The organism is Allobosea spartocytisi (assembly GCF_014764685.1).
GTDB lineage: Bacteria > Pseudomonadota > Alphaproteobacteria > Rhizobiales > Beijerinckiaceae > Allobosea > Allobosea spartocytisi.
Genome location: NZ_JACXWY010000009.1, coordinates 169,133 through 218,891, shown reverse-complemented (window position 1 = coordinate 218,891; position 49,759 = coordinate 169,133). Strand labels below are relative to the sequence as shown.

The window sequence follows — 49,759 nt, the reverse complement described above, 5'->3', positions numbered from 1 at the left end:
AAGCGCCAGACCATCCAGACAAGACGCTTGCAGCACCACCTGCAAGCCGCATAGCCTTAAACCCAGATGAGCCAGAGCCTCCCTTCCTGAGGCCCGAAATCAGTCTCAAATCATCTGACGACGGACAGGGCTGGAGCGCGACATTTCGGCTCTCAAACGTGGGCTTGAAGGGCAATTCCGCTTAGGCCTCCTGTCGAGTGCGTCGGTGGTGGCGCCGATCCTCAGCTTGGCCCTCGCTGAAAGGATGCCTCTTCTTGAACAATCCATTCGCGCGACCCAGCTCTCGTCGCTGACCAAAGCCTTGCTGGCGCATGAAATAGACATGGCGCTGGTCTATCTCGAAGACGTAACAGAGGAGGACTTCGATACTCACCTTCTATACCGAGAGCAGATCGTCATATTCCAAGCGACCAGAGACCCGTTGCCGCGACAGGTCTCATGGGATGATGTCGCAAATCTGCCCCAGTGCATCTTGGACTGCGCGCTACCCAAAGCCGCGCACTCCAGACTCGGGCACTGTGCCGCAAAGACGATCAGGACCAACAATGTCGATGTTCTCACCGCCCATATAGCGAGTGGGCGATATGCCACCGTCCTTCCGCAATCCCTCGCAACCTATTTTGCTCGGATTCCCGACATTCGGGCGGTTGAAGTCACAGGTGAAGGCACGGATGCCGCTGTTGGGTTGGCTACGATCAGAAATGAGCTGAAATCGACGCCTTCGACCGCACTTTTGGAGATAGTCCGCTCTCCCGAAACAATCGCCGCGATACAGGATGCTTTGGACCTGTATCGCCAGTTTCAACCCGATGGGAGCTGACCGACCGTTCATGCCGTGGCAACGCGGCATGAACGGTCCCGCGACCCGCTATTCCACGTAGATCATTTTCTTGGTCATCCCGCCGTCGACCACAAGCGTTTGCCCCGTAACAAAGCCGGCCGACGCCAGATATAGAACGGCCTCGGCAATGTCCTGGGGACGACCGACCCGGCCCACCGGATGCTGCGCCTCGTCCTCGGCGCGCAGATTTGTTTCGTTCGTGATCCAACCAGGTGCGATTGTATTGACCCGAATTTTTGGGCCAAGTTGCACAGCTAGCGCCTGCGCGAGTGCCACCATGCCACCCTTTGCAGCGGCATAGGCAAAGTCGACGCCTTCCGACATCAACGCGCGCGTGGAAGCCATCATGACAATTGAACCACCGCCGGTGAGTAGGGGCGATGCCGCTCGCGACATCAAAAAGGCCCCTGTCAGATGGCTACCGATAGTGTTGTTCCACTGTTCGAGTGAGGTGTCCCCGAGCTGCATGAATGTGTCGTAAACAAGCCCGCCATTGTTGACGAGCAAGTCTAGTTGATCCCAGCCAAGGGTGCGGAAAGCTTCGGTTACAGATTTTTCGCTCGAAAGATCGCAATAAATCTGCTGACCGATTGCCCCCTCCTTCAGATCAAACGATGCGACTTCCCATCCATCACTCAACAAGGCGGAGCATATCTCCTGACCGATCAGCCCAGACCCTCCTGTTACAATCGCGCGCTTCATAAGGACTCCTTTCTGTCTAGGAATGATAACTAGACTGGCCGCGTTCCGCCAACACAACTAATGCCGGATGAGTGTGCGTGGAAGGCGCCTCGATGAACTTTAACTGCTCCTTCTCTTCGACAGGCATTATGTCGCTACGTTTGTGATATGTTATATCGTATTGTTTTGACGCAGCCGCCATCATCTCGCGGCGTGTTCATAGAAATTTCTGATCCTGGGATAGAATCTTCGAGTTTGCCGCGACGAAGAAGCGAGGGCATCCTGCTTCTACGGTAATGATGAGCCACTCAACGGCGTTATTGTGCTGTGTCGAAGTTATTCGGCTCGGCAGATTGAGGCGCGTCAAATTTTATTCTCATCAATGCTTAGGGGGCACTGAAAAGAACGTAGGAGATATCTGATGGCTACCGGCAACCGGATCGTAACCTTCGAGAAACCGATGGAAATGAAGGTCAACACCTTCAAATTCCCGGAGCTGATTACCCCGCAGGGCAAGAGGGCACCGCACGGCGCCATTCTCAAGATCGTCACCACGAACATCTGCGGCAGCGACCTCCATATCTATAGAGGGTCGTTCGAAGTCCCCAAGGGAATGACGATGGGCCATGAGATGACCGGCGAGGTGATCGAGGTCGGCTCTGATGTCGAGTATATCAAGGTCGGCGACATCGTATCTGTCCCCTTCAACGTGGGCTGCGGGCGCTGCTACAACTGCAAGCACATGCGCTCGGAGGTGTGCGAAAACACCAATCCCGAAGTCGATTGCGGAGCCTATGGCTTCAACCTGGGCGGTTGGACCGGTGGGCAAGGGGACTACCTGTTCGTCCCCTATGCGGATTTCAACCTACTGGCCTTCCCTGACAAGGACGCGGCCATGGAGAAGATCCGTGATCTGACGCTGCTGTCGGACGTGCTGCCGACCGCGTTCCATGGTTTCGCCGCACCCGACTGGCCGGCGCAGCCCTCCTATATCGTCGGTGAGAATGTGCTGATCTTCGGCGCGGGGCCTGTCGGTCGTGCGGGTGCTGCTTGCGCGCGACTGCTGGGCGCAGGCGCCATTATCGTCGCCGACTTCATTCAGGAGCGGCTCGACCTGCTCAAGCCGCACGGGATCGAAACCATCAACCTGTCGGACGGGACGCCGATCGAGGACCACCTCGAACGCATCACCGGCAAGCGTCAGGTCGATCGCGTAATCGACTATGTGGGGCTGGACTGTCGAGGCTTCGGGCCGGATTCCGACAAGATCGTCGAGAATGCCGTGACCAACGCGCTCCTGAAATATGTCCGTTTCGGTGGGATGACCAGCACGGTCGGCGTTTACTGCCCCAATCCGATCTCCAAAGATCCGCTCAGCAAAAAAGGCAGCATGGAAGTCGATTGGGCCAGTGGCTGGATCAAGTCGCCGCGCATGTCGGCGGGTCAGTCGCCGACCGCGAATTACAACCATGCCCTCATGCGGGCGATCCTGAATGATCGGATGCCCTATCTGACCCCGATGATGAATATCAAGTTCATCGCCCTGGAGGATGCCCCGGCGGCCTACAAGGAGTTCGATGACGGATCTGCATTCAAGTACGTCATCGATCCCCATGGCTCGGTGAAGCACTGATCCTCACAACCGGAATGTCTCACGATCATGATCGGGGGGCATTCCGGTTTCGCAGGACGGCTTGACGCAAGAATGCCAATCTTGGCTTGCCAATCGCGCACGCCGCCAGATCGACGAGCCAAACCATTCCGGACCGCACTATCGGCCAGCTACTGCGGTTTTCCGAGTCTCTAACCTCCCTTCACTCCCTGGCAATCCTTGATTTGGACATCCTCTTGCATACTGCATGGGAGTATACTAGGTGTACTCCCATGCAGTATATGCGGCCCACGAATCGACATGTCACAACAGGCATGGCCGCTGGCAGCCCGCTTCAACCCACGAGGAGAATCCAAAGATGAAATCTCGCGCCGCTGTTGCCTTCGAGGCAGGCAAGCCACTCGAAATCGTCGAGATCGACGTCGCCCCGCCCCAGAAGGGTGAAGTGCTCATCAAGGTTACGCATACCGGGGTGTGCCACACCGATGCTTTCACGCTGTCCGGCAATGATCCGGAGGGCATCTTTCCGGTCGTTCTCGGCCACGAGGGCGCGGGCATCGTCGTCGAGGTCGGCGAGGGCGTCACCAGCGTCAAGCCGGGGGATCACGTCATTCCGCTCTACACGGCCGAATGCGGCAAGTGCGAGTTCTGCACGTCCGGCAAGACCAATCTGTGCGTCGCGGTTCGCGAAACGCAGGGCAAGGGCTTGATGCCGGATGGCACCACGCGCTTTTCGTACAATGGCCAGCCTCTATACCACTATATGGGCTGCTCGACATTCAGCGAATATACGGTCGTTGCCGAAGTCTCGCTCGCCAAGATCAATCCCGAAGCGAATCCCGAGCATGTCTGCCTTCTCGGCTGCGGTGTCACCACCGGCATCGGCGCGGTCCACAACACCGCCAAGGTTCAGCCGGGAGACTCCGTTGCCATATTTGGCCTGGGCGGCATCGGTCTCGCAGCGGTCCAGGGCGCGCGTCAGGCCAAGGCGGGCCGCATCATCGCGATCGACACCAATCCGTCCAAGTTCGAGCTGGCCCGCCAGTTCGGCGCGACCGACTGCATCAACCCCAAGGATCATGACAAGCCGATCCAACAGGTGCTGATCGAGATGACGGGCTGGGGCATCGATCACACCTTCGAGTGCATCGGCAACGTCCACGTCATGCGCGCGGCGCTGGAAGCCGCGCATCGTGGCTGGGGCCAGTCGATCGTCATCGGCGTCGCCGGGGCCGGACAGGAGATTTCGACGCGGCCGTTCCAGCTCGTCACCGGCCGCGTCTGGAAGGGGTCGGCCTTCGGCGGCGTCAAGGGACGGACCCAGCTTCCCGGCATGGTCGAAGACGCCATGAGAGGCGACATCGATCTGGCTCCCTTCGTCACCCACACCATGGGTCTGGAGGAAATCAACGAAGCGTTCGACCTGATGCACGAAGGCAAGTCGATCCGCACCGTGATCCACTACTGATCCGACAAATCAAGTCTGTTAACTTCAATAACTAACCTCAAGGAAGAATATCATGGCTGACCCCGTTATCTCCGGCAACGGCGTGTTCTCGCACGTCTTCATCGGCGCTGCCGACGTCGAGCAGTCGGCAGCGTTCTACGACGCCGCTTTGGGCGCTCTGGGCATCAACAACCTCGGCCCCTTCGGCAATGGTTGGGTGCTGTACGGTCGCGAAAAGCCCGCTTTCATCATTGCCCGCCCCGGTAATGGCGAAGCGCCCTCCAGCAATGGCGTGACGGTCGGCTTTGCTGCCGCGACGCCCGCCGAAGTGGATGCTTTCCACGCCGCCGGCCTCGCTGCTGGTGGCACTGACGAAGGCCAGCCTGGCCCCCGTGGCCACCTGCCGGGTGCCTATGCTGCCTATCTGCGCGATCCGGCGGGCAACAAGGTCTGCTCCTACACCTTCATCTAAGGCCGGAAGGTGATGGCGATACCCGCAACCCTATGACTGGCTGTCGCCGGCGCTGAAACAGCCGCCGGCGCTTCCCCCGCACAACAGCCATGAACAGGAGCCTATCGGCACACCGTCCACCAACCGTCGAAGCAAGGAAACAAAAATGGAACGTGTCGAACATCACGCCAGCTTCGGCGGTTGGCAGGACGTCTATCAGCATGACTCGATCAGCCTGGGTTGTCCGATGAAGGTCGGCGTCTATCTGCCTCCCCAGGTCAAGGACGGTCGCGTGCCGGTGCTGTATTGGCTGTCCGGCCTGACCTGCACCGAGCAGAATTTCATCACCAAGTCCGGCGCGCAGCGTTTCGCGGCGGAGCATGGGATCATGATCGTCACGCCGGACACCAGCCCACGAGGCGAAAGCGTGGCAGACGATCCCAGCTATGATCTTGGGCATGGCGCAGGCTTCTACGTCAATGCGACGCAGCAGCCCTGGGCTGCCAATTACCGCATGTATGATTACGTCGTCGAGGAATTACCGGCACTGATCGAAGCCACATTTCCGGCCGATGACCGTCGCGCGATTGCGGGGCATTCCATGGGCGGACATGGCGCACTCGTCGCGGCACTGCGCAATCCCGGACGCTATCGCAGCGTATCGGCTTTTTCGCCAATCGTCGCGCCGAGCCAGGCGCCTTGGGGCGAGCGCGCTTTCACGGCATATCTCGGCGATGACCGTTCTGCGTGGGAGCAATATGATACCATCGAACTCATCAAGACCGTCCGAGAGCGCCTGCCGCTGCTGATCGATCAGGGTCTTGATGACGAGTTTGCAGATCGTGAGTTGCGTCCGAGTCTCCTGCAAGCAGCGTGCGAGGCAGCGGAACATCCGCTGATCCTCCGTCAGAGGCCCGGATACGACCACAGCTACTATTTCATCGCGAGTTTCATCGACGAGCATATGGCCCATCATGCAGCGGCGCTGTTCCAATGACCGCGCCAGCATCTTCGCCCATGCGCGAAACCGCATCGGGCCTTGAGACCGCCTCAGGTCGCCATCGTGTGGTGGTCGTGGGGGCAGGCTTCGGTGGGCTGGAGGTTGTGCAGAGGCTCGCCGGAAGCGGTGTCGCCGTCACCCTTGTCGACCGCCGCAACCATCACCTTTTCCAGCCGCTGCTCTATCAGGTCGCAGGCGCTTCGCTGTCGCCGTCAGACATCGCATGGCCGATCCGCGCGCTCTTCCGCAAGCGCAGGGACGTGCGCACCTTGCTCGGTGAGGTCCGGCATGTCGATACGGACGAGCGGCACGTCCTCCTGGAGGACGGCCCGGCGCTTGCCTACGACACGCTCGTCATCGCGACGGGGGCGACGCATTCCTATTTCGGCCATGACGAATGGGAGCCTTTCGCGCCCGGCCTGAAATCGCTCGAAGACGCGACGACCATCCGTCGCCGTGTCCTGCTGGCTTTCGAGGAAGCCGAGCGCGAAACTGACACCGCCCGGCGAGCCGCCTTGCAGACTTTCGTCATCATCGGAGGCGGACCAAGCGGCGTGGAGCTTGCTGGCACGATAGCGGAACTCGCCCATCGGACGCTCGCGCACGATTTTCGCATCATCGACCCTGATGCGACGCGCGTGGTGCTGATCGAGGCGGGGCAACGCCTCCTGTCGGTCTTCCCGGAGGATATGTCCGCCTATACGCGCCAGGCGCTGGAAAAGCTGGGTGTCGAGGTCAGGCTCGGCATGCCGGTTACGGACTGCTCGTCCGATGGCGTCATTGTCGATGGTGCGCTTGTCCCCGCTCAGACGATCCTGTGGGCGGCTGGCGTGCAGGCATCACCGGCTGCGCGCTGGCTGAATGCGGAAGCTGATCGCGCCGGGCGTGTCATCGTCGGACCTGACCTGACAGTGCCCGGCCAGCGCGACATTTTCGTGATTGGCGACACCGCGGCTGCTACCGGCCCGGACGGAAAGCCCGTCCCCGGCCTCGCTCCCGCGGCCAAGCAGGCAGGGCAATATGTGGCGCGGCTGATCCGTCAGCGGATGCGGGGCTCTAAGACCACCACGCCTTTCCGCTATCGGCATCAGGGCAATCTGGCGACGATAGGCAGCCGTCTTGCCGTCGTCGACATGGGGCGGATCCGGCTGCGCGGCACACTGGCATGGTGGATGTGGAAGCTCATTCACATCTACTTCCTGATCGGGGTGCAGAATCGTCTTAGCGTTGCGCTAAGCTGGTTGTGGACGCATGGTATGGGATATCGTGGTTCCCGGCTGATTACTTATAACAACTACGATGGTTACGGCGCCGCAAAGAAGAATGACAAGGAAGGACCGTCAGTTGAGTGAAGGAGGCGCCACACCGCTTGGCAGTTCTACAGTCTATGGTATGCCAGTCTTGGGTAGCAGGAAGATTGCCCTAGATGAGCTTCATGCCCGCCCGTTTCCCTTGGTAGAAGCTCCGCGCGCCTTGGTGCAACTTGCCTTCATGAACGAAGGCAATCTGGCGAAGGATCGCGAAACCCTGGCCGAACTATCGAGCCGGGTGGGCGCCTCACTACCGGATCAGAGCACTCCCCTTCACGGCCTGACATTCGAGCAGGGCGATCTGCATCGCGAGAAGCACACTGAGTTCTTCACCTACCTGTGGTGCGCACCTCTTGACCCTGAGACCGGGAATCCGGTGGGTCTCGATCCCTTCAAACATGGCTTCATCCCGCCTGGGCCGATCGTATCGGGTATCCGTCTGGATGTCGTGACCTGGACTGAGGAGAGTGCGCAGTCTTACATAGATCGCTTCGATCCGGTCAGCCGCTGCCACTCGCTTGTCGAGGATGGCATGGCCGATATCATTACCGATTTCCGTCAGGACAGCGATGGCCTGACGCGAATTGTCATTCTGGATCGGGGGCTAACGCCAATACGGCTTGGCGCCCTGGCCCAACGGCTTCTCGAAATCGAAACCTATAGGACGCTTGCCCTTCTCAGCATCCCGATGACCCAACAGCTTGGACCGCATCTGCGGGAGATCGAGAAGCGACTTGCCGCCATCACCGACGAGATGCGCCAGTCCGCGCGCCGCAACAGCGAGGAGCTGCTGTCCAGCTTGACGGACCTGTCGGCAACGCTTGAGGCCGACACGGCGTCGAGCCTCTACCGCTTTGGCGCCAGCCGCGCCTATTATGAAATCGTCGAGGAACGGCTGACCGCACTCGGCGAGACTTTCGTCCCCGGCTGCTATCGTTGGCGCAGTTTCCTACATCGCAGGATTGCTCCGGCAATGCGAACCTGCCGTTCTATTGAAGAGCGTCAGGCCAACCTGTCCGACAAGCTGGCGCGCGCAACGACGCTGCTTCGATCCTGGATCGATGTGCAACTCGAACGACAGAACAGCGATCTGCTGGCCTCCATGAACAATAGGGCGAGGCTGCAACTGCGGCTTCAGCAGACCGTAGAAGGTCTGTCTGTCGCGGCAATTTCCTACTATGTCATTGGACTATTGTCCTATCTCATAAAGGGCCTCCCAGGGTACCACGATATCGTTTCACCCGAACTGGTAATTTCTGCCCTCGTTCCCGTGGTCCTGCTCGCGATATGGTGGACCGTTCGGCGGATCAGGAACTCTCATAGCGACCCTGGGCTTCCGGATCGGAGGGATCGAACATGACCCGACAACCTAATTCGGGTGCGAAAGGCGCTCACGAAGCATGCCTCGCCTCCAAAGACCGGATTGCCGGAGCCTACCGGTATTTAGGTTCTAATGGCAGTAATGCCGGGAAGATATTCACCATGAAACGACGCTTGCAGGAGGGTTTCTAATGTCTACCGGCGTTTTCATTTTGCACTCTCAATATACCCCCTCGGGCGATCAGCCCGAAGCCATCGCACGGCTGATCTCAGGCATCGAAGAGGGGGCGCATCATCAGACCCTGAAGGGGATCACCGGATCGGGCAAGACCTTCACAATGGCCAATGTGATTCATCGCCTGAAGCGGCCCACCCTGATCCTGGCGCCGAACAAGACGCTGACCGCGCAGCTTTATGACGAAATGAAACAGTTCTTCCCTGAGAACGCGGTGGAGTATTTCGTTTCATACTATGACTACTTCCAGCCGGAAGTATATCTGCCGGGTAGTGATCGGTTCATCCCGAAAGATTCCGCGATCAACGACCATCTGGAGCGCCTGCGCCTGTCCACGACGAAATCGCTCATCGAGCGTCGAGACACCATCGTCGTCGCTTCGGTGTCGTCCATCTACGGAATGGGCGATCCCGACGATTATCGGGCATTGCAGGTTCCGCTCTCGCCGGGCGCGAGGTTGAGCCTGAACGAGCTTCTTCATGGCTTTGCCCGATTGCAGTATGATCGTACCGAGCACAAGCTGAAGCGTGGAACCTATCGCGTTACCGGCGATATGGTCGAGGTCTTTCCAGCGGATTCGGAATACAAGGCCATTCGTCTCAGGTTGTCGAATGGCGTGATCGAGACCCTTGACTGGATCGACGCAGCTACCGGACAACAACTGGAGAGCATCGCTCACTATCTTGTCTCGCCGAAGACGGTTCTGGCAGCCTCGGCAAGCCAGGTGGAAACCGCCGCCACGGCGATCCTTGAAGAGATGGAAAGGCGTGTTGCTCAGTTAAACAGCGAAAACCGCCATGTGGAAGCGGAACGCCTATATGAGCGGATTACGAACGACGCCGAAATGCTGCGGCAGGTCGGATACTGCTCGGGCATGGAAAACTACGCCTGCTATCTGAGTGGCCGCGATCCCTCCCTTCCTCCGATCACCTTGCTCGACTACCTCCCGAAGGATGGCCTTCTGTTCGTCGATGAATCCCATGTGATGATTCCGCAGATCTCGGCCATGTATAGCGGCGATCAGAGTCGCAAGGACACGTTGATCGAGTTCGGCTTCCGTCTGCCGTCCTCCAAGAACAATCATCCTCTGAGCTTCAGGCAGTTCGAGGCCATGAAGCCGCAGACGATCTTCGTTTCCGCAACCCCTGCCGCATATGAGCTGAATATTTCGCAGGATCGCGTCGTTGACCAGATCGTGAGACCCACCGGCCTGCTGGACCCTGAAGTCGAAGTCCGTCCCTGCGAGGGAGACATCGACGATCTGCTGCGCGAGATTACCGAGCGTGCGGCCAGAAACGAGCGGGTGCTGGTGACGACGCTCACGAAGGTCGCCACGGAAAATCTTCATGCCTTCCTTGAAAGCAAGGGCGTTCGGGCGCGGTATCTGCACTCCGATATTAAGACGGAAGACCGGATTGAGATCATAAACGGCCTTCGCGCCGGCGAGTTTGATGTCCTGATCGGTATAAGTCTCTTGCGCGAGGGACTGGATATTCCCGAGGCATCCCTGATCGCGATTCTCAACGCAGATCGCGCGGGCTTCCTACGAACGGCGCCGACTCTGATTCAGATGATCGGCAGAGCCGCCAGGAACGTCAACGGGAAGGCAATCCTTTACGCTGATGTGGTGACACCGGCAATGAAACAGGCAATGGATGAAACAATCGATCGAAGGCAGCGTCAGATTGCCTTTAACGAAGAGCATGGCGTCACCCCCTCTTCATCCATCCGAAAAATCGCCTCCGAGCAATCTCCGGCGTCCGAACCTTCAGTTCACTCGGAAGCGTTCTGTGCCAACCTCTCGGAGCTTTGTAATCGGATCGGCGAGGCAGAGCATCGTCTGCTGTCGGCCGTCGACACCGGCGACGACGCACTGGCGGAAGACATTCGCCTTCGCCTGGACAAGCTATATGGCCAGTTTATCTATCTATGATCACATTAGACGTGGATCGGTATCTGAAGCGTTCTGGCCACCCGCTGAAGTACATTCATTAATGAGCAAAGAGGTATTTTTCCTGGAACGATGGTTCGTCCGACGCAAATACGGGCTTCGGCAGCACAGATCCGTGAGGCTGGGGATCTTGGGTAGATCAGGACGATGAGAATATTCACCATTGGGTTCACCAAGTCATCGGCTCAGCACTTCTTCACGAGGTTGAGAGACTCCGGCGCCAAACGGCTTGTCGATGTTCGCCTCAATAATGTTTCACAGTTATCAGGCTTCGCGAAGCGTGACGACCTGAGATATTTTTCCGAAGCCCTGTGTGGAATGGAATATGAGCATCTGCCGGAACTCGCACCGACGAAGGATATGTTCGAAGATTTCAAGGTAAGAGGGGGAGACTGGAACAGTTATGCCGCAAGATTTCGGGATCTGATATCGCGACGCCAGATCGAGATGATCGACAAGGAGAAAATTGAAGGTGGATGCCTGTTGTGCAGCGAGGACAAGCCGCACCACTGTCATCGACGACTTGTCGCAGAATACTTAGCAACAAAATGGCCTAACGTTGAGATCGTGCATCTCTAGAGCACGAACAAAAGACGGCAGGAGATAGGCCCTCCTCTCTGTTCAACAGGGTGCCAGACCGACAGCCGCCGTCTCAATCACATGCGGGAGGATTTCGCTGTATGAACGAAGCTGCCCTGCGGCATTTGAAATATGTACTCAAGGTCGTCGAACTGGGTAGCATGCGGAAGACCGCGCAGGCCCTGAGCGTTCAGGAGTCTACCGTTAGCAGAAACATTGCCGCCATCGAACAACGCCTCGACCTGCTCCTGTTTGAACGCCACAATAACGGCGTCAGACTGACCGCTGCCGGACGGGACTGGATCGAGGGTGTGCGCGAACATTATCGCGGGCTTGAGGCGGCGCTCAGCCAAGGCAATCAGCAAACAAAACATAACGACCTACTCCGCATCGGCCTCAGCACACCGTTCGGTCGCGAGTTCCTTGTCCGTCTCATTGATCGGTTCGAAAAGCGCTATCCGCGCATTGCCGTCACGTTTCAGGATGGTTCATGCCGCAACCATACAAACGCCATCCGTCGTCGCCATCTGGACATAGCCTTTATGTGCGGCGGCTATGAAACTAGACCCTGCCGGCGTGAAGATATCTGGAGTGAAGGCCTGGTCGCTTTGCTGCCGGCCGATCATCGCCTTGCCGAAAAGGAAGCCTTGACTTGGAGCGATTTTGCTGGGGATCGGCTGCTCGTACCGCAAGGCGCTGACGGTCCGCTGCTCGAGCCTTGGCTTACAGATCGCATCTCCGCCGGAGAACGGGCACCCGTTATCGAACAGTGTCAGGCCTGTCAGGCCACGATCGTTCTGAAAGTGCAGATTGGCAGTGGCTTTACCGTCACCGGGGTAAGCTTTGCCGACGCCATCGATATCACTGGTACGGTATGGCGGCCAATCGTCGGACCGGACAGCATCGGCACGATAAGCGCCGTCTGGCTTGATACCAATCCCAAACGCGCAGCCCTGCATCTGCTCGGCATCGCCAGAAATATGGCGGTCGAACTGGAGCAAAGATCAAGTTGAAGAAAAATGGGTGGCGCACCCGACAGGATTCGAACCTGTGACCTTCGGCTTCGGAGGCCGACACTCTATCCAGCTGAGCTACGGGTGCATCTGTGTTCAGATAGGGTTCGAGACCGAACTGGGTCAATCACGAATCCGACTTCGAATCGACGATACCGGACTAGGCTAAAAAGCTCTGCCGATTGTCGCCGCTCGTTCTCTACAGCCTCCTTCAGTTTGCTTCCGTGATGCTTCCGTGACCACGGAAGCGGTTTTTGCGCTTCCTTCGAGCATCACCAAGATATTGGTTTTGCTCAATTTTCTTACCTAGCACCCACAACCCACTTGACTTAGCCTTGCCTTCGGAGGGCAACGCTCTATCCAGCTGAGCTACGGGCGCTAACCGTGAAGGCTGGATAGCCGATCCCTGCTGCTTCGGCAATGCGGGATTTTGGATGAAGCACTGTTCTCCGAAGGCAAAGGTCACGCGGTCGAATCATATCGGGCGCGCCGTGGCCGCGGCCGAACGCCAACGCTAATGGCGTGGTGCAGGAGTCCCGATCCATGCGAAAAACGAGGCCTTGTCGTCTTATCTCAGTGGCCTGCCCCGATTGAGTGGTCCGGCTTCAAACTAATGCATGGTCGGCTTAGGGGCCATACGTGGCGGAATGGACGACGGTGATATGATGGAGGCTGGCGCTGGAGGCCTGTAGCCGAGCGAGGAGTGCGGGCGCCTGGTGTTGTAGTGCTGGCGCCAGCTCTCGATGACGGCCTTCGCCTCGGCGAGGCTATAGAAGATCTCTCCGTTCAGGAGCTCGTCGCGGAGCTTGGAGTTGAAGCTCTCGCAGTAGCCATTCTCCCATGGCGAGCCCGGTTCGATGAAGGCGGTTCCGGCACCGACTGCTGCGATCCAATCCCGCACGGCCCTGGCGATAAACTCCGGGCCATTGTCTGAACGAACATGGCCCGGCACACCGCGTAGGACGAACAGGTCCGACAAAACGTCGATGACGTCGGTCGAGCTGAGCTTTCGATCAATCCGGATCGTCAGGCATTCCCGGGTGAATTCGTCGATCACGTTGAGCATGCGAAACCTCCTGCCATTATGCGTGCAATTCTCGACAAAGTCATAGGACCAGACGTGGTTGGGATGCTCCGGCCGCAGCCGAACGCAGGATCCGTCATTCAGCCACAAACGGCCTTTCTTCGGCTGCTTTACGGGGACCTTGAGCCCCTCTCGTCGCCAGATCCGTTCGACGCGTTTGACGTTCACCGACCAACCGGCAGACCGCAGCAGCGCTGCGATCCTGCGATAGCCATAGCGACCACACCGAGTAGCAAGCTCGACAATGTCGGCCGTCAACGCGGCCTCATCATCTTGCCCAGTCGGGATCTTCCGTTGCGTGGAGCGATGCTGCCCCAGAACCCGACATGCCAGCCGCTCTGAGACGCCGAGATGTGTCATGACGTGCTCGACACAACGACGGCGCCGGGCGGGGCTCAGAAGTTTCCCCGGGCAGCCTCCGCGAGGATCAGCTTCTCCAGCGTCAGATCCGAGACAGCCTTCCGAAGCCGCTCGTTCTCCTTCTCAAGGTCCTTCAGCCGCTTCACCTGGTCGGACTTCAGGCCGCCAAACTCCTTGCGCCACCGATAATAGGTGAGCGGCGCCACGCCGATGGCGCGGATCGCTTCCCCAACCGGCCGGCCTTGCGACAACAGCACGTCGACCTGCCTGAGCTTGCCGACGATCTCCTCGGGCTTGTGCTTCTTCCGCGGCATTTCTTACATCCTCCAAAAGGCTCAAAAGCCTACTTCAGGGAGGACCACTTTTCAGGGAACACGCCACTCGACCGGGTATCAGGATACCTGGTCCATCAAAGGGTTCCGAAGATCCCGCTCTCCGCCTGGAGCCGCCTTCGGTAGGCAATGCTCTCACGAAACACGGAACGCTTACGCATGCCCATAGGCGTCGTTTTCGTCAGGCGCGCCGTCCTCAAGCTTGCGCGCATCGAAAACGGCCCACCAGCTGTCCAAATCCTTCCGGCGCTCGCTCGATGCGGCGAGCTGACGCAGGGTCGCCTTGATAGTGTGGTTAGCAGCTCGCACCTTCGGCACCGGGAAGGAACTCGGCTGGTCGCCGCCTCGAATGGCCGCGAGGAGATCTCGCTTGACCCTTACAAGCTCGGCATCGCCGTGAGCCTGGAGCAGGCGCTGGAACTCCTTGTGCGCGCGCTCGTCCCATGGGCTCGGCCGGCCCATGGCATCCTTCACCGGGTGGGCGGGAATGAGGTGAGCACAGGGCACAAACCCATCCGGCACCGGCTCGGTCGCGGCATGGGTGCGGCCCGAGCGCAAAAGCTTCGGCAGGACATGGGTATGCGGTCCCTCGGGGCTCTTGCCGTCTGCCGGCGGGATCGGCTGATAAACCTCGCAGCGACCTAAGCGGGCGATGAAGACGCGGTGCGGCCCGGCGGCAAGGATTGCGCCCATGGCACCATTGCCGGGCGCGAAGAGCGGCCGGCCGGCCTCCGCCCTGAGCACGCCGATCAGCGCGGGATCGGCGGTGCGGATGCAAATGTCCGCCTGCAGCGTGCCGAGGCCCATGTCGAACAGAATCGCGGCACGATCCTCCTCGCGCAAAGCGTCCTTGTCCGGGCCGAGTTCAGTCAGCTCGGTCCGGCCGGACATGGCGCAGGCATCCGTCGGCAGGCAAAGCGCGACGCGGTGGTTCCAGCTCGCGCCGGTCGCGGATTCCGAGGCAAAGGGGCGGATGCCCGCGAGCGAGCCGAAGCCGATGCTGCCTCGCGCCGTCGCCGCGGAGAGAAGATCGGGCCGATCGACAATCTCGCAGGCCTCGCCGGGGTCGCGCATGAACTCGGCGATGGCGCCGAACGTGCCCAGGTTCCACTGCGTCCCAGCAGTGTGGATGTGCTCGCGCAGCAGCGCGCGAACGGTCTCAGCGTCCGTCATGGGTAGGGCCTCTTGCGTCGATCGGTTGCCAGGGCAGAAGGAAGGGCACACCGTCGCGCTGACCGCGCAGCACGCTCACGCCGAAGACATCGGCCAGCGCTGCATCATCCAGAACATCGCCCGGTGCCCCATTGGCGATCCGGAGGCCGCGATGGATGAGCAGCAGGCGGTCACAGAAGCGCGCGGCGAGCGACAGGTCGTGCAGCACGACCGCTACGCCCACGCCTCCAGCAGCCACGGTTCGAAGCCGCTTTAGCGTCTCGAGCTGGTGGCCGGGGTCGAGCCCCGCGAGTGGCTCGTCCGCCAGGAGATAGGCCGCGTCGACCGCGAGCGCGCGCGCCAGCAGGACACGCCTGCCTTCGCCGCCGGACAGAGTTCCGAGAGTCCGGCCAGCAAGGGCCGCGATGTCGCAAAGCGCCATGGCGTTCGCAACGGCCGCGCGGTCCGCCTCGCTCTCGGCGCCGAAGGGCGGCCGATGCGGCAGCCGGCCGAGCCCGACCAAGGCTTCGACGGAGAGCGACCAGGTGGCTGCGCCGTCCTGAGCGAGGAAGGCGACGCGGCGTGCCAAGGCGCGCCGGCCAAGCTCGCGCGCCGTCGAGCCGTCGTAGCGCACGCTGCCCTGGTCCGGCCTAAGGAGGCCTGCGAGGACGCGCAGCAGCGTGGTCTTTCCGGCGCCGTTGGGGCCGACGATGCCGAGCACTTCGCCGGGCTGGAGCGCCATGTCGGCCGCGGTCAGCACGCAGCGACCGCCGAGGGAAACGCAAATCCCCTGTGCCACGATCGCCATCAGATTGCCTCCCGCCGCAGGCGCTGCACCAGCCCGAACAGGAAAGGCGCCCCGATCAGCGCGGTGACGACGCCGAGCTTGAGTTCGGGCCGGACTGGAGCGAGTCTCACGCCGAGATCAGCGGCAAGCACGAGGACCGCGCCACCAAACCCGCTCGCGACCAGGAGCCGGCCGGGCCGGTGGCCGACCAGCGGGCGCAGCAGATGCGGCACGACGATTCCGACGAATCCGATCGCGCCGGTGACCGCGACGGCGCTGCCGACCGCGAGCGCCGCCCCGCCGATCAGCCGCGCGCGCAGCCAGGTCAGATCGAAGCCGAGGCTCGCTGCCGTCTCCTCACCCAAGCTCAGCGCGTCGAGTGCCGGTGCCGTCGAGGCCATCAGCAGCCAGCCGGCGAGCATCAGAGGCAGCACCAGCCAGACATGGCTCATGCTGCGATCGGCGAGCGAGCCCATCAGCCAGAACACGATCTCCAGCGCAGCGTAGGGGTTGGGCGCTAGGTTGAGCGCGAGCGCAGTCGCCGCACCCGCGAAGCTGTTGAGCGCGACGCCGGCGAGGATCAGCGTCATCGTGCTGGCGCCGGGCCCCAGCAGGACGAAGAGGACGAGTGTCGCCAGGAGCGCGCCTGCGATACCGCCGAGCGGCAGGGCGAGCGCGACCGTCGCCGAAAGGCCGCTGTAGAAGGCGGTGACCGCGCCAAGGGCGGCAGCGCTCGAAATGCTGACGACGCCGGGCTCGGCCAGCGGATTGCGCATCAGCCCCTGCATCGCCGCTCCGGCCATGCCGAGGCTGAAGCCGACGAGCGCGCTGAGCAGCGCTCGCGGCAGGCGCAGTTCCATGAGCACGAGCGCCGGCAGGCTGGCCCGCCCGGCAATGGCGTCGGCAAAGGCCTGGCCGAGCGGCAGCGCCGCGTAGCCGAGCGCCAGCGACGCAGCGGCCATCGCCAGTGTGGCAAGGCCCAGCACGGGCATCAGGACGACAGGTCGGACGCCGGCTCCGGGAAACTGTCTCATTTGCGCTGTTCCGTCTGGGCGACCAACTGCTCGATCGCGTCGACCACGCTCGGCCCGGCGCAGGTCCAGAGGCGCGAGGGCAACGCCACCAGCCTGAGCCTGCCGGAGAGCCGCGCGATGACCGGGTGATGCAGCACCTCATGGGCGAGCGACGGTGGCCCGTCCGGGGTGTCGTTGAGCACCAGCACCTCCGCGCCGGCGAGCGCGACCGTCTCGAGCGGGATTTGTCCATAGCTCTCGATGCCGAGCTCTGCGGCGATGTTGACCAGCCCGGCACGCGTCAGGATCTCGTCCACCAGCGAGCCGCGCCCGACGGTGAAACCGTTCGGGCGAAGGACGATCGCACGCAGCGGCCGCGCCGGGCGACGCGCTACAAGCACATCAAGGCGGGCATCGATATCGGCGATCAGCGCCTCACCACGCGTCTGCGCGCCGAGCAACGCCGCCATCTCGCGGATTTGGGCACGCATCTCCGCGAGGTTGCGCGGCACACTGAACTCGCGCGGCGACGCTCCGACGCGTTTCAGCAGCCCGATAGTCGCCCGCGTCGTGTAGGCACCGGCAACGACGAGATCGGGCTTAAGCGCCAGGACCTGCTCGACGAGCCCGTGATTGGCCGGGATCCGGCGCGCGACTTCTGCCATGTTGGCGTTAAGCGGGTCCTGCGAGAGCCAGGTCACGGAGGCGATGCGCTTAGCGTCGGCGAGGCGGAGCACCAGCTCGTCTGTGCACATGTTGAGCGAGACGATGCGCTCCGGCTGCGCGCGCGCTGCTGCGGTCGCCGCGAGCACGAAGCCCGCGACCACCAGCGCTGCTCGCAGCGTGCAGCGGGGACAGCGATCCGCCGTCATCCGCCGAACGCGACCTTGATGCCGCCGAAGGCGCCGAAACCAGGCACAAGGAAGCCGACCGGGTTCTCCCAGCGCTTATCGAACAGGTTGTCGACGCGCCCGAAGACCGTGACCTTGTCGGTCGCCTTGTATTCGGCGGCGAGGTTGACCAGGGTCGCGCCCTTGGCCTTCAAGCGAGGCACCGAGAAGTCCCGGTTCCCATCGACCCAGGGGCCAACATAGATCAACGTGGCCGAAAGGCTGAGCTTCTCGATCGGCGCCCAGGTCACGGTGCCGCTGGCCTTGTGACGTGGCCGACGCAGTAGCTCCTGATGCGCGGTCTCATCCTTGGCGAGCGTGAAAGTGTAGTCGCCCCGGACGCGCAACTGCTCGGAGATCTGCAGCGCGGCGAAGGCTTCGACCCCTTTCGTCTCGGCCTTGCCGACATTGGCATAGGAGTTACGCGCCGCATTGGTGACGATCAGGTTCTCGATATCGTTCTGGAACCAGGTAGCACCGAACTGGACGCGCTTGTCGAAGAGCGGCTGCTCGAAGCCGATGTCCCAGCCCTTGCTCTCCTCAGGCTTGAGGTTCGAGTTGCCGAAGAAGTTGAAGCCCGGCCGGTAGTCGATGAACAGCTCGGCGAGCGTCGGCGCCTTGAAGCCGGTGCCATAGCTCGCCTTCAGCTTCGTCTCGGTGCCCGGCACGATATAGGCCGGCGCGATCCGATAGGTGGTGTGACCGCCATAGCTGTCGTCGTGATCGTGGCGGATGTTCGCTGCGAGGAAGAACCGATCGGCGAAGCTGACCTGATACTCAAGGTAAGCCGCCTTGTTGCCGTTCGAGGCCGTGAAGCTGGGGGTCTCCAGCCGCTCGCGCTCCCAAGAGAGCCCCCCGATCAGCATATGGCCCTTGGCGATCTCGAAATCGCCCCGCCAGTCGAGCTTCATGCGCTCACCAAGGTTCTCCGTCGGCAAACCAAGGATCCCGAAGGCGTTGGGCGAGCGGTTCGAACGGTCCTGATTCGAGTAGGAGATGCCGAACCGGTTTACGAAGCGCCCGCCGAGCGGGTCCCAGACCACCTCGCCGCGAGTGAAGGCTTGGGCGTAGTTCGAAAGTGCTCGATAGGGCGTCGGCCGGCCCGGGAAGCCGGCATCGTAGGTCGAGCGGAACTGGCCGTCGGTATAGCGGCCGACCCAGTTGACGCTGAGCGTGTCGGTCAGCGCAAAGCCGAGGCGCCCGGAATAGCTATAGGCGTCATAAGCGTTCGGCTTAACGCGCACGCCCGGCGGGATCAGGTTCGGCGGCACCGAATCGGTTGAGTCCGAGCGCATATGGGAAACGTTGAAGACGTAATTGAAGCGATCGTCGCCGCCGCTGAATCCGGCCGCCTGGTTGAAAGTGCCGTGCGATCCGGCCTCGATGCGCGCCGTTGCCTTCGGCGGACCCTCGCCACGCTTGGTGGTGATCGAAATCACGCCGCCGATGGCGTTGGCGCCGTAGAGGCCGCTCTGGGGGCCGCGCAGCACCTCGATGCGTTCGATGTCGTCGGTCAACATCGAGCCAAAGTCGAAGGAGCGGTTCGGCGTCGAGGGGTCGTTCGCCTCAATGCCGTCGATCAGAACCTTGACGTGGTTCGAGTTGGTGCCGCGCATGAAGACCGAGGTCTGGCCGCCCGGACCGCCGATCTGGACGATGTTCAGCCCCGGCACAGCGGCAAGCGCCTGCGGCAGGGTGCGGCGCTGCTGCTGCTCGATCTCCTGAGCGGTGACCACCGTGACGGAGCTCGCGACCTCGCGCACCGGAGTCGGCGTGCCGGTCGCGCTGACGACGATTTGGTCGAGCGCGATGGTTTCGCCGGGGGCCTGGGCACGGGCGGGATGAGCCAGCAACGTAGCACCGGCGGCAAGGGACAATGCGATGACGGAAGACGAGCCGCGCTGCGCGGCTCCGGAAAGGCGGATCACGATGAGACCTCGGGCGTTGACGTCTGTGGCACGTCACCGCGAACGCGATCTCCCGTTCACTCCCGGCAGGGAGCAGACAGTCGAGCAGCGATCGAAACACCCCGTTCGAACGTGTTCGCGTGTGACCACGACTGACGGCAGGTCTCCTGGCTCGCGGGTCGTCGCCTTGTCACCGCCTTCCCAGGGCCGAGGTCCCAGTGGCGTATGGCGATAAGGCTCGCCGCTTACAGTTGCGGGGGCAGCCGCAGCATAGAATGGCAAATCATCCGCACTGCGTTCCCTTTTGATCCCGTGAGGGAACCGTCGCGTTTACGAGTAAGGCGGAAAAGTGGCGGGGTCAATTGGCAATGTGGCGCGGTCGTGCCGAGCCGAGTTGGGATCGGATCTCGCGCGCAAATTCGTGGCGTAAGTGTCTGTTATTGTGTGGTATTTCGGCGGCGCGTTCGGCAAAAACCCAGCTTCGGAGGGACGTGCTCCCTCGGCAAGCTGCCTTCAGCGGGCAGCGTTCTCTAGGGTGCGGGTTCCACCGTCAGTGTCGCGTCGTGTTGAACTCTCGATGAGATTGCAACACGGATCAGAGGTCTAGGATCTCCTTCGCAGCGATGGATCCGAGCTGCGGCAGAAACCCGTCGTCCTCGGCGATCGCCTCGCCTTGCGAAAACACCGTCAGGATGAACTCGGCACCATCTGGCAGAACGGCTCGAAGCGCGTCGTGGCGTCGAAAATCGGCGCGCTCGTCGCCGAGCCAGCGGGTGCGTCCCGCCTTCGACCAGATCTGCGTTCCGGCAGGCATGCCGCCCGCGAGATAGCCCGTGACCTGATAGGCACCTCGCGGCAGGAAGGGACTAGCGAGATCGCGGGCGAGTAGATTCTGGACCTTCTCTCGGCTCGCCTCGGTCAGCACCGAGCCATGGAAGATCGCATGCATCAGACGGGCCATGGCAATCGGCGTGAGCGCATTGTGCCCGGCCGGCGAACAATCGAGGCCGATCTTTTCACGGCCATAGCGCAGGTCGTCCATCAGCTTCTGATTGAGGTTGATGCCGACTAGCTCCGGCCAGCCGAGCTGCGCGAAGAAGCGATTGACCATCTGGCGCCGCTCGCCCCATTCGGTCATCTCCGGCTCGGAAAGCAGCGTGTCCCCGGTCGTTCCGGATAGCAGATCGATGACATAGTTTGTCGCCGAATTGGAGGACCAGAGGATCATGTCGCGCATGGCGCGATCCAGTTCCTCGTGCTCGGTGAGTTGTCCTGCCTCAAGTGCGGCCTGCGCGGCGACGAGGAAGAAGACCTTGACCAGCGAGCAGGGATAGCTGCGCCAATCGGGCCGAAAGGCAGCGCCCTTCGGCCGCCCGCTATCTCTGGTTGGCTGTAGCAACACGAAGCCGAACTGCTCGGCCGGGACGCCGCGTTCGCGGAAGATGGCTTCGGCCTTCGCCGTCAGCAATGCGCCGATGCGCTGCAGGTTTTCATCCGTATCGAAAAAGCTCATGGCGCACCTGTCGGAGGCGGATCGGAAAAGGAGGTCAGCCCTTGGGCCGAAGGGCGGTGTCGAGGCCTTCGCCGATCAGCGCGAAGGTGACGCCGGTGTAGATGATCGCGAAACCCGGGAAGGTCGCGATCCACCAGGCATCGAACAGGAACTGGCGTCCGTCCGAGATCATCAGTCCCCATTCCGGTGTCGGCGGCTGGATGCCGAGGCCGAGGAAGCTGAGCGAGGTCACGGCGAGGATGGTCAGCACCACATCGGCCATCGCGTAGACGATCGCCGGATTGACCGCATTCGGCAGGATATGGGCGGTGACGATCCGCGGTGTCGTGCAGCCGAGGCTGCGCGCCGCCTGGACGAATTCGAGATTGCGCAGCACCAGAACCTCGCCGCGTACGATGCGGGCGAACGAGATCCAGTTCACCAGAAGGAAGGCCAGGTAGAGATTGGCCTCGCCCGGCCCGAGCACGCCGACGATGGCGATGACGAGCACATAGAAGGGGAAAGCCCAGAAGATGTCGGTAATGCGCATGATGAAGGTGTCGACGCGCCCGCCGATGAAACCGGAGATCGCGCCGATCATCACGCCGAGAAGGGCCGGCGCGACAACGCAGATCAGCGCGACCTTGAGGTCGACATAGCCGCCGGCCAGCACGCGCGAGGCGACGTCGCGCCCGAGATCATCGGTGCCGAACCAGTTCGCCAGGGAGGGCGGCTGGAGCGTGTTGCCATAGTCGACCTCGAAGGGATCGTGCGGCGTCCAGATCTGGCCGAGCGCGACGAAACCGGCGAGCAGAACCAGCATGGCGAGCCCGACGAAAAGGCTCGGATTGGAGCGGAAGCGGCTCATTGGCTCATTCCAGCCTGATACGCGGATCGGCGAGCGCATAAGCGAGATCGGTCGCCAGATTGATCAGCACGACGAGGACGGCGAAGACGATGGTGAGCCCCTGGATCAGCGGATAGTCGCGGGAGAAGATCGACTCGACGAAGAGCGAGCCGAGCCCCGGCAGGGCGAAGACGGTCTCGATCACCACCGTGCCGCCGATCACCCAGCTCGTATGAGCGCCAAGCACCGATATCGATGAGATCAGCGCATTGGGCAGCACATGGACGCCCATCAGCCGGCCCGTGCCGGCGCCTTTTGCGCGTGCCGTCGTGACGTAGTCGGAGCCGAGCACGGCGAGGATGGCGCTGCGCAGACTGCGGATCGTCAGCGAGGCGGTCGCCAGCGCGATGACGAGTGCCGGCAGCGTCGTATGGTGCAGACGCGAGAGCAGGTCATCGCCATAGCCCGAGGTCGGGAACAGCGGCAGCCAGATCGCAAAGAGGATGACGAAGATCAGCCCGAGCCAGAAGGACGGCATCGCGATGACGATGGTGAAAGCGAGCTTGATCGCGAGATCGACCGGGCCGCCGCGCCGCATCGCCGACCAGAGTGCGAGCGGCACCGTCATCGCCACGGCGAGCACTGTCGAATAGGCGACGAGCCACAAAGTCGCCGGCAGCCGCTCCAGCACGAGTTGCATCACCGGTCGGGCATGCACGACCGAGCGGCCGAGGCTGCCCGAGCCGATATCGGCGAGGAACAGCAGATATTGCCGCCAGAGCGGCAGATCGAGGCCGAGCCGCTGCTTCATCAGCGCGATCTCCTCGGGACCACCGCGCGCGCCGAGGAGCAGCGTCGCGGGGTCGCCAGGGAGGGCGCGCAGCAGCAGGAAACAGGCCAGAGTGATGCCGAAGAGGACCGGCACCAGCTGGGCGAGACGCTTGACGATGTAGATCAGCATGGCGGTGCACGAGGAAGGGCGCGGCAGCGCCCTTCCGTCACTTCAGCTTGACGTCCTCGAGGCGGAAGTTCGAGGTCGGCAGCACCTCGAAGCCCTCGACATTGTTGCGATAGGCATAGGAGGTGCCGGGGTAGAACAGGAAGACTGAGGGTGCGCCGTCATGGGCGAGCTTGATGATCTCCTGGAACATCTTGCCACGCTCCGGGCCATCGGCCGTCACGCGCTCCTTCTCATAGAGCTCGTTGACGCGCTCGTTCTTCCACTCGGTATGATAGGCGTTGGCGCGCTCGGGATTGACGAGCAGGAAGCCGACGAGTTGATCCGGGTCGATCGTGTCGCTGGTCGCGAGCGATACCGCCATTTCGTAGTCGCCAGCCTTCGTCGTGGTCCAATGCGTGCCGCCTTCGACGAGGCGGATGTCGGCGGTGACGCCGATCTGCTTCAGCGCGGCCTGCAGAGCTTGTCCGACCTGACGATGCAGCGGCTTGCCGGAATCGACTAGGAGCGAGGTCTTGAAGCCGTCCTTGTAGCCGGCTTCCGCCAGCAGCGCCTTGGCCTTGGCGACGTCGTGCGGATAGGGCTTCAGGTTCGGGTCGGCATAGGCCATCGGCGGCATCGGCGAGTTCGAGACCTTGCCGGTGCCGTAGAGCAGCGCCTTCACCAGCCCGTCCTTGTCGATGGCATAGTTCAGCGCCTGCCGGACGCGGAGATCGTCGAAAGGCTTCTTCTTGGTGTTCATCAGCACGAAATCGGTGCGGAAGACGTTGGCGACAGCCGTCTTGATCTTGCCGTCGCGCCCCAGCGCCTGAAGCTGGTTCAGCGGAATGTCGATTGCGGCATCGACCTCGCCGGCCTGCAGCTTCAGCACGCGGCTGTTGCCCTCTGGGATGACCATCAGCTCGGCGCCATCGAGATCAGGCTTGCCGGCCTGCCAGTAATTCGCGTTCTTCTTGAGAGACAGGCCCTGTCCCTTGTTCCAGGCCGCGACCGTGAAGGGGCCGCTGCCGATCGGCTTGTCGAAGAACTTGTCGCCCGCCGCCTCGAAGGCCTTCTGCGGCAGGATCGCCGAGGAGAACAGGGCAAGGTTGTTGAGGAGCGGCGTGAACACCTTCTTGAGCTTGAGCACGACGGTGCGATCGTCCGGCGTGTCGATGGTCTCTATGCCGGAGAAGAAGCGCTTCCAGCTCGAGGCATCGCTGCCGGCGCGCTTCAGCGAGAAGGCGACATCGGCGGCCGTCACTGGAGTTCCATCGGAGAACTTCGCCTCGCGCAGCTTGAAGCTGTAGGTCATGCCGTCATCGCTGACCTTCCAGCTCTCGGCGAGGCCGGGCTCGAGCTTCGTGGCATCCTTACTGGGCCGCAGCAACGTGTCGAAGATCAGGAGCTGCGCGTAGATCGAAGCGTTGTCGCTGGTCGCGATCGGGTCGAGCGAGACGAGATCCTGAGTCTGCGCCAATCTGAGAATGCCCTTGGCGAAAGCTGCGGACGGCGCGGTCACGAGCGCCGGGGCGCCGATGGCAAGCGCCAGCGCGCCGGCCGAAATCATCGAGCGAAGCTTGGTCATACCGATCCCCTGATTCATTGGCCGCGCCACGGCGACGACTTGCATCCTTCCATGAGGGGATCTAGTCCTTCCAATGAAACATTCGGCAAGTTCATCGACCATTTGGAATAGTCATGAAGCTGGGCTCGTTGCGTGCGATCGATGCCTTCATCCGGCTCGGCGGAACGGGCGAGGCGGCGCAAGGCCTCGGCATCAGCCAATCGGCGGTGATCAAGACATTGCGCCAAGCCGAGGAAGAGCTCGATCTCAGCCTGGCCACGACCATCCAGGGCCGCTTGGTGCCGACTCCAGAGGCTCAGTCACTCGTCCGGCAGGCTCAGCCACTCTTCGGCGCGCTCAGGCGGGCTCGTCATGAAGCGGACATGATCCGGGTCGGCATGGCCAATCGGCTGAGGGTGGCGACCGTTCCCGGCCTCGCCCACAGCATCCTGCCGCCGGCCATCACCCGAACGCGGCGAACGCTCGATGAATCTGCGGCGGTGGAGATCATGTTCGACCATGTGCGGGAGCATCTCGCCACGGGCGAGGCCGATCTCGGCATCTCCTATGGCCCCATGAGAGCGGACGACATCGCGGACGTGGCGCTGGGGCAAAGCCCTCTGGTCTGCGTGCTCTCGCGCGATCATTCGCTCGCCCGGCGGACGCAACTCAGCAGGGGCGATATCGAGGGCGAGCGCCTGATCAGTTATGGACCGGACGGCGTCAGCGCGTCCGACAGTTTCCAGGAGGCCTTGACGAGCGCGGGCCTGTCCGAGCGGGTCGCCATCACTGTTCGCCACACGGACACGGCCTGCCATCTCGCTCGCGAGGGCGTCGGGATCGCCCTGGTCGACGGGTTCGTGATCAGCAGCAATCTGGTTGAAGGCCTCGCCGCGCTGCCGCTGGAGCAGAGCCCTCTGGTGACGGCCTATGCCCATCATCGCCGGCATTCGCCTCTCGATCGCGCAGCCCGATTGCTTTTGGCGCAGTTGCAGGAGCGATCCGGGTCATGAAGGCATTCACGCCCGCTCACGCCGCTGTCCTTCGCGCGGTTCATCGCTTCGGCACGACGGTCGAGGCGGCCCATCGGCTCCACCTCACGCAATCGGCCATCAGCAAGATCATCGCGCGCAGCGAAGCCAGCCTTGGCGTCGCCGTCTTCGAGCGCCGGGAGGGGCGTCTGCTGCTGCGTCCCGAGGCCAACGCCCTGATGACTGCGCTCGACTCGATCGATCAGGAATGGCGTGAATTGCGCGCCGCCGCGACGCGGTTGCGGGCCGGCCGGGAAACGCCGCTGCGCATCGCCTCGACGCCGAGCATCGGCCACGGACTCATCGCCCGCGCCTTGCGTCGCCTGACGGACGAATATCCGCAGGCGCGCGTCGAGCTGATCATGGGCGACGCACCGACGGAGCTTTCTGCGGGAACGGCCGATATCGGCCTGATGTTCTCCCCGCGCGTCACCGACGACATCACGCTGACGCCCCTGGCCGGCGGCGAGATCATCGCGCTGGTGCGGGAGGATGATGCTCTGGCGAAGCGGCGCGTCGTCAGCCTGCATGATCTCAAGACCCGGCGCATGATCTGCTTCGATCGCGAGAAGTCGCCGCTCGGCTGGCTGATTGCGCAATGCTACGAGAGAGAGGGGCTCGAATATGCCCCGTTCATGACCGTTCCCTACAGCATTTCAGCCGCGCATCTTCTGGCGGAGCCCGGGGATGTGACGCTGATCGACAGCCTGCTGACGCAAGCGCAGCGTTTCGATGGGTTGGCTCAGCTCTCCTTGGAACCGCAGATCCCCACCACGATCTGTCTCATGACCATGCGCAGCCGACCGCTGTCGCGATTGGCAGCCCGCTTTGTCGAGATCGTCCGCAAGCAGTGATCGTGACCGCAGCGCATTGCCCGAGCCAAACGTCAACGAACAGAACTTCTGAGGCGATAACTCGATGCACTGTGGCTCGGTCGTGCCGTCCTCTCGGAAACTGGCCCGGATCGGCTGCAGTATCAGCTTAAGATATTGATATATTAATGTAATTTTTGGAGCGCCGAGCCGCGTTTCCCAGCTTCGGAGGGCAACGCTCTATCCAGCTGAGCTACGGGCGCAAACCGTGAAGGCTGGATAGCCGATCCCCGCTGCTTCGGCAATGCGGGATTTTGGATGAGGCGCAGTTCTCCGAAGGCAAAGGTCACGGCCCGAAGGCGAAACGGATCGCGCGATTGATCGCGACCGGCAGGACGGACATATGCGTCTCGCCCTCGAAGACCGCGAATTCCACCGGCTTTCCGTAACCGCGCAGGCGCTCCGCCATCTCCCGGGTCTCGTCCACCGTCCGCGCCTCCTCCAGACGCCCGCGCCGCTCGCTCTCGTCAGGGGCTCCGATCTGGAAGGGCGCAAGGGCCTGCTCGTATTCTCCAACGCCGAGGAAGACACGAACGGCTCCCTCCGGCGCAGCGGCGAAGCGCAGCACATTGTGCTGTTCCCACCAGATCGCCGGGCTGATGGCGATCCAGTCGCGAAAGGCGGCGGGACGCGTGAACAGCGCGTAGAGGACGAAGAGTCCGCCAAACGAATGGCCGAAAATGGCCTGATGCGCCGCATCGATGCGCGTCCGCGTCGCGACCAGCGGCTTCAGCTCCTCCTCGATGAAGGTCAGGAACGCCCCGGCGCCGCCCGTGCGCACATCGGGTCCCCCGGCCGTGTGCGGCGGGTAGACCTGGCCGGGCGGCGGACCGTAGTCCCAGGAGCGGCGCACGCTGTCATAGGCGCCTTCGGTCGGATAGCCGATGCCGACGACGACGGCATCCCGGATGCCCGTGCCGAGCGGATAGGCCGCCTGGACGCGCAAGGCCTCCACCGCCGTGGCGATGACCGCATTGGCGTCGAGGAGATAGAGGACGGGCCAGCCCGAGGCCGGCAGCGTTCCTGGCGGAATCCGCAGGAAGATCCGGTAAGGCGCGCCCCCAGCCCGCGGCGTGAGATCGAACCGGACGGTCTCGGGAACCGGCAAAATCGCATCCATGGTCATTTCCTTGCGAGCAGGGCGATGAGGACCGGGCCGCCGATCAGCGTCGCGATCAGCCCGGCCGGCATTTGCCAGGGAAAAGCGGCGACTCGGCCAAGCCAATCCGCCGCCACCATCACGACAGCCCCGGCGAGAGCCGAGGCCGCGAGCTGCGATGCGGCGCGCTGGAGACCGAGCAGCCTGGCGAGATGCGGCGTCATCAGGCCGACGAAGGTCAGCGGGCCGATGACGAGCGTCCCGGCCGCCGTCAGCGCCGCGCTCAGCAGCAACAGGGACAACCTGACCAGAGGCAGCGTCAAGCCCAACGATCGGCCGGCCGCATCGCCGAGACCGACGAGTTCGAGCCAGCGCAGCAGCAACGGCACCGATGCGAGGAGGAGGATGGCCGTCGCGGCGGCCCAGACCATCTGCGTCTCATCGACGGCATAGGTCGAGCCGGTCATCCAGCTCATCAGCAGCATGGCGCGGGGATCGCCTCCCGCCAGCAGGGCGCCGACGACCGCATCGAGCATGGCGCCGAGAGCGATGCCGGCGAGCAGGGTGCGCTCCGGCGAGAAGCCCGCTTTGCGACCGAGCACGAGGATGAGCCCGAGGATCGCGGCCGCACCGGCCGTCGCCGCGAATAATTGCTGGTGGCGACCGACCGCGGGCAGGACGAACAGCGCCACGATCAGGCCGAAGGCGGCTCCGGAACTGATTCCGAGGACCTCGGGGCTCGCCATCGGATTGCGCAGAAGGCGCTGGAGGATCGCTCCGGCCACACCGAGCATGGCGCCCGCGGCAAGGGCCGCGACGACCCGGGGAAGGCGCCACGGCAGCAGCGCCGCCAACCCATCTCCCCACGCGAAGGACCAGCCGCCCGACGGCGTGCGTCCAAATGTCAAAGCGAGGGCCAGGACAGCGGTCAGGGCCAGGCCGAGCCCGGCCAGCACGAGGGCAGCGCTGCGGGCTCGCGGCTCGCTTCGCGGGGCGTTGCTGGCCTGCGGGAACGTCGTGCGTAGCCGCGGCAGCATCCGGAGCAGCACCGGCGCTCCGAACAGGGCTGTGATCGCACCGGTCGGCAAGGTGGTGCCGGCACCGAGCTGGAGAACCGCCTGGTCGGTCAGCCAGAGCAGGGCAGCGCCGATGATCGGCGCCCAGAGCATCTGCTGGTCGATCCGCCGCGCGCCGCCGAGCCGCGCGAGCGCCGGCGCGATCAGGCCGATGAAGCCGATGACCCCGACGAGACTGACCACGACCGTGCTGAGAGCAACCGCGACGGCAAGCGCGCCGAGCCGCGCGAACAGCAGCGACAGGCCGAGGCCGCGCGCCCCGTCATCGTTCAGCGCCAGCAGGGCAAGAGGTCGGAGCAGCAACGCCGCCAAACCCGCCAGGACGACGAGGCGCAAGGCCAGCGCCAGCGCGACATCCCAGCCCTGCTGTGCCAGCGAGCCGTTGCCCCACAGGAAGAGCCCCTGCAGATCATGCTCCTTGAACAGCAGCAGCAATGCCGACAGCGCGCCACAATAGAGGCCGAGCACCAGCCCGCCCAGCACCAGCGCGAGCGGCGAAAGCCCACGGCGCCAGGCCAGCGCGATCGTTGCCGCCATCGCCAGCGTGCCCCCGGCGAAGGCGATGCCGTCTCGCCCGACGGAGGAGAGCAGCGGCGCGCCCATCACCGTCGCGAGGCCGAGCGCCAGCTTGGCGCCGGCGGCAACGCCCAGCGTCATCGGGCTCGCCAACGGGTTGCGCAGCACCTGCTGGAAGATGGTGCCGGCGAGCCCCAGCGCCGCGCCGCAGAGCAGGCTGACCGCCATGCGCGGCAGCAGCGATTGCTGCAGGACCAGGATGGCGATATCGCCACCGGCATCGGCCTTGAACAGCGCGAACCATTGTGGCGGCGGCAGGCGGACCGCCAGCGTCCAGAGCGACAGGGCGAAGGCGGCAGTGAGCAGCGGCAGCGCCAGCCGCCAGGGGCGCATCGGCGAGGAATCGGCGGAGAACATTGTTCAGCCGCGCTTCGCGAGGAGATCGCCGACGAGCCGCGCGAAGCGCAGGGCCGAGGGCACGCAGCCGAACATCAGCACCGGCGGCAAGCCATGGACGCGGCCGCTGCGAACGAAGGACAGCGACCGCCAGATCGGATTGCGCGCCAGGGAAGGCAGGACCGCGGGAGGAACGGGATCGAAATAGACCAGCAGGGCGTCCTTCCCTGTCTGGAGCGCCTCGATCCCGACCGTGGCGAAACCCCAGTCATTCGTCGGCCCCTGCCAGGCATTGGCGAGGCCGATGCGGTGGAGCGTGTCGTCGAACAGGCTCTTGGCGCCATAGACGCGCACATGGCGCTCGTCCATGAAGTTGACGAGATAGACCGGCGGCAGCGCGCGGTCGGCGAGCCTGTCGCGGATCTGCTCGAAGCAGCCATCCGCTTCCGCAAGGAAGCGCGCCGCGGCGGCGGGGTCCCCGATCATCTCGCCGAGCCGGCGCGCCGCCGCCCCGGCCAGCGCAAGGGGGCGTCCTTCCGGCGCGTAGATCGGCAGCGAGATGACCGGCGCGATCCGCTCCAGCCGGTGATGGATTCCGGCGAGGTAGGGCGTGCTCAGGATGGCATCGGGCCGCAGCGCCTGCAGCACTTCGAGATTGGGCTCGCGGCTGGCACCCAGATTGACGGTATCGGCCGGCAAGGCCGGCTCGACGACCCACCGGTTCCAATCCTGGGTCGCGACCAGCGCGACCGGCGGACAGCCGAGGCGGATCAGCGTCTCGGCGAGCCCATAGTCCAGCGACGCCAGCCGGCGATCGGGCGGTGCTGCGCGAGCGGCCGGCGAGAATGCCGCCGACGCGCCGGCCAGCAGCAGCGAGCGCCGGTCGAGCGACACCACCCTGCCCTCACCAGCGATAGGTCAAGGTGCCGATGACCGTGCGCCCCTGGCTCAGATAGCAATAGCCGGCATTGCAGACGCTGACCTGCTTGTCGGTGATGTTGTTGGCGGCGACGGAGGCGCTCAGCCCCGCGAGCTGCCGGTTCGCCTTGCCGAAATCGTAACGGAGCACCGCGTCGAACAGGGTGTAGGCATCGTTCTTCGCCGTATTGTCGTTGGCGGTCCAGGTCTCGCCGACATAGCGGACGCCGACGCCGGCGCCCAGGCCGGCGAACGGCCCGGCCTGCAGATTATAGTTCAGCCAGAGCGAGGCCGTATGCCGGGGCGTCACGGCCGGCGTGCGGCCATATTCGCTGGCCACCGTCGTCCTGGTGATCTCCGCATCCGAGAATGTGTAGGAGGCCGCGAGATCGAGCCCTTCGAACAGGCGCGCCTTTCCTTCCAGCTCGACGCCGCGCACCGTGACCTCGCCGACCGAAACATAATAGGGCAGCCCGGCGACATAGCCGCCGAGCTTCGGCGCATTCTTTTCCTTGAGCTGGTAGGCCGAGGCGGTGAGCGAGATCGCGCCATTGGCGGGCTGGTACTTCAGCCCCGCCTCGATCTGCTCGCCCTCGGACGGCTCGAGCACCGCGCCGTTGGCGCCCTGGCTCGTGACCGGCTGGAACGAGGTCGCATAGCTGACATAGGGCGCCAGGCCGTTGTCGAAGAGATAGAGCAGGCCGGCACTGTAGGTGAAGGCGTCGTTCCGGTTGGCCGCCGTCACCGTGTTCGCGATCTGATTGCTCTCGTTGCGGTCGGTCCAGTCCTTGCGGGCGCTGAGGGCGATGCGCCAGTTGCCGAGGCTGATCTGGTCCTGGACGTAGAGGCCGAGCTGTTCGAGCTGCGAGCGCGTCCGGATCGTATAGGCCGGCGTCGGCCCCGAGAAGCCATAGACCGGGTTCGCGATATCGAACCGGTAGGCCGGAAGCGTGGGACCGAAGCCCAGGCCGAAATGCCAGAGATTATAGTCGTAGTTCAGGCCGAGCAGCAGCTTGTGGGCCGCCGGACCCGTGCGGAAATTCGCCTCGAGATTGTTGTCGATCTGGAAGCTCGTCAGCCTATCGCCCACCGAAACCGCGCCGCGGTCGTAGATCGTCGTCGTGGCATTGGCGAAGCTGCCGCTCAGATAGCGCGACTCGGCCTCGATCTGGCTGTAGCGGACCTTCTGGCGGAAGGTCAGGATGTCGTTGAACTTGTGTTCGAACTCATAGCCGATCTGGCCCTGCTTCTGCTTGAGATGGTCGTAATGCGGATCGCTGCCGCGCAGCTTCAGCACCTGGCCGTTCCGGTTGATCCCCGCGGCGCTCGCATCGGTCTCGTCCTGTTGGTAGAGCGCTGAGAGGGTCAGCGAGGTCGCCCCATTCGGCCGCCAGGTGAAGGACGGCGCGATCATGAAGCGCTGGTCGGCGATGTCGAAATTGGTGTCGCCGAGGCGCCCGAGCCCGACGACGCGGTAAAGCATGGTCTTCTCGGGATCGACGGGCCCACCGAAATCGAAGGCCGTCTGGGCACGGCCGAAGGTGCCGATCTGCGCCTGGACTTCGCGGAAGGTGTAGTCCGTCGGCAGCTTCGAGCGCCGGTCGACAAGGCCGCCGGGCACGCTCTGGCCGTAGAGCACCGCGGCCGGGCCCTTGATCACCTCGATGCGTTCGAGCTGGTAGGGCTCGGTGCGGAAGGTGGTGAAGCCGGCCGGGAACTGCTTCAGCCCGTCACGGAAGTCGCCCAACGTGGTCATCGGGAAGCCGCGGACATAGATCTGGTCGAAACGAGGGTCGAAGCCATAGGCGCCCGTCGTCACGCCGGCGGTGTAGCGCAGCGCTTCCGGCACCGTGGTCGCGCCGCGATCGTCCATTTCCTGCCGGGTCACGACGCTGATCGAACGTGGCGTCTCGATCAGAGGCGTCGATGTCTTCGTCCCCGCCGTGCTGCTGCGCGCGACATAGCCGGTCGTCTCGCCCTGCCCCTGGACCTCGACGGTATCGAGCGCGATCGTCCCCTCCGGTACGGACGGTGTCGCTCCGCCCGAGGCCCAGGCGATCGTCACGCTGGCGGGCCCCGAGAAGCGATAGCTCAGCCCCGTCCCCGCCAGCAGCCGCGACAGGCCCTGCTGGATGCTGTGGCGACCGGAGAGGCCGGGGCTGGAACGCCCGCGCGCAACGTCTCCGCTATAGACGAGCTGGATCTGCGCTGCGTCGGCGAAGCGGTTCAGCGCGGCCGCCAGCGAGCCCGGCGGGATCGCGAACGCGCGGATCTGCGCGCTCTCGGACGGCCGGGGCTGCGCGAATGACGGCGACGATGCGGCAGCCGCCAGCACGGCCGCGACGCTCGCGCTCCACATCAGCGCGGCGATCCGCCCCTTCTTCGACCCAGCCATTCCGCTCTCCGCTTCGACATCCGGCGGGCCCCTCGAGGCCCCTCTGCCGCTATGACGAAGGCGTTCGCGAAATGAGGAGGTCGATCGCCGAATTTTTTCAGCGATGGAGCAGAACGAGATAATCCGTCAGGCGCGTCGAGCGCAGGCCGAGCGATGTCTGCACCAGATCGAGGGCATGGAGCGGGTCCCTCGTCTCGAAAACCCCGTTGACGCGCTGGCGGCGGATCCCCGGGTCGACGATGCGGATGTAACCGCGATGGTAGCGGTTGAGCTCGTCGATGACCTCGCCCAGCGGCTTGTCGATGAAGATCAGCTTGCCCCGGCGCCAGGCCGTCCGCGCATCGGCATCGACGGTCTCGATCGCATCGAGCTTCGTGGACGAGAACCGCACGCTCTGCCCGGATGCGAGGGTGGCGGCTTGTCCCGCCTCCACGCCCGGCTCGACCGCGACGCGGCTCTCCAGCACGGTGACCACGGTCTCATTCGCGTCCTGCCGCACCGAAAATACGGTGCCGAGTGCGGTCGCGCTGCCCGAAGCCGTCTCGACCACGAAGGGGCGTCCCGGATCCTTCGCGACCGTGAACAGCGCCTCGCCACCGACGACCCGGATGCGGCGCTCGCGCCCGTCATAGCGGATCTGGATCGCCGTATCGGTGTTGAGATCCACCCGCGAGCCATCGGCCAGGACGATCTCCTCGGTTTCCCCGACGCCGGTGGCGGCATCGGCACCGAGATGGCGCCACCAGGAACTGTTCAGGACGGCGAGCGCGAGCATCGCCGCGAGAGCCGCGCCCGGCACCGCATGGCGCAGATAGCGGCGCGCGGGCTGCATGGAAGGGCGCTCGATCCGCGAAAGGGCCGACCAGGTTCCCGCGATCTCCGCATAGGCCGAGCGGTGGCCCGGCTCCGACAGCCAGCGCTGGAATTCCGCCTCTGCTTCCGGCGCCAGCGGACCGGCATCGCGACGAAAATACCAGGCCGCCGCCTCGCTTCTGATTGTCTCGTCGGCGTCCGCCATTCGGCTCGTCCTGCCTCGCCCGCTCCCTGCACCCTGTCCATGAGACGTCGGGCTGCGGAAAAACAGGAGCTTAGAGCATTTTCAAGCGCGGCGGTCACGGGCGCGCGCGGATAAAATGCGATAAAACAAGGGGATAGCGAGCTTTCGCGATTTGAGAAAACGCGGAAACGCTCCCAATGCGGAATGTCGTTTCCGGTCAATCGTGCTCGCGCAGGCGGCGGGCGCAATGCAGGGCGGCGGCGCGCAGATGCTTCTCGACCATGTTGCGCGAGATGCCCATCCGCCGTGCAATCTCATCCTGCGGAAGCTCGTCGAAACGCCGCAGGACGAAGCACTCGCGGCAACGCGGCGGCAATTCCTCGACAGCCCGCGAAAGGATTGCCAGGCGCTCCCGCCAGATCAATGCGCTTTCGGCATCGGCGGAACCATCGACCAGCTCGATCTCGCCCAACGGCTCGCAAGCCTGGCGCCCGCGCCGGCGCTGGTGATCGACGACGAGATTGGCGAGAATCCGATAAAGAAAGGCGCGCGGGCTGACGATCGACTGCGTCCGGGCGTTGGCATAGCGCAGGCAGGCTTCCTGCACGAGATCGTCCGCCACATGCTCGCCGCCGAGCTTGCGGCGCGCGAAGCGCAGAAGCTCGCCGTAGCAGGCCTCGATCAGCCGGGACGCGGGCGTGGAAGCGGCCGAACTCATGAATCCCGATTGCACGATCAACAGCACGAGTGATGTGCCGCTGCATAGGGCATCAAAATTAAACCTGCAATATCAATGTTTTATATCGATTCTAGACTACTGACGGCGATGGCAGGCGACGCTCCCGCCCGAAACGGGCGATCATCCGCACCGTCGCGATGACGGCGATCGCGGAAATCGCGGTAGCGATGGCGAACAGCCAGCCATAGCCCAGCGCGTCCGCCAGTCTGCCCGCCAGCATCGAGCCGGCGAGATAGACCAGGAGCTGCGCGCAGGAGAGGATGGTGAAATCGGTGCCTGGCTGCTCGGAGGTCGTCACCGACATGAACAGCGAATAAAGCGCGACGATCTCCATATAGCGGATCAGCGTCTGGAAACCGGCGGCGCCGAAGAGCGGCCAGGCTCCAACGACGACGCCGAGCGCATGCGCCGTGAACAGCAGGAAGCACAGCGTCCGCATGCCGCCGAGCAAAGCGAGCACGACAGAGAGCCCGTGTCGCTTGACCATCCAGGCTGCCAGAGCCGAGCCGGCGAGCCCCGCCGTCGTCGCCGAAAGCCCGGAGAGATAGCCGATCTGGTCGAGCGGAATGCCGGCATCGACGAGATAGGCCCCCTCCATCGCCTTCACCAGCCCTTCGCTCGCGCGGTAGATCAGCGCGATCCAGAGGATCTGGCGCGCCTCGGGGCGTTTCAGGAAAGCGCGGATCGACGGTCGCGCGACGGCCTGCCCGGCCACGGGATCGTCCTCGCGCATCATCGCCGCGGCGACGAGCGGCAAGAGCGAGACCGCCGCGATGGTCACGAGCATCCCGGTCCAGCCGACATGGTGGTAGAGCACCAGCCCCAGCGTACCGCCGATCACCACCCCGAAGGCGACCGAGCCGCCCTGGATGGCGTTGCCGATCGGCCGATCCTCCTCCGGCAGATATTTTGCCGCATAACCATCCGTCGCGATATCCTGCGTCGAGATCAGCACGGAGGCGACGAAGCCGATCGCGACGATAGCGCCGACCTGCGTGGGCCCCGCCGCGATCAGGGCCAGGATGGCGAGGATCGTCAGGCTTTGCGTGATGAAGACCCAGCCGGCCCGATGCGCCCGCGCGAAGGGGCGGATGCGGTCGATCCAGGGCGCCCAGAGGAACTTGATCACCAGCGGCAGCAGCAGGATGCTCATGGAGCCGATGGCGGTGCGCGAGACGCCGAGCTCGCGCATGATCGGCGGCAGCGCCGCGACGAAGAGATAGGATGGGATCGCCTGCGCCAGATAAAGCCCGCCGAGCACGGCGAAGAGGCGATAGCGGCCGCCCCTCGGCGCCGCGCCGCTCTCCGCTGCCGCCGTTCCCGACCCCGCCGCGCTCATGTCGCCCTCGCCTGTTCCAGCAAGAAGGCGCGGCCGACCGCTTCGTCGCGCTCGGCGACGATCGGAAAGGGCCAGAGACGGCGGAAAATCTCGGCCGTCTTCTCCTCCGCATCCGGCCTGACGATCGCGCAGGCCCGGCAATAGCGCCCGACCCGCTCGCGCGTCGCCTTGAACCAGAGCGCCTGCTCGCGCTCGCCGGCCTGCGAGAGTGCCCGCCCGCCGCCGAAGATCGTCAGCAGCGTATAGGGCTCCTCGCGCTGGCCGATCTGGTGGAGCGCGTCGAGATAGGCGCGCTCGTCCCGCGCGTCATAGGGCGGCATGAAGCGCAGCGTCACCACCGCATCGGCGTCGATATCGAGGCTGACCATCGGCGCGCAGCCTCAGAAAGTCTTGCGGAAGCCGAGCGTGACGGTCCGGCCCCAGCTATAATTCGCCAGATTGCGGACCGAGGTCGCGGTCGGGTTCTGGTAGTTCCGGTCGAACAGGTTGTTCACCGCGACATAGGCCTCGCCCTCCCAGATCGGGGCGGTGAGTGCGGCATTCATCGTCGCCGCGCCCTTCAGCTTGTAGCGCGTGCCGCGCAGGTCGATGGCGACGTCGCGGTCCGAGAAGGCCTCGCCCTCGACCCTGAGCTGCATGCCGTTCACGAAGCGATAGCTGCCATAGAGCATGCCGCGCCAGGGCGAGCCGATGCGGTTGTTCGGCAGGTTGCTGTCGAGCTTGCCGTCGCCATTGGTGTCGTAGCGACCCTCGCGATAGGAGATCACCGTGCCCATCGTGAAGGCATCGGTGACGGTGACGTCGCCGGTCGCCTCGACGCCCCAGATCCGCTCCTTCTGCTGCGACATGGTGTTGGTGACGGAATCGAAGGTGACGCCGTCGTCGGAGGTGCTGATGAAGCCGGTCAACGAGCCCTTGAAGCGCTCATAGCTGCCGCGAATGCCGAGTTCGTAATTGTTCACGATCTGCGCCTTGGGCGCGATCGCGGCATAGCTGATCGTCTGCCGGCTGGCGGGCAGGCAGTTCGGCGCCTGCAACGGGCAGGCATAGAGCGTCGAGACGCCGGCGCGCCGCGTGAAGGCGCCGACATCGGGCAGCGCGAAGCCCTGCGAGAAGCCGCCGAAGATCTCGCTGGTCTCCGAGAGCTTGATCGTCGCGCCGATATTGGCGGTGAGCGCCGAATAGTCGAAATCGCCGCCGGTCACCTTGAGCGCCGGCAGGACGAAGGCCTGGTAGCCCTGCGCATTATTGGCGGCGACGGCGGCATAGGCGGCCGGGCGCGTATAGTCGCTGACCGAGAGCGAAAAATGCTCGTAGCGCAGGCCGCCGCGCAGCACGATACGCTCGCCGACCGGGATCTGGAGCTGGCCGAAGCCCGCCGCGGTCGTCTGCTTCAGCGGGGTGAAGACATCCTGCCCGCTGGTCAGCGTCTGCCAGGTCTTCTCCTGGATGAGGTCCCCGCCCCAGGTGAATTTCGCGCCTGGCAGGAGTCGGTCGAGCGGCGTGTCGATGGTGACGTTCACACCGCCGCGCTGCGAATGGAGCGTCGTCTGGTTGTCCGGGCTCGTCGGCGAGAGCGGGTTGAAGGAATAGTAGACCTGGGTGTTGTACGGATACGAGAAGGTCGAGAAATTGAAGCGCTTCTTGATGTCGTTGTAGTAGCCGAGCACGCTGAGCTTGCCGAGCGCGAAATCATCGTCGCTATAGCGCAGCGAGACGGTCTTCGTATCCTCCAGCACGCTCTGGCCGGTATAGGGCTTGGTCAGGTCCGGCCGCGCGAAGGGCGGGGCGTAGTTCGTCAGATATTTCGGGTCCTGGTCGAAGCCGATCCAGGAGGCGTTGAGTTCGACACGCTTGCCCCCGGCGAAGTCGTAGCCGAGCTTGGCGAGCAGGTTGCCGGCCTTGTAGCGATCGCCACCGCCCTGCCCGAGCAGCCCGTCCGAGGGCAGTTCCCGCCCGGCGCCGTCATAGGTCCGGCCCGCCCCGCGGATCTGGCCTGAGAACAGGTAATCCACCCCTTCCGGCACCTTGCCCGAGACCGTCACCGAGGCTTCCGGCGCCAGCGAGCGGCCGATGTTCTGGGTGAAGGCGCGGATCGCCGTGTTGACCGTCACCCGCGGCTTGCCCTCGACCGCCTTCCTGGTGATGAAGTTCACCGTGCCTCCGGTCGCCCCCGCGCCATAGAGGCTGGAGGCGCCGGCGACGACCTCGATGCGCTCGACCGTGTTGAGATCGATCAGCGAGAGGATGCGCGAGACGTCGCGCAGCGGCGTGTTCATCGGCACGCCGTCGATCATCACCAGCAGATCGCGGCCGCGATAGTTCTCCGAGGCGCTGGAGACCGTCTGCGTCGACATCGAATAGCCCGGCACCAGCTTGCCGAGCACAGCGGCGGCGTTCGGGCTGAACTGAAGCTGCTCCTCGATCGCCTTGCGCTCGATCACCTGGATCGATTGCGGGGTCTCGGCCGTGCTGCGCTCGGCACGGGCAGCCGTCACCGTGATGGTGTCGAGATCGATCGTGGCCGGCGGGGGCGCCTGCTGCGCGAAAGCGGGCGATGCGACACAGAGCGCCAGAAGGCTGCTGGCAAGGGGAGCGAACTTGAACATCTCGGCACCTGTCGGTGAAGGTTCTCGGATCTGCGCCGCCGGGCAGCGCCATGAATCCGAAGTTGATCTAGTCTTTTACGTGAACTCTGCCGGCTGTTTAGAAATAGAATAAACTGTGAAATCGCATCTTTATCACCGTCCATTCCGCGTAAGCGTGCAGCGATTGATCGAATGCTCTATCTTCCGCTACAGGATTTAATCTTGGACCTGTGCGAACGCCGTATAGGACGGAAGCGAACTGAAGCATCGAAGACGATGGATGTAGTCGCCACGACACAGCCCGAAGCCGCGGATGCCGGCGCCGGCGATGCCTTTTCACCGTTCTGGCTGATGTCGGACGGCATCGCCGAGGCAGAGGCGCGCGCGATCGCGCACAAGATTCTGGGGCGCGTTCTCGGGCGCCGCGATCTCCGCACCGAGCCGGCGCTGCCTTTCGGCGCGCGCTGCGTCCTGACCACCCGGCCGGATATCGGCCTGATGTCCTGTTTCGAGCCGGCGGCCCGCTGGCTTTGGCCCGTCGCAGGCGCTGTCGATCTACCGCGCTATGTGCTGGTCAGGCCGGCCGATGGCCGGGCCGTGATCGAGCAGGGCGAGCGCCGGCTGTCATTGCGTGCCCGCGAAGCGGCCATTCTCGACCTCGCCTGCGAGACGCGCTTCCGCCTGCCGCAGCTCGGGCGGATCGACCTCATCGCCCTCGACGCCGGGCGGTTGCCCGCCTTGACCTCGGCCGATGCGGCCGCGTTGATGCGACCGATTCCGCGCGGCAATCGCGGCCTGCAGGTTCTCGCGCATTACGGTGCGCTGCTGCTGCGCGGGTTGTTCCCGCTGAACTCGGCCGCGCTCCGGGATCTCGCGATCGGGCATGTCCATGACCTGGTCGACGTCATGATGACGGATCGCAGCCCGCCCGGCACGCCCGCCACGGCGGACAAGCGGGCGGGACGGCTGATGGCGATCAAGGCGGATATCGAGGTCAGGCTGGAACGGCGCGACCTGAGCCTCGAGATGATCGCGGGACTTCACGGCGTGACGCCCCGCGCCATCCAGAAGTCCTTCGAAGCCGAAGGCAGGGCCTTCTCGGAATATGTTCTCGAACGCAGGCTGGAGCGCGCCTGGCTCAGGCTGGTCGCGGCGGACGAAGCCCGGCTCTCGATCAGCGGCGTCGCCTTCGAGGTCGGCTTCGGCGACCTGTCCTATTTCAACCGCAGCTTCCGCAAACGCTTCGGCTGCTCGCCATCGCAGGCGAAGGCTGGTGCGGCGCAGAGCGAGGTTCCGTAGCGACGGCGCCAACGAGCGATGGCCCCAGTGGTCATCGCGGACTTGACCGCGATCCATACCGGAGCGCTGCCGAAACGAGGCGCGAGCACGCCGTTGGGCGGCCTGCTCCCATCTTGTCTCTCTCACATTTTGAATCCCGAGCGAATATCGAGCGAGCCCGCTTCCTTTCGTCATGAGCAAAATCTGTCGACATCAAGAAACCGTGGAACGAATGCTTCATTCGATTGTATTTAGAGCAATTACAAACAAGAGAATTGCTTTGCGGAACTGTGACCGCCTGTGTTAGCGCGGGGCCGTCTTCACTGATGGATCCCCTCCCATGGCCGCTTCCCGCTGGTTCCGCCGCCTGACTTCGGCGCTCACGCTCGGCATGGCGCTCCTCGGTGCCGCCACGGCCTGGGCGGAGACCATCGAGGTCACCGATCTCGCCGGCCGCGTCGTCAAGGTGACGCGCGACCCGCAGAAGATCGTCCTCAGCGAAGGCCGCCAGCTCTACACGTTGGCGATGCTCGACCGCGACGATCCGTTCAAGCGCGTCGTCGGCTGGGGCAACGACCTGATCGCCAACGATCCGGGCGCCTGGGCGAAATATCTGGCCAAGTTCCCCAAGGCCAAGGACGTGGCCGATATGGGCAACCCCTACGCGTCCGATGTCAGCATGGAGAAGATCGCCGCGCTCGGCACCGAGGTCTACATCCTCGACCTCTCCAACTATTTCAAGGCGCAGGAGACTGGCCTGCTCGGCAAGCTCGAGAAGGCCGGCATCGCGACGATCTTCGTCGATTTCCGCCAGGACCCGACCCAGAACGTGCTGCCGAGCGTCCAGCTGCTGGGCCGCGTGCTCGGCCGCGAGAAGGAGGCGAACGCCTTCTCCGACTACTTCCTGCAGCAGACCCGGCGCATCTATGCCCGCGTCGGCGCTGTTCCCGACAAGAAGAAGCCGCTGGTCTTCATCGAGCGCGCCGCCGGCCTGCTGCCCTGCTGCGCCACCTTCGGCGCCCTCAATTTCGGCCGCTTCATCGAGGAGGCCGGCGGGCGCAACTGGGGCAGCCAGTTCTTCACCGGCTTCCAGGGCGATGCGGCGCAGGAGAAGGTCCTTTCGGACAACCCCGACATCTACTTCCTGACCGGCGCCAACTGGTACGGCAGCAATCCGGGCAGCAGCGCCGTCAGCCTCGGCTATGACGCCACGCCCGAGAAGGTCCAGAAGGAGATCTCGGCCCTGATGAACCGGCCGGGCTTCCAGCAGCTCAAGGCCGTGCAGGGCAAGAAGGTGATGGCCTTCTACCACCAGTTCTACGATGCGCCCTATTACTTCGTCGCCGAGCTCGCCATGGCGAAGGAATTCTATCCCGATCTGTTCAAGGACGTCGATCCGGAAGCGGTGTTCAAGGAGTTCCACGAGAAATTCCTGCCGATCTCCTATTCCGGCCTGTTCTGGGCGAAGCTGCAGTGAAGAGGTAAGCGGCGATGGCCGCCGTCATGCCCGCCACAGTGCCTGCCGCCGCGGATTATCGCAGGCGCAATGCGCGCCGCCTGCAGCTCGTCCTGTTCGGGTTGCTGGCGCTGACCTTCGCGCTGGCGCTCGACGTCTCGATCGGCCCGGGCAATCTGCCGCTCGCCGACGTGCTGCGGACATTGCTCGACCCGCAATCGGCGACGCCACGCCTCTCCGTCATCGTCTGGGATCTGCGCCTGCCGATCGCGCTGATGGCGCTCGCCGTCGGCGCCATGCTGGGCCTGAGCGGTGCCGGCATGCAGACGATCCTCTCCAACCCGCTGGCAGACCCGTTCACGCTCGGCGTCTCCGCAGCCGCCACCGTCGGCGCCTCCGTCGCGATCGTCTTCGGCTGGAGCGTTGTGCCGGGCGCCGGCCCCTTCATCGTGACGGCGAACGCCTTCGTCTTCGCGCTCGGGGCCTCGCTGATCCTGTTCTTCATGACCAAGCTGCGCGGCGTCAGCGCCGAGACCATGATCCTGGTCGGCATCGCCCTGCTCTTCACCTGCAACGCCATCACCGCCCTGCTGCAATATCGCTCGAACGAGGTGCAGCTCACCCAGATCGTGTTCTGGTCCCTGGGCAGCCTCGCCCGCGCGACCTGGACCAAGGTCGGCGTCGCCGCGCTGCTGATCGCGCTCGCCCTGCCTTTTTTCCTGATGCGCGGCTGGGCGCTGACCGCGCTCCGGCTCGGCGACGAGCGAGCCGAGAGCCTCGGCATCCGCGTCGACCGCCTGCGCCTGGAAATCCTGATCGCGACCTCGCTGCTCGCGGCGGTTTCCGTCTCCTTCGTCGGCGGCATCGGCTTCATCGGGCTCGTCGGCCCTCACATCGCCCGGCTCCTGGTCGGCGAGGATCAGCGCTTCTTCCTGCCGGTCGCGACGCTGGCGAGCGCCACCCTGCTTTCGCTCGCATCCAGCCTCTCGAAGGCGATCACGCCCGGCGTCATCTACCCGATCGGCATCATCACGGCGCTGATCGGCGTGCCCTTCTTCTTCAGCCTGGTCATGTCGATCCGCAGCAGGGGAGCCTGAGCATGGCGCTTGCGATCCGCGATCTCTCCTTCCGGTACGGCGCCGCCCCGGTGCTGGAGCGGCTCTCCACAGGCGCATTGCCGCGCGGCGAGTTCACGGCGCTGGTCGGCCCCAACGGAGCCGGCAAGTCGACGCTGTTCCGCTGCGCCGCCGGGCTGCTCAAGCCCCAGCTCGGTTCCGCCACCCTCGACGGCGCCGATCTCGCCCCCCTGACGAGTCGTGAGCGGGCGCGCAAGATCTTCTACCTGTCGCAGGATACGCAGGCGCGCGTCGCGCTTTCGGTCTTCGACATCATCCTGCTCGCCCGCAAGAGCCTGCATCGCGGCTTCGCGCTGGCGGCCTCCGCGGACGACATGCGCGCGGTCGAGGCGGTGATCGCCGAGCTGGGCTTGGGCCCCTTCGCCTCGCGCGACATCGGCACGCTCTCCGGCGGCCAGCGCCAGCTCGCCGCCATCGGCCAGGCACTGGTGCGCGAGCCCGACGTGCTGCTGCTCGACGAGCCGACCAGCGCGCTCGACGTGCGCCGCCAGCTCGACGTGATGGCGACGATCCGCGAGGCGACGCGCCGGCGCCATATCGTCACGATCACCGCCATCCACGACCTCTCGCTGGCGGCGCGCTTCGCCGACCGGGTGCTGGTCATGAATGAGGGGCGCATCGCACAGGCCGGCCCCCCGGCCGAGGTGCTTGCCCACTCCGCCGTTTCCGAGACATATGCGGTCGGCGTGCATCTCGAACGCTCGGCACGCGGCACGCTTCTGGTCGAGCCCTATATCCAGGTCGATTGAGCCATGTCAGCCCCCACCCCCCAGGACAATTTCTCCCTCAAGGAAGAGATCCGGGCCTATTGGTCGGCGCGGGCCGAGAGCTTCGACCTCTCCTACGGCCATGCGATCAAGTCAAACCGTGAGCTTGCCGCCTTCCAGCGGCTGATCCGCGACTCCTTCGGACCCGCGCCGCTCGACGTGCTCGATCTCGCCTGCGGCACCGGCGAGATCACGCGCGCCTTGCTGTCGCTCGGCCACCGCGTCACGGCGCTCGACTTCTCCGAGGCGATGATCGCGCGCGCCCGCGCCAAGCACGGCAATGCCGCGCGCATCCTGCTCGGCGACGCCGAAAGGCTACTCGACGACGATGCGAGCTATGATGCGCTGATCACGCGCCATCTCGTCTGGACGCTGACCGATCCCGAGGCCGCCTTCGCCGAATGGTTTCGCGTGCTGAAGCCCGGCGGCCGGCTCCTGGTCATCGACGGCGACTGGGTCAACCGCACCCGCTGGCAGGCTCTCGTCAACCGCTTCGGCACCTGGCTGCGCGAGCGTCGCGGCGCGGCCGTGCACCAAATCGACGCCGACACTCACGCCTCGATCACCAGCCGCTTCTATTTCAGGGACGGACTCGGACGGGAGCGTCTCGAAGCCATGCTGACGGCCGCCGGCTTCACCGGGATCACGCCGGCCGACTACCATCAGGTCGTGCGCGAGCAGCAGCGGGCAGCCCCGCTGCACGACGCGATCCGCCTCGCCTCCTCGACCCGCTTCGCGCTGGTCGCACGCAAGCCCGGCGGCGCGGCGCGGTAACGGCCACCGGTCCGCGCCGCGCATAAACAAGTCGGACCTCGCAACAGGGTGGGGTTTGCTCTATCGGTTTAAATGTTTCGCAATGGCGCCGCCCCCATAAATGGGGCGAATCTCGCTGCCTGATCCAGAGTCGCCCGTGCCGCTGGACTACCATTCGCTGCTGACGGCCTTCACCCTTTCCGGCTGCGGATTGGCGGCCGCGTTCCTCGCAAGCTGGCTCGTCTCGCAAAAGGAACGCTTCCTGATGGCCTGGACCATCGGCGTCTCGCTGATGGCGCTCGGCGTACTGGTCTATGGCGCCTATGGAAAGACGATGTCCCCGGCGCTCGGCGCCACCGGCTATACGATCCTGCTGATCGGCCTTGCCTTCGTCTTCGGCGCCGGCCGCGAGTTCCGCACCGCAATTCTGCCCTGGCGCGGCATGGTCGTGATGGCGGTCTCCTCCTCCGTCACCATGGCCGTTCCCATGCTCGCCGGCTACAACGGCATCGCGATCCTCATGCTCAATGTCGCGGCGACGATCATCCTGCTCGTCACCGCCTGGGATTACTGGCTCGGCCGCGCGGAAGCCCGGCTGATGATCGCGCTGCTCACCGCCCTCTATGTCCTGACCGGGCTGTCTTTCGTTCCCTGCGCCGTCCTCCTGCTGCAGGACGGCCAATGGGTTCTGCCGCAAATTCCGGCGAACTGGGCCGAAGACCTCAATATCGGCATCTGCCTGACCACGCTTGCCGGCATCGGTGCCCTCTCGCTCGCGCTCAACCAGGCGCGGCTGGCGCGTGGCCACAAGCGCGACGCGGAAACCGACCCCCTTACCGGCCTGCTCAACCGGCGCGCGTTGCTCGCTCGCCTGGCAGGCGAGATCAAGGGACCGGCCGCGCTGGTCGTCCTCGACGTCGACCGTTTCAAGATGATCAACGACGCCCATGGCCACCTCGCCGGTGACGACGTCCTGCGCGCCTTCGGCGAAATCCTGACCCTCTCTGCGCGCCCGCAGGATCTGGCCGCACGGCTCGGCGGCGAGGAATTCGCGCTACTCATGCCCGGCACCTCGCTCGTCTCCGCCGCCATTCTCGCCGAAGGCATCCGCACGCGCCTCGCCAAGCGCGATTTCACCGGGAGCGCCGGCGCGTTCGACTGCACCGTCAGCGCGGGCGTCGCCCATACCGAAGACAGCGTCATCGACTTCGACGCCTTGCTGCACGACGCCGACAAGGCGCTCTACGCGGCAAAGCGCAATGGCCGCGACCAGGTCGCGATCAGCTCGGACGAAGCGGAGTTCCTGGCCCAGATCCGGCCACTGCCGGACGGCCAGCGCGGCTCCGCCGACATCGTCAAGCTCAGGACGGGCTGAGACGCCGCCGCAGCGACCTTCTCCCCCACAGCCCGCGCCGGCCCCACCCGGTACAGGCCGCGAGCCCGGTTCTGGCGCTCGCGAGCGGCGGCGGCAGACACGAAGCCGGGCCTGTCCGCCTCAGCTCGAGCCGAAAGACGGCGATGGGAGCCGCGACCAGCAGCTCCAGGAACGGTCTGTCCGTTCGTCAGGCGGCCTGGGACTGCTCCTGCGGCGCCAGATAGGCATTCTCGAAGGTCGTCATCACATGCGCGACCATGTCACGGGCAATGTGGAGCTGATCGTCCTGGAAGGCGATCGGCCGCGGCGAGTTGAGCACGATCTCGTAGCTCGGGAAGTAGTCGACGAAATCGTGGCGCCGGAACAGCTCCTCCGCCACCGCCCGCAGCACCGATTTCGAGGCGCTGTTGGCGACGATGACGTCGGCGTCCTTGAAGGTCGCGCCGAACGGCACCGGCGAAACCGTGACGACGAAGCGCATCTCCGGATGGCAATGCTCGCGGATCAGCCCGATGATCTCCTCCATGTCGGCGAGCGTCGCGTCGTAGCCGTAGTCCACGAAGCGGAAGCGCTCCGGCATCCGTTGCAGCCAGCTCGGCCCGGGATGCGCATTCATGGCGATGCCGGTTTCGGCGTCGAGCCAGGTCTCGGTCAGGCCGAGCGTGAAGAAGCAGACGCGCGCCTGCTTGATCTGGGCGGTCGCCGCGGCGAGGCGCTTGCGGTTGGCAAAGGCGTTCTCGCGATCGAGCAATCGCAACCCGCTGGCTTGCGGATCGAACCATTGCCCGGGCGCGAGCTCGATCAGCCCATCGTCCGGATAGCTTTCCCCGAGCAGGCTGCGCTTGAGCTCGTGTGTCATCGAGCGCACCGAATACTTGTTCAGCGCGCCCCGGCTGAGCTGGCCACGGTCGGCACCGCCGCCACGGCCGCTTTCCTCGTTCCAGCTCTCGAAATGCTCGGCCGGCACCCCGTGACCGTTGAGCAGCAGCTGCAGGCCGCGCATCATCAGGATGTTCTCGACCTCGCGCGCAAAGCACGAACCCATGGTGAAGATCGGCCAGGAGGGGTCGATCTTGAATTTCGGCTTGTGCTCGATGGCGAGGTAGGCGCCCGTGGTCAGGCGCTCCTTGGCCATCTTTTCCGGTTTGCCCGAAATCCAGCCGCGCACGGGGTTGCCGCGCATGATCGAAAGCGCCGTGCCTGCATCATATTCGATCTTCATGATCGTCTCCTGACTGGTGAGAACGCGTAGGCTTGCAGTCTTGGCTCTCCCGGCCTGCGGACCTGCGAGGCGGGCCGGCCGTGATCCCGCCCGGCCCTCACATCCGGTGGGGAATACCGTTCCGGTCGAGGAAATTGCGCATCCGGTCGTAGGATCCGGCATAGCTCTTCGCCAGGCCGTTCAGCGCCGCCTCCTGATAGACCGCGCGCCAGCCGCCCTCGGCCAGGGCCGCCTCCGGCACGACCGGGATCTTCAGCGTCTCGGCCAGCTCCTGGCTGCGCGTGTCATAGGCGACGAGCACGCCGGGCACGCCATGCGCGACGGCCGGCAGCACGCCGTGGACGCGGTAGCCGACAGCAAGGTCCTGCGAGCGGGCGAAGGCGTCGTAATGCTCGACATCGAAGAAGGAGAACAGCTGCTTCTCGTAAATCCGGCGCATTGGGGCGTCGTCCGGCCCGCTCCACCAGCCGGTCTTGACGAATTCGGCAACCGCCTTCTCCTTGGCCGCGACGTCGCGCAGGAAGAACGCCTTCTCCTCCTGCTCGCCATGCGAGGACATGACCATCTCGCTCTGGTCGTCGACCTTGAGGAGGGCGGCCTTCTGGTTGCGCAGATAGGCTTCCGGATCGGCGGTGTAGCTCTTGTCGGACTCGCGGCGCAGGCTGAACGCGACCTTGCGGATATCGCGCTGGTCGGGAACGCGGATCTGGAGCTCGCGGTTGCGGGTGCGGAAGATTGAGGGACACCCCACGACCTCGACATTGCGGATGCCGTTCTGCCTGAGGGTCTCGGCACTGAAGGCACCGCGCACGCCGATCGCTGCCGAGCGCTCGGCCACGATCGACCAGAAGCGCTTCGAAGCTTCGGGGAGCTCGATCCTGCGGTTCTGGCTCGCCTGAGCGCCGACGCCGATGGCGTAGACCGGCAGCTTCACCTTCTCCAGCACCTCGACGGCGCGGAACCATTCCATGCTCTCATGGATGAAGTTCGAGCCGCGCACGAAGATGAAATCGAACTCGTTGGCATAGCGCGCGATGTCGGCCTCGGTCGGCGCCATGATCTTCATCGGCTCCAGATGCGCATAGCGCAGGAGCTTCAGCGTCGAATCATAGACGATCATGTCGCCGATGTTGAAATAGTCGCTGAGCAGCTTCTCCATCGGCGCGCGGTACCAACGCACCTTGTCGTGGTCATAGACCTCGCCGGCCGGATAGATCACCAGCGCGCGCAGCTTGGTCTCGGTCGGTATCGGACGCAGATTCGAGCCGGGCGCGAGCGTGCCCGTCGCCGCATCGACTACCGCGATCGAGCGGAGGCGGCCCTCAGGCAGACGCGGCAGCGGAATCGCCAACTCGGCGACCGGCGCGTGGCCGGTCACGATCGCGCCGGGCTGGATCGTCGCGTAATCCTGCCCGTCGAGCATCAGCTTGAGCGCCGGCCAGCTCCCATCCGGCCGGCGGCCGACGGAGACGACGACCTCGCTCGTGGTCGCGCGCAGGATCTTGATGGCGTTCTCCAGCGAAACGGCGGAGACAGGCGAGAGCACGGGCGCGTTCATGGGCCCTCCTTGACGAAACGAAGTTTCAGGCGAACCAGATCGCGGTCGGGGCCGAGCTTGCAGCCGGTGACGTGCATCCGCGTCATGAACAGATAGGCGGTGTCGCCCGTCGTCTGGAAATTCCGCGAGCGCGATTGCGGGTCGGCGATGGCGCCATAACCGTAGCGCAGCCGGTCGCTGCAATCCTTGCTCCACATCGTCGGGTGCACGAGCAGCGTCTGCAGCGGCGACCAGTGGATCAGATCGTCGGACCAGCTATAGGCGACGCGGCCACCCGCAATGTTCTGGCGCGGATCCGGGCCGAGATGGAAGAGAGAGAGCCATGTCCCGCTCGCCTCATGCCGGGTGACGGAGCCGACCGTGGTCGGCAGCTCCTTGAGCGGCTGGCACGGCCGCGCCCGGCTCAGATCGTCGCGGTAGGGGTCGACTGCCGGAATCGTGAAGTCCTGCCCGTCAAAGGCGCGCCACGTCGTCGGATCCTTGATGTCCGTGGACCGGAACAGGCAGACGCCGCTCTTCTGGCCCTCGCCGCCGGTGGTCGCGATCAGCGCATACCAGGCGCCATCCTTCTCGACGATGTTCGAGGGGTTGAAGAAACCGCGATGCCGGCCCTGGTCGACATCCTGCCTGTAGGGGGGGGCCGCCACGAGAGGGCGCGGCTCGTCGGTCTTGAAGCTGCGCCCGCCATCATCAGACCGGGCGGCGGTGACGACGTTGTACCAGCAGCTCATCGCCTCCTTGAAGCGACAGGCCCCGGGATGCTTGTCGGCATGGTATTCGGCATGGATCAGCGCCTGGACATGGCGTCCGTCGTCGGTCCAGGTCGCGGCGATCCAGCTCTTGTCGCTGAACTGGCTGGGATCGGCGCTGTTCTTCGCCTCGAAGGAGACGGCGCAGCTCTTGCGGATCGAGGACAGGTCGGCCCCAATCAACGGGCGGCTGCGGTAATGGCTGGCGAAGGCGACGACCTCGCCCTTGTCGTCGCGGAAGGCACGCAGAGGCGCGTCCGGCAGATCCCATTCCTCGCAACGCTGGCGCGCCCAGGAGACGACCGTCTCCTCCTTCGCGTCGGGCGCGACCTCGAGCCGATAGGCAGGCGTCTGCGCCTCTGCGGCCAGAGGCGCCACCAGCAGCAGGAAAGCCGCCGACAGCGCGAGATGCGCGATGCGGGCGCCCCTCATGCCACCTTCCGCTGCGGCTCGGCCGCACGCGGCACCATCTTGTTGTCGACGCGGTTCTCGACGAGGAAGTCGCGCATCTGCCCGTAGACCTGGGCGTAAGCCGCGTTGAAGCGGTCGAAGCGGGACTGGTCCCAATACTCCTCCAGCCGGAAGTCACGGCCGGAGAAGACGTCCACGCTCGGGATCTTGAAGGTATCGGCGAACTCGACGGTGCGGCTGTCATAGGTGAAGTAGATCGACGGCGTGCCATTGGCGAGCG

The 49,759-nt window shown here is 64.3% G+C and carries 42 protein-coding genes, 1 tRNA gene and 1 riboswitch (1 of these 44 only partly in view); of the genes, 18 read left to right on the top strand and 25 right to left on the bottom strand.

The window, feature by feature from the left end; translation table 11 throughout:
- The first annotated feature begins 130 nt into the window (after nucleotides 1-130).
- Nucleotides 131-820 carry a LysR family transcriptional regulator substrate-binding protein gene (locus tag IED13_RS16415; protein WP_263858888.1) on the top strand — a complete coding sequence of 230 codons (690 nt, stop codon included), beginning with the start codon at nucleotides 131-133 and terminating at the stop codon, nucleotides 818-820.
- Between the two features lie 48 nt (nucleotides 821-868).
- Here the strand turns inward: IED13_RS16415 and IED13_RS16410 are convergent, their stop codons facing one another.
- Entirely contained in the window at nucleotides 869-1,543 is a 675-nt protein-coding gene (locus IED13_RS16410; protein ID WP_103025177.1) for an SDR family NAD(P)-dependent oxidoreductase, read from the bottom strand.
- 400 nt (nucleotides 1,544-1,943) lie between these two features.
- Between IED13_RS16410 and IED13_RS16405 the strand changes: the two genes are divergently transcribed.
- From IED13_RS16405 to IED13_RS16365, 9 genes are all read left to right on the top strand, one after another.
- Entirely contained in the window at nucleotides 1,944-3,155 is a 1,212-nt protein-coding gene (locus IED13_RS16405) for a glutathione-independent formaldehyde dehydrogenase (protein WP_229825135.1), read from the top strand.
- 337 nt (nucleotides 3,156-3,492) lie between these two features.
- Nucleotides 3,493-4,602 (top strand): S-(hydroxymethyl)glutathione dehydrogenase/class III alcohol dehydrogenase, encoded by a 1,110-nt coding sequence (locus IED13_RS16400; RefSeq protein ID WP_103025179.1) that lies wholly within the window; start codon nucleotides 3,493-3,495, stop codon nucleotides 4,600-4,602.
- A 52-nt stretch (nucleotides 4,603-4,654) separates the two neighbouring features.
- Nucleotides 4,655-5,053, top strand: coding sequence for a VOC family protein (locus IED13_RS16395; protein ID WP_103025180.1), 399 nt, complete (start codon nucleotides 4,655-4,657; stop codon nucleotides 5,051-5,053).
- A 145-nt stretch (nucleotides 5,054-5,198) separates the two neighbouring features.
- The gene (gene fghA, locus IED13_RS16390; protein ID WP_103025181.1) at nucleotides 5,199-6,029 is read left to right on the top strand and encodes an S-formylglutathione hydrolase; all 831 of its coding nucleotides are present in this window, start codon (nucleotides 5,199-5,201) and stop codon (nucleotides 6,027-6,029) included.
- A gap of 20 nt (nucleotides 6,030-6,049) precedes the next feature.
- Nucleotides 6,050-7,384 carry an NAD(P)/FAD-dependent oxidoreductase gene (locus tag IED13_RS16385; RefSeq protein ID WP_103025204.1) on the top strand — a complete coding sequence of 445 codons (1,335 nt, stop codon included), beginning with the start codon at nucleotides 6,050-6,052 and terminating at the stop codon, nucleotides 7,382-7,384.
- On the top strand, nucleotides 7,356-8,702 hold the full coding sequence (locus tag IED13_RS16380; protein WP_229825136.1) for a DUF3422 family protein: 1,347 nt from the start codon (nucleotides 7,356-7,358) through the stop codon (nucleotides 8,700-8,702). The genes IED13_RS16385 and IED13_RS16380 overlap by 29 nt, the downstream gene beginning before the upstream one ends.
- A 151-nt stretch (nucleotides 8,703-8,853) precedes the next feature.
- Entirely contained in the window at nucleotides 8,854-10,830 is a 1,977-nt protein-coding gene (uvrB, locus tag IED13_RS16375) for an excinuclease ABC subunit UvrB (protein ID WP_030541533.1), read from the top strand.
- A 165-nt stretch (nucleotides 10,831-10,995) separates the two neighbouring features.
- Nucleotides 10,996-11,427: a DUF488 domain-containing protein gene (locus tag IED13_RS16370; RefSeq protein ID WP_103025183.1), complete on the top strand. Its 432-nt coding sequence runs from the start codon at nucleotides 10,996-10,998 to the stop codon at nucleotides 11,425-11,427.
- A gap of 101 nt (nucleotides 11,428-11,528) precedes the next feature.
- Nucleotides 11,529-12,440: a LysR family transcriptional regulator gene (locus IED13_RS16365; protein ID WP_103025184.1), complete on the top strand. Its 912-nt coding sequence runs from the start codon at nucleotides 11,529-11,531 to the stop codon at nucleotides 12,438-12,440.
- An 11-nt stretch (nucleotides 12,441-12,451) separates the two neighbouring features.
- Here the strand turns inward: IED13_RS16365 and IED13_RS16360 are convergent.
- The 11 genes from IED13_RS16360 to IED13_RS16310 all read right to left on the bottom strand — a co-directional run bounded on the left by IED13_RS16360 (nucleotide 12,452) and on the right by IED13_RS16310 (nucleotide 24,829).
- Nucleotides 12,452-12,528, bottom strand: a tRNA-Arg gene (locus IED13_RS16360).
- Between the two features lie 522 nt (nucleotides 12,529-13,050).
- Nucleotides 13,051-14,198, bottom strand: a protein-coding gene (locus IED13_RS16355) for an IS3 family transposase (protein ID WP_191124793.1) whose coding sequence is annotated in 2 segments (ribosomal slippage) — nucleotides 13,051-13,934 and nucleotides 13,934-14,198 — 1,149 coding nt in all. Because the reading frame shifts where the segments join, the coding sequence is not laid out codon by codon here.
- Nucleotides 14,199-14,369: 171 nt separating this feature from the next.
- Nucleotides 14,370-15,389 (bottom strand): DUF6925 family protein, encoded by a 1,020-nt coding sequence (locus IED13_RS16350; protein ID WP_191124792.1) that lies wholly within the window; start codon nucleotides 15,387-15,389, stop codon nucleotides 14,370-14,372.
- Nucleotides 15,376-16,176 (bottom strand): ABC transporter ATP-binding protein, encoded by an 801-nt coding sequence (locus IED13_RS16345; protein ID WP_191124791.1) that lies wholly within the window; start codon nucleotides 16,174-16,176, stop codon nucleotides 15,376-15,378. Before IED13_RS16345 ends, IED13_RS16350 begins: the two co-directional genes overlap by 14 nt.
- Entirely contained in the window at nucleotides 16,176-17,189 is a 1,014-nt protein-coding gene (locus tag IED13_RS16340; protein WP_191124790.1) for a FecCD family ABC transporter permease, read from the bottom strand. Before IED13_RS16340 ends, IED13_RS16345 begins: the two co-directional genes overlap by 1 nt.
- Entirely contained in the window at nucleotides 17,186-18,040 is an 855-nt protein-coding gene (locus tag IED13_RS16335; RefSeq protein WP_038363286.1) for an ABC transporter substrate-binding protein, read from the bottom strand. Before IED13_RS16335 ends, IED13_RS16340 begins: the two co-directional genes overlap by 4 nt.
- Entirely contained in the window at nucleotides 18,037-19,986 is a 1,950-nt protein-coding gene (locus IED13_RS16330) for a TonB-dependent receptor plug domain-containing protein (protein WP_260368432.1), read from the bottom strand. The genes IED13_RS16335 and IED13_RS16330 overlap by 4 nt, the downstream gene beginning before the upstream one ends.
- Before the next feature lie 119 nt (nucleotides 19,987-20,105).
- Nucleotides 20,106-20,306: riboswitch (cobalamin riboswitch) on the bottom strand.
- 254 nt (nucleotides 20,307-20,560) lie between these two features.
- Nucleotides 20,561-21,478 (bottom strand): serine hydrolase, encoded by a 918-nt coding sequence (locus IED13_RS16325; protein WP_191124789.1) that lies wholly within the window; start codon nucleotides 21,476-21,478, stop codon nucleotides 20,561-20,563.
- A 34-nt stretch (nucleotides 21,479-21,512) separates the two neighbouring features.
- Nucleotides 21,513-22,325: an ABC transporter permease gene (locus IED13_RS16320; RefSeq protein ID WP_210323634.1), complete on the bottom strand. Its 813-nt coding sequence runs from the start codon at nucleotides 22,323-22,325 to the stop codon at nucleotides 21,513-21,515.
- 4 nt (nucleotides 22,326-22,329) lie between these two features.
- Nucleotides 22,330-23,265 (bottom strand): ABC transporter permease, encoded by a 936-nt coding sequence (locus tag IED13_RS16315; RefSeq protein WP_038363279.1) that lies wholly within the window; start codon nucleotides 23,263-23,265, stop codon nucleotides 22,330-22,332.
- 37 nt (nucleotides 23,266-23,302) lie between these two features.
- The gene (locus IED13_RS16310; protein WP_191124787.1) at nucleotides 23,303-24,829 is read right to left on the bottom strand and encodes an ABC transporter substrate-binding protein; all 1,527 of its coding nucleotides are present in this window, start codon (nucleotides 24,827-24,829) and stop codon (nucleotides 23,303-23,305) included.
- Nucleotides 24,830-24,942: 113 nt separating this feature from the next.
- Between IED13_RS16310 and IED13_RS16305 the strand changes: the two genes are divergently transcribed.
- Together IED13_RS16305 and IED13_RS16300 are read left to right on the top strand one after the other, a co-directional pair.
- Nucleotides 24,943-25,821, top strand: coding sequence for a LysR family transcriptional regulator (locus IED13_RS16305; protein WP_191124786.1), 879 nt, complete (start codon nucleotides 24,943-24,945; stop codon nucleotides 25,819-25,821).
- On the top strand, nucleotides 25,818-26,693 hold the full coding sequence (locus IED13_RS16300) for a LysR substrate-binding domain-containing protein (RefSeq protein WP_191124785.1): 876 nt from the start codon (nucleotides 25,818-25,820) through the stop codon (nucleotides 26,691-26,693). The genes IED13_RS16305 and IED13_RS16300 overlap by 4 nt, the downstream gene beginning before the upstream one ends.
- A 304-nt stretch (nucleotides 26,694-26,997) precedes the next feature.
- Here the strand turns inward: IED13_RS16300 and IED13_RS16295 are convergent, their stop codons facing one another.
- The 9 genes from IED13_RS16295 to IED13_RS16255 all read right to left on the bottom strand — a co-directional run bounded on the left by IED13_RS16295 (nucleotide 26,998) and on the right by IED13_RS16255 (nucleotide 38,795).
- On the bottom strand, nucleotides 26,998-27,831 hold the full coding sequence (locus IED13_RS16295; protein WP_404801893.1) for an alpha/beta hydrolase: 834 nt from the start codon (nucleotides 27,829-27,831) through the stop codon (nucleotides 26,998-27,000).
- A gap of 2 nt (nucleotides 27,832-27,833) precedes the next feature.
- A complete protein-coding gene (gene fhuB / locus IED13_RS16290; protein WP_248312612.1) occupies nucleotides 27,834-29,819 on the bottom strand; it encodes a Fe(3+)-hydroxamate ABC transporter permease FhuB in 1,986 nt (661 codons plus the stop codon).
- Nucleotides 29,820-29,822: 3 nt separating this feature from the next.
- Nucleotides 29,823-30,695, bottom strand: coding sequence for an ABC transporter substrate-binding protein (locus tag IED13_RS16285; RefSeq protein WP_260368433.1), 873 nt, complete (start codon nucleotides 30,693-30,695; stop codon nucleotides 29,823-29,825).
- 7 nt (nucleotides 30,696-30,702) lie between these two features.
- The gene (locus IED13_RS16280) at nucleotides 30,703-33,111 is read right to left on the bottom strand and encodes a TonB-dependent siderophore receptor (RefSeq protein ID WP_248312611.1); all 2,409 of its coding nucleotides are present in this window, start codon (nucleotides 33,109-33,111) and stop codon (nucleotides 30,703-30,705) included.
- Nucleotides 33,112-33,208: 97 nt separating this feature from the next.
- Nucleotides 33,209-34,129 (bottom strand): FecR family protein, encoded by a 921-nt coding sequence (locus IED13_RS16275; RefSeq protein ID WP_191124782.1) that lies wholly within the window; start codon nucleotides 34,127-34,129, stop codon nucleotides 33,209-33,211.
- A 196-nt stretch (nucleotides 34,130-34,325) separates the two neighbouring features.
- A complete protein-coding gene (locus IED13_RS16270) occupies nucleotides 34,326-34,826 on the bottom strand; it encodes an RNA polymerase sigma factor (protein WP_162720183.1) in 501 nt (166 codons plus the stop codon).
- 91 nt (nucleotides 34,827-34,917) lie between these two features.
- Nucleotides 34,918-36,186: an MFS transporter gene (locus IED13_RS16265; protein WP_191124781.1), complete on the bottom strand. Its 1,269-nt coding sequence runs from the start codon at nucleotides 36,184-36,186 to the stop codon at nucleotides 34,918-34,920.
- Nucleotides 36,183-36,554, bottom strand: coding sequence for a hypothetical protein (locus tag IED13_RS16260; protein WP_191124780.1), 372 nt, complete (start codon nucleotides 36,552-36,554; stop codon nucleotides 36,183-36,185). The genes IED13_RS16265 and IED13_RS16260 overlap by 4 nt, the downstream gene beginning before the upstream one ends.
- Nucleotides 36,555-36,566: 12 nt before the next feature.
- Complete coding sequence (locus tag IED13_RS16255) at nucleotides 36,567-38,795, bottom strand: TonB-dependent receptor (protein ID WP_191124779.1); 2,229 nt, start codon at nucleotides 38,793-38,795, stop codon at nucleotides 36,567-36,569.
- Nucleotides 38,796-39,050: 255 nt separating this feature from the next.
- On the opposite strand from IED13_RS16255, the gene IED13_RS16250 reads away from it, so the two are divergent.
- The 6 genes from IED13_RS16250 to IED13_RS16225 all read left to right on the top strand — a co-directional run bounded on the left by IED13_RS16250 (nucleotide 39,051) and on the right by IED13_RS16225 (nucleotide 45,539).
- Nucleotides 39,051-40,073, top strand: coding sequence for an AraC family transcriptional regulator (locus IED13_RS16250; RefSeq protein ID WP_191124778.1), 1,023 nt, complete (start codon nucleotides 39,051-39,053; stop codon nucleotides 40,071-40,073).
- A gap of 319 nt (nucleotides 40,074-40,392) precedes the next feature.
- On the top strand, nucleotides 40,393-41,529 hold the full coding sequence (locus tag IED13_RS16245; RefSeq protein ID WP_191124777.1) for an ABC transporter substrate-binding protein: 1,137 nt from the start codon (nucleotides 40,393-40,395) through the stop codon (nucleotides 41,527-41,529).
- A 14-nt stretch (nucleotides 41,530-41,543) separates the two neighbouring features.
- Nucleotides 41,544-42,605, top strand: coding sequence for a FecCD family ABC transporter permease (locus IED13_RS16240; RefSeq protein ID WP_210323633.1), 1,062 nt, complete (start codon nucleotides 41,544-41,546; stop codon nucleotides 42,603-42,605).
- Between the two features lie 2 nt (nucleotides 42,606-42,607).
- Nucleotides 42,608-43,393, top strand: a complete 786-nt coding sequence (locus IED13_RS16235) for an ABC transporter ATP-binding protein (protein WP_191124776.1) — start codon at nucleotides 42,608-42,610, stop codon at nucleotides 43,391-43,393.
- Between the two features lie 3 nt (nucleotides 43,394-43,396).
- A complete protein-coding gene (locus IED13_RS16230) occupies nucleotides 43,397-44,185 on the top strand; it encodes a class I SAM-dependent methyltransferase (RefSeq protein WP_191124775.1) in 789 nt (262 codons plus the stop codon).
- 136 nt (nucleotides 44,186-44,321) lie between these two features.
- The gene (locus IED13_RS16225; RefSeq protein WP_191124774.1) at nucleotides 44,322-45,539 is read left to right on the top strand and encodes a GGDEF domain-containing protein; all 1,218 of its coding nucleotides are present in this window, start codon (nucleotides 44,322-44,324) and stop codon (nucleotides 45,537-45,539) included.
- A gap of 187 nt (nucleotides 45,540-45,726) precedes the next feature.
- Here the strand turns inward: IED13_RS16225 and IED13_RS16220 are convergent, their stop codons facing one another.
- The 4 genes from IED13_RS16220 to IED13_RS16205 all read right to left on the bottom strand — a co-directional run.
- Nucleotides 45,727-46,761: a GSCFA domain-containing protein gene (locus IED13_RS16220; RefSeq protein WP_191124773.1), complete on the bottom strand. Its 1,035-nt coding sequence runs from the start codon at nucleotides 46,759-46,761 to the stop codon at nucleotides 45,727-45,729.
- A 97-nt stretch (nucleotides 46,762-46,858) separates the two neighbouring features.
- Nucleotides 46,859-48,319 (bottom strand): polysaccharide pyruvyl transferase family protein, encoded by a 1,461-nt coding sequence (locus tag IED13_RS16215; protein ID WP_191124772.1) that lies wholly within the window; start codon nucleotides 48,317-48,319, stop codon nucleotides 46,859-46,861.
- On the bottom strand, nucleotides 48,316-49,500 hold the full coding sequence (locus IED13_RS16210; protein ID WP_191124771.1) for a glycoside hydrolase family protein: 1,185 nt from the start codon (nucleotides 49,498-49,500) through the stop codon (nucleotides 48,316-48,318). The genes IED13_RS16215 and IED13_RS16210 overlap by 4 nt, the downstream gene beginning before the upstream one ends.
- Nucleotides 49,497-49,759 carry the 3' end of a polysaccharide pyruvyl transferase family protein gene (locus IED13_RS16205; RefSeq protein ID WP_191124770.1) on the bottom strand. 916 nt of this gene lie beyond the right edge of the window, so only the last 263 of its 1,179 coding nucleotides appear in the window; its start codon lies beyond the right edge, outside the window; the stop codon is at nucleotides 49,497-49,499. Before IED13_RS16205 ends, IED13_RS16210 begins: the two co-directional genes overlap by 4 nt.

What these genes read in the sequence shown, in the direction of transcription:
- IED13_RS16410 (WP_103025177.1), bottom strand. Translation starts at nt 1,543, where the DNA reads ATGAAGCGCGCGATTGTAACAGGAGGGTCTGGGCTGATCGGTCAGGAG.
- IED13_RS16405 (WP_229825135.1), top strand. Translation starts at nt 1,944, where the DNA reads ATGGCTACCGGCAACCGGATCGTAACCTTCGAGAAACCGATGGAAATG.
- IED13_RS16400 (WP_103025179.1), top strand. Translation starts at nt 3,493, where the DNA reads ATGAAATCTCGCGCCGCTGTTGCCTTCGAGGCAGGCAAGCCACTCGAA.
- IED13_RS16395 (WP_103025180.1), top strand. Translation starts at nt 4,655, where the DNA reads ATGGCTGACCCCGTTATCTCCGGCAACGGCGTGTTCTCGCACGTCTTC.
- fghA (WP_103025181.1), top strand. Translation starts at nt 5,199, where the DNA reads ATGGAACGTGTCGAACATCACGCCAGCTTCGGCGGTTGGCAGGACGTC.
- IED13_RS16385 (WP_103025204.1), top strand. Translation starts at nt 6,050, where the DNA reads ATGCGCGAAACCGCATCGGGCCTTGAGACCGCCTCAGGTCGCCATCGT.
- IED13_RS16380 (WP_229825136.1), top strand. Translation starts at nt 7,356, where the DNA reads ATGACAAGGAAGGACCGTCAGTTGAGTGAAGGAGGCGCCACACCGCTT.
- uvrB (WP_030541533.1), top strand. Translation starts at nt 8,854, where the DNA reads ATGTCTACCGGCGTTTTCATTTTGCACTCTCAATATACCCCCTCGGGC.
- IED13_RS16370 (WP_103025183.1), top strand. Translation starts at nt 10,996, where the DNA reads ATGAGAATATTCACCATTGGGTTCACCAAGTCATCGGCTCAGCACTTC.
- IED13_RS16365 (WP_103025184.1), top strand. Translation starts at nt 11,529, where the DNA reads ATGAACGAAGCTGCCCTGCGGCATTTGAAATATGTACTCAAGGTCGTC.
- IED13_RS16350 (WP_191124792.1), bottom strand. Translation starts at nt 15,389, where the DNA reads ATGACGGACGCTGAGACCGTTCGCGCGCTGCTGCGCGAGCACATCCAC.
- IED13_RS16345 (WP_191124791.1), bottom strand. Translation starts at nt 16,176, where the DNA reads ATGGCGATCGTGGCACAGGGGATTTGCGTTTCCCTCGGCGGTCGCTGC.
- IED13_RS16340 (WP_191124790.1), bottom strand. Translation starts at nt 17,189, where the DNA reads ATGAGACAGTTTCCCGGAGCCGGCGTCCGACCTGTCGTCCTGATGCCC.
- IED13_RS16335 (WP_038363286.1), bottom strand. Translation starts at nt 18,040, where the DNA reads ATGACGGCGGATCGCTGTCCCCGCTGCACGCTGCGAGCAGCGCTGGTG.
- IED13_RS16325 (WP_191124789.1), bottom strand. Translation starts at nt 21,478, where the DNA reads ATGAGCTTTTTCGATACGGATGAAAACCTGCAGCGCATCGGCGCATTG.
- IED13_RS16320 (WP_210323634.1), bottom strand. Translation starts at nt 22,325, where the DNA reads ATGAGCCGCTTCCGCTCCAATCCGAGCCTTTTCGTCGGGCTCGCCATG.
- IED13_RS16315 (WP_038363279.1), bottom strand. Translation starts at nt 23,265, where the DNA reads ATGCTGATCTACATCGTCAAGCGTCTCGCCCAGCTGGTGCCGGTCCTC.
- IED13_RS16310 (WP_191124787.1), bottom strand. Translation starts at nt 24,829, where the DNA reads ATGACCAAGCTTCGCTCGATGATTTCGGCCGGCGCGCTGGCGCTTGCC.
- IED13_RS16305 (WP_191124786.1), top strand. Translation starts at nt 24,943, where the DNA reads ATGAAGCTGGGCTCGTTGCGTGCGATCGATGCCTTCATCCGGCTCGGC.
- IED13_RS16300 (WP_191124785.1), top strand. Translation starts at nt 25,818, where the DNA reads ATGAAGGCATTCACGCCCGCTCACGCCGCTGTCCTTCGCGCGGTTCAT.
- IED13_RS16295 (WP_404801893.1), bottom strand. Translation starts at nt 27,831, where the DNA reads ATGGATGCGATTTTGCCGGTTCCCGAGACCGTCCGGTTCGATCTCACG.
- fhuB (WP_248312612.1), bottom strand. Translation starts at nt 29,819, where the DNA reads ATGTTCTCCGCCGATTCCTCGCCGATGCGCCCCTGGCGGCTGGCGCTG.
- IED13_RS16280 (WP_248312611.1), bottom strand. Translation starts at nt 33,111, where the DNA reads ATGGCTGGGTCGAAGAAGGGGCGGATCGCCGCGCTGATGTGGAGCGCG.
- IED13_RS16275 (WP_191124782.1), bottom strand. Translation starts at nt 34,129, where the DNA reads ATGGCGGACGCCGACGAGACAATCAGAAGCGAGGCGGCGGCCTGGTAT.
- IED13_RS16270 (WP_162720183.1), bottom strand. Translation starts at nt 34,826, where the DNA reads ATGAGTTCGGCCGCTTCCACGCCCGCGTCCCGGCTGATCGAGGCCTGC.
- IED13_RS16265 (WP_191124781.1), bottom strand. Translation starts at nt 36,186, where the DNA reads ATGAGCGCGGCGGGGTCGGGAACGGCGGCAGCGGAGAGCGGCGCGGCG.
- IED13_RS16260 (WP_191124780.1), bottom strand. Translation starts at nt 36,554, where the DNA reads ATGGTCAGCCTCGATATCGACGCCGATGCGGTGGTGACGCTGCGCTTC.
- IED13_RS16255 (WP_191124779.1), bottom strand. Translation starts at nt 38,795, where the DNA reads ATGTTCAAGTTCGCTCCCCTTGCCAGCAGCCTTCTGGCGCTCTGTGTC.
- IED13_RS16250 (WP_191124778.1), top strand. Translation starts at nt 39,051, where the DNA reads ATGGATGTAGTCGCCACGACACAGCCCGAAGCCGCGGATGCCGGCGCC.
- IED13_RS16245 (WP_191124777.1), top strand. Translation starts at nt 40,393, where the DNA reads ATGGCCGCTTCCCGCTGGTTCCGCCGCCTGACTTCGGCGCTCACGCTC.
- IED13_RS16240 (WP_210323633.1), top strand. Translation starts at nt 41,544, where the DNA reads ATGGCCGCCGTCATGCCCGCCACAGTGCCTGCCGCCGCGGATTATCGC.
- IED13_RS16235 (WP_191124776.1), top strand. Translation starts at nt 42,608, where the DNA reads ATGGCGCTTGCGATCCGCGATCTCTCCTTCCGGTACGGCGCCGCCCCG.
- IED13_RS16230 (WP_191124775.1), top strand. Translation starts at nt 43,397, where the DNA reads ATGTCAGCCCCCACCCCCCAGGACAATTTCTCCCTCAAGGAAGAGATC.
- IED13_RS16220 (WP_191124773.1), bottom strand. Translation starts at nt 46,761, where the DNA reads ATGAAGATCGAATATGATGCAGGCACGGCGCTTTCGATCATGCGCGGC.
- IED13_RS16215 (WP_191124772.1), bottom strand. Translation starts at nt 48,319, where the DNA reads ATGAACGCGCCCGTGCTCTCGCCTGTCTCCGCCGTTTCGCTGGAGAAC.
- IED13_RS16210 (WP_191124771.1), bottom strand. Translation starts at nt 49,500, where the DNA reads ATGAGGGGCGCCCGCATCGCGCATCTCGCGCTGTCGGCGGCTTTCCTG.